63 protein-coding genes and 1 pseudogene are annotated in these 54,639 nt (G+C 33.8%); 18 read left to right on the forward strand and 46 right to left on the reverse strand.

Translation table 11 applies throughout. From position 1 onward, the window contains the following. Positions 1-247 precede the first annotated feature (247 nt). Positions 248-1,030, reverse strand: coding sequence for a copper amine oxidase N-terminal domain-containing protein (locus tag ACQKN2_RS13950; protein WP_427415475.1), 783 nt, complete (start codon positions 1,028-1,030; stop codon positions 248-250). A 280-nt stretch (positions 1,031-1,310) separates the two neighbouring features. Next, complete coding sequence (locus ACQKN2_RS13955; protein WP_427415476.1) at positions 1,311-1,646, reverse strand: hypothetical protein; 336 nt, start codon at positions 1,644-1,646, stop codon at positions 1,311-1,313. A 177-nt stretch (positions 1,647-1,823) separates the two neighbouring features. Between ACQKN2_RS13955 and ACQKN2_RS13960 the strand changes: the two genes are divergently transcribed. The 3 genes from ACQKN2_RS13960 (at position 1,824) to ACQKN2_RS13970 (ending at position 3,825) form a co-directional block, all read left to right on the forward strand. Continuing rightward, positions 1,824-2,021: a hypothetical protein gene (locus ACQKN2_RS13960; RefSeq protein WP_427415477.1), complete on the forward strand. Its 198-nt coding sequence runs from the start codon at positions 1,824-1,826 to the stop codon at positions 2,019-2,021. Positions 2,022-2,110: 89 nt separating this feature from the next. Further along, on the forward strand, positions 2,111-3,016 hold the full coding sequence (locus ACQKN2_RS13965; RefSeq protein ID WP_427415478.1) for a copper amine oxidase N-terminal domain-containing protein: 906 nt from the start codon (positions 2,111-2,113) through the stop codon (positions 3,014-3,016). A gap of 287 nt (positions 3,017-3,303) precedes the next feature. Further along, complete coding sequence (locus ACQKN2_RS13970) at positions 3,304-3,825, forward strand: GNAT family N-acetyltransferase (protein ID WP_427415479.1); 522 nt, start codon at positions 3,304-3,306, stop codon at positions 3,823-3,825. 300 nt (positions 3,826-4,125) lie between these two features. Here ACQKN2_RS13970 and ACQKN2_RS13975 read toward each other — a convergent pair whose 3' ends face one another. After that, positions 4,126-4,635 carry a MepB family protein gene (locus ACQKN2_RS13975; protein WP_427415480.1) on the reverse strand — a complete coding sequence of 170 codons (510 nt, stop codon included), beginning with the start codon at positions 4,633-4,635 and terminating at the stop codon, positions 4,126-4,128. Between the two features lie 139 nt (positions 4,636-4,774). On the opposite strand from ACQKN2_RS13975, the gene ACQKN2_RS13980 reads away from it, so the two are divergent. After that, the gene (locus ACQKN2_RS13980; protein WP_427415481.1) at positions 4,775-5,167 is read left to right on the forward strand and encodes a YkvA family protein; all 393 of its coding nucleotides are present in this window, start codon (positions 4,775-4,777) and stop codon (positions 5,165-5,167) included. A 538-nt stretch (positions 5,168-5,705) separates the two neighbouring features. Here ACQKN2_RS13980 and ACQKN2_RS13985 read toward each other — a convergent pair. After that, positions 5,706-6,446: a hypothetical protein gene (locus tag ACQKN2_RS13985; protein ID WP_427415482.1), complete on the reverse strand. Its 741-nt coding sequence runs from the start codon at positions 6,444-6,446 to the stop codon at positions 5,706-5,708. 253 nt (positions 6,447-6,699) lie between these two features. Here ACQKN2_RS13985 and ACQKN2_RS13990 point away from each other — a divergent pair, with 253 nt between their 5' ends. After that, positions 6,700-7,119, forward strand: a complete 420-nt coding sequence (locus ACQKN2_RS13990; RefSeq protein WP_427415483.1) for an HXXEE domain-containing protein — start codon at positions 6,700-6,702, stop codon at positions 7,117-7,119. 353 nt (positions 7,120-7,472) lie between these two features. On the opposite strand, the pseudogene ACQKN2_RS13995 reads toward ACQKN2_RS13990, so the two are convergent. The 6 genes and pseudogenes from ACQKN2_RS13995 to ACQKN2_RS14020 form a co-directional block, all read right to left on the reverse strand. Continuing rightward, positions 7,473-7,692, reverse strand: a pseudogene (locus tag ACQKN2_RS13995) (hypothetical protein). A 473-nt stretch (positions 7,693-8,165) separates the two neighbouring features. After that, on the reverse strand, positions 8,166-8,987 hold the full coding sequence (locus ACQKN2_RS14000; RefSeq protein ID WP_427415484.1) for a phosphoenolpyruvate hydrolase family protein: 822 nt from the start codon (positions 8,985-8,987) through the stop codon (positions 8,166-8,168). Continuing rightward, positions 8,953-10,212, reverse strand: coding sequence for a Tm-1-like ATP-binding domain-containing protein (locus ACQKN2_RS14005; protein ID WP_427415485.1), 1,260 nt, complete (start codon positions 10,210-10,212; stop codon positions 8,953-8,955). Before ACQKN2_RS14005 ends, ACQKN2_RS14000 begins: the two co-directional genes overlap by 35 nt. A 409-nt stretch (positions 10,213-10,621) precedes the next feature. Beyond that, complete coding sequence (locus ACQKN2_RS14010) at positions 10,622-11,836, reverse strand: phosphoenolpyruvate hydrolase family protein (protein ID WP_427415486.1); 1,215 nt, start codon at positions 11,834-11,836, stop codon at positions 10,622-10,624. Positions 11,837-11,989: 153 nt separating this feature from the next. Then, the gene (locus ACQKN2_RS14015) at positions 11,990-12,559 is read right to left on the reverse strand and encodes a histidine phosphatase family protein (RefSeq protein ID WP_427415487.1); all 570 of its coding nucleotides are present in this window, start codon (positions 12,557-12,559) and stop codon (positions 11,990-11,992) included. A gap of 96 nt (positions 12,560-12,655) precedes the next feature. Continuing rightward, the gene (locus tag ACQKN2_RS14020; protein ID WP_427415488.1) at positions 12,656-13,141 is read right to left on the reverse strand and encodes an Lrp/AsnC family transcriptional regulator; all 486 of its coding nucleotides are present in this window, start codon (positions 13,139-13,141) and stop codon (positions 12,656-12,658) included. A 234-nt stretch (positions 13,142-13,375) separates the two neighbouring features. Here ACQKN2_RS14020 and ACQKN2_RS14025 point away from each other — a divergent pair, with 234 nt between their 5' ends. Then, positions 13,376-14,281, forward strand: coding sequence for a DMT family transporter (locus ACQKN2_RS14025; RefSeq protein ID WP_427415532.1), 906 nt, complete (start codon positions 13,376-13,378; stop codon positions 14,279-14,281). 101 nt (positions 14,282-14,382) lie between these two features. Here the strand turns inward: ACQKN2_RS14025 and ACQKN2_RS14030 are convergent, their stop codons facing one another. Further along, positions 14,383-14,553 (reverse strand): hypothetical protein, encoded by a 171-nt coding sequence (locus ACQKN2_RS14030; protein ID WP_427415489.1) that lies wholly within the window; start codon positions 14,551-14,553, stop codon positions 14,383-14,385. A 357-nt stretch (positions 14,554-14,910) separates the two neighbouring features. On the opposite strand from ACQKN2_RS14030, the gene ACQKN2_RS14035 reads away from it, so the two are divergent. Beyond that, a complete protein-coding gene (locus tag ACQKN2_RS14035) occupies positions 14,911-15,369 on the forward strand; it encodes a putative iron-sulfur cluster-binding metallochaperone (RefSeq protein ID WP_427415490.1) in 459 nt (152 codons plus the stop codon). A 104-nt stretch (positions 15,370-15,473) separates the two neighbouring features. On the opposite strand, the gene ACQKN2_RS14040 is transcribed toward ACQKN2_RS14035, so the two are convergent. Genes ACQKN2_RS14040 through ACQKN2_RS14065 form a run of 6 tightly spaced genes read right to left on the reverse strand, consistent with a single transcriptional unit; the run spans position 15,474 to position 19,162 of the window. Beyond that, positions 15,474-16,073: a DJ-1/PfpI family protein gene (locus tag ACQKN2_RS14040; protein WP_427415491.1), complete on the reverse strand. Its 600-nt coding sequence runs from the start codon at positions 16,071-16,073 to the stop codon at positions 15,474-15,476. 52 nt (positions 16,074-16,125) lie between these two features. Then, positions 16,126-16,320, reverse strand: coding sequence for a WYL domain-containing protein (locus ACQKN2_RS14045; protein WP_427415492.1), 195 nt, complete (start codon positions 16,318-16,320; stop codon positions 16,126-16,128). Between the two features lie 40 nt (positions 16,321-16,360). Beyond that, positions 16,361-16,891 carry a helix-turn-helix transcriptional regulator gene (locus tag ACQKN2_RS14050; RefSeq protein ID WP_427415493.1) on the reverse strand — a complete coding sequence of 177 codons (531 nt, stop codon included), beginning with the start codon at positions 16,889-16,891 and terminating at the stop codon, positions 16,361-16,363. Between the two features lie 47 nt (positions 16,892-16,938). Next, entirely contained in the window at positions 16,939-17,064 is a 126-nt protein-coding gene (locus ACQKN2_RS14055; protein ID WP_427415494.1) for a helix-turn-helix transcriptional regulator, read from the reverse strand. Positions 17,065-17,106: 42 nt separating this feature from the next. Then, positions 17,107-17,733 carry a DUF3267 domain-containing protein gene (locus ACQKN2_RS14060; RefSeq protein ID WP_427415495.1) on the reverse strand — a complete coding sequence of 209 codons (627 nt, stop codon included), beginning with the start codon at positions 17,731-17,733 and terminating at the stop codon, positions 17,107-17,109. 19 nt (positions 17,734-17,752) lie between these two features. After that, positions 17,753-19,162: a PLP-dependent aminotransferase family protein gene (locus ACQKN2_RS14065; protein ID WP_427415496.1), complete on the reverse strand. Its 1,410-nt coding sequence runs from the start codon at positions 19,160-19,162 to the stop codon at positions 17,753-17,755. A gap of 446 nt (positions 19,163-19,608) precedes the next feature. On the opposite strand from ACQKN2_RS14065, the gene ACQKN2_RS14070 reads away from it, so the two are divergent. After that, positions 19,609-20,520: a DMT family transporter gene (locus ACQKN2_RS14070; RefSeq protein ID WP_427415497.1), complete on the forward strand. Its 912-nt coding sequence runs from the start codon at positions 19,609-19,611 to the stop codon at positions 20,518-20,520. A 143-nt stretch (positions 20,521-20,663) separates the two neighbouring features. On the opposite strand, the gene ACQKN2_RS14075 is transcribed toward ACQKN2_RS14070, so the two are convergent. From ACQKN2_RS14075 to ACQKN2_RS14135, 13 genes are all read right to left on the reverse strand, one after another. Continuing rightward, positions 20,664-21,086 carry a hypothetical protein gene (locus ACQKN2_RS14075; RefSeq protein WP_427415498.1) on the reverse strand — a complete coding sequence of 141 codons (423 nt, stop codon included), beginning with the start codon at positions 21,084-21,086 and terminating at the stop codon, positions 20,664-20,666. A gap of 9 nt (positions 21,087-21,095) precedes the next feature. Beyond that, positions 21,096-21,752 carry a hypothetical protein gene (locus tag ACQKN2_RS14080; RefSeq protein WP_427415499.1) on the reverse strand — a complete coding sequence of 219 codons (657 nt, stop codon included), beginning with the start codon at positions 21,750-21,752 and terminating at the stop codon, positions 21,096-21,098. Positions 21,753-22,356: 604 nt separating this feature from the next. Next, complete coding sequence (locus tag ACQKN2_RS14085) at positions 22,357-23,100, reverse strand: amidohydrolase family protein (RefSeq protein ID WP_427415500.1); 744 nt, start codon at positions 23,098-23,100, stop codon at positions 22,357-22,359. Between the two features lie 139 nt (positions 23,101-23,239). Continuing rightward, positions 23,240-23,425: a hypothetical protein gene (locus tag ACQKN2_RS14090; protein WP_427415501.1), complete on the reverse strand. Its 186-nt coding sequence runs from the start codon at positions 23,423-23,425 to the stop codon at positions 23,240-23,242. A gap of 99 nt (positions 23,426-23,524) precedes the next feature. Further along, complete coding sequence (locus ACQKN2_RS14095) at positions 23,525-24,217, reverse strand: ABC transporter permease (protein ID WP_427415533.1); 693 nt, start codon at positions 24,215-24,217, stop codon at positions 23,525-23,527. Between the two features lie 35 nt (positions 24,218-24,252). Then, positions 24,253-24,558 carry a hypothetical protein gene (locus tag ACQKN2_RS14100; RefSeq protein WP_427415502.1) on the reverse strand — a complete coding sequence of 102 codons (306 nt, stop codon included), beginning with the start codon at positions 24,556-24,558 and terminating at the stop codon, positions 24,253-24,255. A gap of 484 nt (positions 24,559-25,042) precedes the next feature. Next, on the reverse strand, positions 25,043-25,945 hold the full coding sequence (locus tag ACQKN2_RS14105; RefSeq protein ID WP_427415503.1) for a DMT family transporter: 903 nt from the start codon (positions 25,943-25,945) through the stop codon (positions 25,043-25,045). 83 nt (positions 25,946-26,028) lie between these two features. Next, positions 26,029-26,349 carry an ArsR/SmtB family transcription factor gene (locus ACQKN2_RS14110; RefSeq protein WP_427415504.1) on the reverse strand — a complete coding sequence of 107 codons (321 nt, stop codon included), beginning with the start codon at positions 26,347-26,349 and terminating at the stop codon, positions 26,029-26,031. 459 nt (positions 26,350-26,808) lie between these two features. Continuing rightward, positions 26,809-27,387 (reverse strand): DUF1697 domain-containing protein, encoded by a 579-nt coding sequence (locus ACQKN2_RS14115; protein ID WP_427415505.1) that lies wholly within the window; start codon positions 27,385-27,387, stop codon positions 26,809-26,811. A gap of 25 nt (positions 27,388-27,412) precedes the next feature. Beyond that, entirely contained in the window at positions 27,413-28,231 is an 819-nt protein-coding gene (locus tag ACQKN2_RS14120; protein ID WP_427415506.1) for an alpha/beta fold hydrolase, read from the reverse strand. Positions 28,232-28,521: 290 nt separating this feature from the next. Further along, positions 28,522-29,430: an alpha/beta fold hydrolase gene (locus ACQKN2_RS14125; protein ID WP_427415507.1), complete on the reverse strand. Its 909-nt coding sequence runs from the start codon at positions 29,428-29,430 to the stop codon at positions 28,522-28,524. Between the two features lie 277 nt (positions 29,431-29,707). Beyond that, positions 29,708-30,265, reverse strand: coding sequence for a cysteine hydrolase family protein (locus tag ACQKN2_RS14130; RefSeq protein ID WP_427415508.1), 558 nt, complete (start codon positions 30,263-30,265; stop codon positions 29,708-29,710). Positions 30,266-30,579: 314 nt separating this feature from the next. After that, positions 30,580-31,392, reverse strand: coding sequence for an aminoglycoside adenylyltransferase domain-containing protein (locus ACQKN2_RS14135; protein ID WP_427415509.1), 813 nt, complete (start codon positions 31,390-31,392; stop codon positions 30,580-30,582). Between the two features lie 425 nt (positions 31,393-31,817). On the opposite strand from ACQKN2_RS14135, the gene ACQKN2_RS14140 reads away from it, so the two are divergent. The 3 genes from ACQKN2_RS14140 (at position 31,818) to ACQKN2_RS14150 (ending at position 33,940) form a co-directional block, all read left to right on the forward strand. Beyond that, positions 31,818-32,504, forward strand: coding sequence for a DUF421 domain-containing protein (locus ACQKN2_RS14140; protein WP_427415510.1), 687 nt, complete (start codon positions 31,818-31,820; stop codon positions 32,502-32,504). A 147-nt stretch (positions 32,505-32,651) separates the two neighbouring features. Further along, on the forward strand, positions 32,652-33,566 hold the full coding sequence (locus ACQKN2_RS14145) for a class I SAM-dependent methyltransferase (protein WP_427415511.1): 915 nt from the start codon (positions 32,652-32,654) through the stop codon (positions 33,564-33,566). A gap of 20 nt (positions 33,567-33,586) precedes the next feature. Beyond that, the gene (locus tag ACQKN2_RS14150; RefSeq protein ID WP_427415512.1) at positions 33,587-33,940 is read left to right on the forward strand and encodes a cupin domain-containing protein; all 354 of its coding nucleotides are present in this window, start codon (positions 33,587-33,589) and stop codon (positions 33,938-33,940) included. A 182-nt stretch (positions 33,941-34,122) separates the two neighbouring features. Here ACQKN2_RS14150 and ACQKN2_RS14155 read toward each other — a convergent pair whose 3' ends face one another. The 3 genes from ACQKN2_RS14155 to ACQKN2_RS14165 all read right to left on the reverse strand — a co-directional run bounded on the left by ACQKN2_RS14155 (position 34,123) and on the right by ACQKN2_RS14165 (position 35,429). Continuing rightward, positions 34,123-34,500 carry a VOC family protein gene (locus ACQKN2_RS14155; RefSeq protein ID WP_427415513.1) on the reverse strand — a complete coding sequence of 126 codons (378 nt, stop codon included), beginning with the start codon at positions 34,498-34,500 and terminating at the stop codon, positions 34,123-34,125. After that, the gene (locus tag ACQKN2_RS14160; RefSeq protein WP_427415514.1) at positions 34,493-34,918 is read right to left on the reverse strand and encodes a VOC family protein; all 426 of its coding nucleotides are present in this window, start codon (positions 34,916-34,918) and stop codon (positions 34,493-34,495) included. The genes ACQKN2_RS14155 and ACQKN2_RS14160 overlap by 8 nt, the downstream gene beginning before the upstream one ends. A gap of 373 nt (positions 34,919-35,291) precedes the next feature. After that, complete coding sequence (locus ACQKN2_RS14165; protein ID WP_427415515.1) at positions 35,292-35,429, reverse strand: hypothetical protein; 138 nt, start codon at positions 35,427-35,429, stop codon at positions 35,292-35,294. Positions 35,430-35,587: 158 nt separating this feature from the next. Here ACQKN2_RS14165 and ACQKN2_RS14170 point away from each other — a divergent pair, with 158 nt between their 5' ends. Beyond that, positions 35,588-36,787 (forward strand): alpha/beta hydrolase fold domain-containing protein, encoded by a 1,200-nt coding sequence (locus ACQKN2_RS14170; RefSeq protein ID WP_427415516.1) that lies wholly within the window; start codon positions 35,588-35,590, stop codon positions 36,785-36,787. Between the two features lie 289 nt (positions 36,788-37,076). Here the strand turns inward: ACQKN2_RS14170 and ACQKN2_RS14175 are convergent, their stop codons facing one another. The 5 genes from ACQKN2_RS14175 to ACQKN2_RS14195 form a co-directional block, all read right to left on the reverse strand. Further along, a complete protein-coding gene (locus tag ACQKN2_RS14175) occupies positions 37,077-37,826 on the reverse strand; it encodes a VOC family protein (protein WP_427415517.1) in 750 nt (249 codons plus the stop codon). Between the two features lie 180 nt (positions 37,827-38,006). Next, complete coding sequence (locus ACQKN2_RS14180) at positions 38,007-38,717, reverse strand: ABC transporter permease (protein WP_427415518.1); 711 nt, start codon at positions 38,715-38,717, stop codon at positions 38,007-38,009. Between the two features lie 11 nt (positions 38,718-38,728). Beyond that, positions 38,729-39,424 carry an ABC transporter ATP-binding protein gene (locus tag ACQKN2_RS14185; protein ID WP_427415519.1) on the reverse strand — a complete coding sequence of 232 codons (696 nt, stop codon included), beginning with the start codon at positions 39,422-39,424 and terminating at the stop codon, positions 38,729-38,731. A gap of 116 nt (positions 39,425-39,540) precedes the next feature. After that, positions 39,541-40,089 (reverse strand): PadR family transcriptional regulator, encoded by a 549-nt coding sequence (locus tag ACQKN2_RS14190; protein WP_427415520.1) that lies wholly within the window; start codon positions 40,087-40,089, stop codon positions 39,541-39,543. A 254-nt stretch (positions 40,090-40,343) separates the two neighbouring features. Further along, entirely contained in the window at positions 40,344-41,243 is a 900-nt protein-coding gene (locus ACQKN2_RS14195; protein ID WP_427415521.1) for a LysR family transcriptional regulator, read from the reverse strand. Positions 41,244-41,521: 278 nt separating this feature from the next. Between ACQKN2_RS14195 and ACQKN2_RS14200 the strand changes: the two genes are divergently transcribed. Together ACQKN2_RS14200 and ACQKN2_RS14205 are read left to right on the forward strand one after the other, a co-directional pair. Next, complete coding sequence (locus tag ACQKN2_RS14200; RefSeq protein WP_427415522.1) at positions 41,522-42,838, forward strand: aspartate aminotransferase family protein; 1,317 nt, start codon at positions 41,522-41,524, stop codon at positions 42,836-42,838. Next, positions 42,839-44,248 (forward strand): sodium:solute symporter, encoded by a 1,410-nt coding sequence (locus tag ACQKN2_RS14205; RefSeq protein ID WP_427415523.1) that lies wholly within the window; start codon positions 42,839-42,841, stop codon positions 44,246-44,248. A 191-nt stretch (positions 44,249-44,439) separates the two neighbouring features. On the opposite strand, the gene ACQKN2_RS14210 is transcribed toward ACQKN2_RS14205, so the two are convergent. From ACQKN2_RS14210 to ACQKN2_RS14220, 3 genes are all read right to left on the reverse strand, one after another. Next, positions 44,440-45,285, reverse strand: coding sequence for an MBL fold metallo-hydrolase (locus ACQKN2_RS14210; RefSeq protein WP_427415524.1), 846 nt, complete (start codon positions 45,283-45,285; stop codon positions 44,440-44,442). 316 nt (positions 45,286-45,601) lie between these two features. Then, the gene (locus ACQKN2_RS14215; protein WP_427415525.1) at positions 45,602-46,546 is read right to left on the reverse strand and encodes a hypothetical protein; all 945 of its coding nucleotides are present in this window, start codon (positions 46,544-46,546) and stop codon (positions 45,602-45,604) included. 205 nt (positions 46,547-46,751) lie between these two features. Continuing rightward, positions 46,752-47,510 carry a class I SAM-dependent methyltransferase gene (locus tag ACQKN2_RS14220; RefSeq protein ID WP_427415526.1) on the reverse strand — a complete coding sequence of 253 codons (759 nt, stop codon included), beginning with the start codon at positions 47,508-47,510 and terminating at the stop codon, positions 46,752-46,754. 276 nt (positions 47,511-47,786) lie between these two features. On the opposite strand from ACQKN2_RS14220, the gene ACQKN2_RS14225 reads away from it, so the two are divergent. Both ACQKN2_RS14225 and ACQKN2_RS14230 read left to right on the forward strand, forming a co-directional pair. Continuing rightward, positions 47,787-48,365: a GNAT family N-acetyltransferase gene (locus ACQKN2_RS14225; protein ID WP_427415527.1), complete on the forward strand. Its 579-nt coding sequence runs from the start codon at positions 47,787-47,789 to the stop codon at positions 48,363-48,365. 103 nt (positions 48,366-48,468) lie between these two features. Then, a complete protein-coding gene (locus ACQKN2_RS14230) occupies positions 48,469-48,852 on the forward strand; it encodes a DUF2809 domain-containing protein (RefSeq protein ID WP_427415534.1) in 384 nt (127 codons plus the stop codon). A 121-nt stretch (positions 48,853-48,973) separates the two neighbouring features. Here the strand turns inward: ACQKN2_RS14230 and ACQKN2_RS14235 are convergent, their stop codons facing one another. Continuing rightward, entirely contained in the window at positions 48,974-49,819 is an 846-nt protein-coding gene (locus ACQKN2_RS14235; RefSeq protein WP_427415535.1) for an alpha/beta hydrolase, read from the reverse strand. A gap of 333 nt (positions 49,820-50,152) precedes the next feature. On the opposite strand from ACQKN2_RS14235, the gene ACQKN2_RS14240 reads away from it, so the two are divergent. Then, on the forward strand, positions 50,153-50,638 hold the full coding sequence (locus ACQKN2_RS14240) for a tetratricopeptide repeat protein (protein ID WP_427415528.1): 486 nt from the start codon (positions 50,153-50,155) through the stop codon (positions 50,636-50,638). A gap of 43 nt (positions 50,639-50,681) precedes the next feature. Here ACQKN2_RS14240 and ACQKN2_RS14245 read toward each other — a convergent pair whose 3' ends face one another. The 3 genes from ACQKN2_RS14245 to ACQKN2_RS14255 are packed head-to-tail and all read right to left on the reverse strand — an operon-like array spanning position 50,682 to position 51,624. Then, positions 50,682-50,903, reverse strand: a complete 222-nt coding sequence (locus ACQKN2_RS14245; protein ID WP_427415536.1) for a DUF3955 domain-containing protein — start codon at positions 50,901-50,903, stop codon at positions 50,682-50,684. Positions 50,904-50,913: 10 nt separating this feature from the next. Further along, positions 50,914-51,132, reverse strand: a complete 219-nt coding sequence (locus tag ACQKN2_RS14250) for a helix-turn-helix domain-containing protein (RefSeq protein WP_053593496.1) — start codon at positions 51,130-51,132, stop codon at positions 50,914-50,916. Between the two features lie 12 nt (positions 51,133-51,144). Further along, positions 51,145-51,624, reverse strand: coding sequence for a DUF2975 domain-containing protein (locus ACQKN2_RS14255; protein ID WP_427415529.1), 480 nt, complete (start codon positions 51,622-51,624; stop codon positions 51,145-51,147). A gap of 626 nt (positions 51,625-52,250) precedes the next feature. Here ACQKN2_RS14255 and ACQKN2_RS14260 point away from each other — a divergent pair. Beyond that, on the forward strand, positions 52,251-53,087 hold the full coding sequence (locus ACQKN2_RS14260; protein ID WP_427415530.1) for an aminoglycoside 6-adenylyltransferase: 837 nt from the start codon (positions 52,251-52,253) through the stop codon (positions 53,085-53,087). Between the two features lie 498 nt (positions 53,088-53,585). On the opposite strand, the gene ACQKN2_RS14265 is transcribed toward ACQKN2_RS14260, so the two are convergent. Next, positions 53,586-54,107 carry a GNAT family N-acetyltransferase gene (locus ACQKN2_RS14265; RefSeq protein WP_427415531.1) on the reverse strand — a complete coding sequence of 174 codons (522 nt, stop codon included), beginning with the start codon at positions 54,105-54,107 and terminating at the stop codon, positions 53,586-53,588. Positions 54,108-54,639: the final 532 nt, after the last annotated feature.

Raw genomic sequence — 54,639 nt, forward strand, 5'->3', positions numbered from 1 at the left:
TTCCCCGTTCGAAATGTTTCACTACTCGCTAGAGTCAGAAACATTCGACCTCGACCTGATACACAGCACAACAAATGCATGTGTAATGTGTAATGTGTAAACGAATCGTCTTATTATAACAATATCCGTTTCAAACAAAACCAGTCGCCTGCTAAATATCGACGACTGGCTTTAAAAGTTGTATTCATTCTGTCTCAAAAACGACAGTCAGGGTCCTAAGATAAAAGCTTTGTAAGTAAACAAAATTCTATGGCATATATTCATAAAAATCTTCTGTAAGAGAACCCACTACCCATTGATTATTTCTCTTTGTAAGTAAAGCATGTTGTATCAAACGTCCAAACTTTCCAGGTGCAGAAACCTCACGACTGATACTCATATTCGTGTCTTTTGGATAAGAATAATAACCTTCATCTTCGGACATATCCGTAAAGTTTAAGTTCCTCATAATTATGAGATTAATCATTTCATCCGTGAAATAAGGCTTTAAATATTGTCTTTTTTGAGCGACATTCGCTATTTTTTTTACTCTATTAATGGCTTCATCAAGCAGCTTATAGCCGTCCTTATAGAGCAGGGGTTGAGCATAAACAGTAACCCCATAAACCCCATACGGGTCTGAATATAAGTTGGCCAACCGTTCACTTTTATCCCAGTATGTGCTACCCCCTAATGCATCACCGATATATCTTATCGGTAAAAAAATGCTTCCATTTTCTAAAAGTAACGATACATCCATTTGAAGTTGCTCATTATTGACTTTTAGTATCTTAGAGCCAAGTGTCAGTTTGATCACTTTCTTGTCTTTGATTAAAGTGGCTGTTTTTGTTGCCTTATCCCAACTTACTTCTGCTTGTATCTTTTCACCAACAGCTCGAATAGGTGCGTAAAGTCTTCCGTTTACCACTTTACCATTATAAATCCCATAATTATTTTCACTTGCATATACAGTGCTATTCCCTGTACCGAAGTGGAATGTTGCTATTACTATTAATAAACAACAAACTACTAACCTTTTCATTTTACCCATACTTCATTCATTCCAATCTTTCATTATTATTCTATTAATTGATATTAAAAGCATCCTTATTATACATATTTTATCCAGCATTAACTATTGGTAAATAATTCATGTGAATACTGGTACTACAAAGAAATATTGGCCGGGCATGTCGGTCGATTTTTCCCTAATGTTTAAGGTTTTATAAATACTAAAGGAAGAAACAATTACTTGTCAGACCTCCACTTCTGCAAGTGCATGAAATATGATTTGTGGTACTTTTTGGGGTTCTCTTTTTTCTGAATCCCTCTCATCTTCCTATAATAATCTCATCACGCTCACTTGATAAATGGATCTGAAATCCATCCTTCTCATAGATAGTTAAAGTACCTTCTCTAACTACCTTTTCCCAACCATTTACCCATATGATAAGACTATAACTAATTGGAATACCATTTTCATCAGAAGACTTTGACCACTCATATACAGAGTTATACTCATTTTCCTGTGTTAGTTGGGCACTTATAGGAACAGGGAAATTACTATATTTTTCCGATAGCTCATATTTAGAAATAGCAACAAAATAATAGCTAATTCCTAAAAAAATAATTAATACAACAGCGAGATTAATTTTCTTATTTTTCATGTAAAACCTCCTCAATAAAACGGAATTAAATAGAATGGCGAATACAAAGCTGTAGAGTGTAACGACACTGAGGCTTTTTCCAAACACGTATACCCTTAACTATTCCTCTAACAATCAAAAAATAGGTTATTTGTGATACAATTTAATAAATTTGTAAATTATAAGGAGGTTTCACAAATGCAAAAAAATAACAAAATCGCCTTAATCGCTTCTTTATTTGCATTAATTGGTTTACCTATTATTTTTCTAACAGTATCATTGTACACAGGTGTGTGGCGGTTTTTTATAATTAGTGTTGGACCTGCATTAACTGTTGGTTTAACAGGACTAATTCTTACAATGCAGCAAATAAAAAAAGATAAGCGATTGTCTTAACGATTTTCGTACTATCCATAGTGCTTGTGATAATGCCATTAAAAACGACATGACATTTGGCAAATACTAAAATATTGGAGAGATACAAAATGAAGAAATCTATATCAGGCTTAATACTGGCGTTAAGTTTAGGGTTATTCAATTATTCACATGCAAGCGCAGGACCACTATCAGAAGAGAATGTTAGACCAATAGAAGTTGTTGCTAATGGTGAATTTATAAAGATGGATGTACATCCTCTGATGAATAATAATCGTCTATTTGTCCCTATCCGAGCGCTTGCATCTCTTGGTCTTTCCTATAGTTTTAACCCTACGACTAGAGTTGCCACAGTTCAAAATAAAGATGGAGATTATTTGAAAATAAGTGCAAATAGCAAAACTGCCTACAAAAATGGTAAAATTATACAAATGGATACACCTGCTCAAAATAGCAATGGCCGTATTCTTGTTCCTATACGATTTGTCTCTGAAACCTTGGGGTACAACGTTCAATTTGAATCCATTCGCAAATTTGTTTTTGTTAACTCAAAAGACTATTCGTTTGATTCGAAATTACTGTATCAAGATGACCTTCAAGCAGCGCGTAAAGCCGCTATCGCATTACCAATCAACACAGATTTCAAAACACTTGGTACATTAGATGGTTATCGTTTACACCAATATACGTTTCCTGCAGGAAGAGCAGACACTTACTTTTTTAATGATGGAATTTATACATTTGTACAAGTCAAAGATGGCAAAGCAATAGCCATTGGACAGTTATATCGGACAGAAAGAAAGACATCTCTAGCAGCAGGGGATGTTTCACCCGAAATGAGTTTAGATACAGACCCAATCATGGAGGCTTATGATCATCGTAGTGTAATCTTTTTTGAGAACAATGATGGTACAGCTACAACAGGTTACCACGATGATAAAAATGAACGGGTAAATATTAATACAAAAATGAATATATATTCTGATATCATCCAGAAACTTCCCAATCACAGATAAAGTGGTTGATCTAAATTTAAAATAGGCAGGGAATAAACCCTGCCTATCTACTTAAGCATTAATACCAGCTTTCTTTAATGAACCAGTCAAGTTACCGTTTGAGGTTGCATAAGTAAATCGTTGCGGAGTGGTTTGATGAGTATAACCTGTTGGCCAGAAAACTTCATTTACTTTGGTTCAATAACTTAGAAACTTCGACCATTTCATAGCGTCCCATTGTTCGAGTACTATAAGGACCAATTTTGCTATATTAAGATATACTAGAAGTTTTGAAAGGGGTACATATTTTGGATACCAACAATATATACATTAGGAAAATGACTGATAATGATTATGGTTTAATGGCTAAATGGTTGAGTACGAAAGAAGTTTTAGAATTTTATGGGGATATCAATTCACCATTTTCAATAGAACAAGTAAGGAAAAAATATGAACCACGCATTCGTGGTGAAATCCTAGTTTTCCCCTTTATTGTTGAGTTAGACGATTCCCCAATAGGATTTATGCAATACTATAAACTTCCTACTGAAGAACTAAAAGAATTAGGCTATTTGAACAATCAAGTGGTTTTTGGAATTGACCAATTTATCGGTATCCCTAAACTGTTTAATAAAGGCTATGGAACAATTATGGTTAGTAAATTTATTGAACTCATTTTTAAAATTACTGACGCCGAAATTATCATATTAGACCCTGAAGTTTCTAACGAAAGAGCTATTAGATGTTACGAAAAATGCGGGTTTACAAAAGTTAGAAAAATTAATAATGAACGTGCTTTGTTAATGGAATTTAAAAATACTAAAATCTAACTCTATATTATCATTTTATGTACAACTTCTTTTATTTCCGAACATTCTATTGGATCCTTAGCGAATTTTAGGGATCCATACTTGAACAATTTCTGGTCATACAAATGGTCATTAAACCCGAATGACCATTACGTTTTAAAATCTCCTTTACTATCAACATAAGGGTTTATCTGTATTAATCACAAAAACTTAGCGCTGCATTATAGCAACGCTTTTCTTAATGTTGCTGCACTTTTTCTTTCAATTACTCCACAAAGTGTACAGTTCATATTTGAATGCCACAGTTAAAGCGATCTAATATTAGTTGGAGTATAATTTTAATAGCTCGAGTATTGGTAAACTATTAGTATCGTTTACATTAAAAAAATATGGTAATTGCCACTTTTGTGTTGCTTTCGCTTGTTTGCTAGTGGGAGTATCCCAACTAGGATAAACTCTAATTGCCATTTTCCCCTTTGTATTAGCAGTTTTAAGGATGTTTTGTTTTAAAAGAACCTCTTTTGGAAAAACGAATTGGCCAAAATCACCATTATGATGAAAAGTGTTTATTACCAATAAATCAGTGGCATTGTCATATGAAAATGCTTGATTTTTATTAGCTTCATCCTTTTCCCAAAAGGAAACAAACTGTCCTATTTTGGTAGGTGTTGTTTTTGCGACTCTAAATCTAATCGATTTAGAATTTAACTGAAATACCCCGCCGCCATAATCTGAATTTTGATTTTCTTCATGGATGTTTTTTATAGTTAAATGATTTGGTTCATAAAGTAATTCATTAACATATGTTAACGTCTTATTAAATTTATTCACAGTTATTCTCCTTATCTCATACTACGATATACTAGTATACCATCCGCCAACTTATCACTGTAATTGTTCGGTAAGTATTTCTATTCCCCGATTCATTTTTATAATTTATACTTTCTAGGAATGAGGGAATATTTTTTCAATGAGAAGCAATTTACTATCAAAGTTTAAAGCCTTTGCCAAAAAATTAAAACAAAATTTATTTGTACTTTACTTGTCTTATAAAGACCCAAGAACTCCATGGTATGCAAAGCTTGTAGCAATTCTTGTAGTTGCTTATGTTTTTAGCCCGATAGATTTAATTCCAGATTTTATTCCTATTCTAGGGTTTTTTGATGATTTGATAATTGTACCTTTAGGAATTATATTAGCTTTAAAATTAATTCCGCCACATGTGATTGAGGATCACAAAGAAACTGCTGAAGAGTTAAAACAATGTGAAAAGCCAAAAAATTGGTTTGTTGGCATTCTTTTTATAATTGTTTGGGTTATCTTTGGAGTTTGGATTAGTAAAATTATTATTCATCATATTTAACGTACTGTTCAGCAAAATTCACTCTTCCTTGCTGAACAATATCTTTCAACTATTTACTTCCCCTCTGCATAATTACTACTTTGTTCAAATTCTTTCCAATCTCTTTAACTAGTAATAGGCTTGCATTTTATAGTTGCTTTACGTTTCGTGATCTAACTAACCTTTAAGTTTAGTAGGTGTATCCCAAAATCATCAATCCAAATAGTAGGAGGTATTAGAATGACTCTTAAGATTGTTAAAACTTTTTTATCTATCCTTATTGTGTTCTTGTATTATTTGGGCTTGTGGTCAGCTAACTCTACTATAAAAATTGTGTTATTCTTTATTATGATTCTCTTTATTTATGAATTAGGTGTTGAAACTGGTAAAAAGCAAAAGAACAGGATCTAACAAGAAAATTTTGCAGAGTTCTTTCGATTAATCCCAATCCCCGTTTCGTTTCATCACTTCTACAACCTTACTGATCCATGATGTTATTAAAATAGTTCACTTATATTGAACAGTCCTTTCAAATTTAGAAAGGACTGTTTTTATTTCATTAAGGCAAATTAAATCGAATAGTTGCAGATACACCGTTTGATAAAGAGCTACCTGAAGTTGTTATTTCTACAGATAGAAGAGTGCAACTATTTATTGGGAAATTTGACGTTGTAGTTGCACAGCAATTTGGTGAGGTAGATGTACTTGGTCCTGTAATAGTTGCTATAATACCCGTAGCTATCGGGGCAGTAAAACCACAATTTGTGCTTAAATATATTTGTGCAGATGCAATATCTCCAGCAGTTAAATTATGATCTCGTATATTAAGAGTTAAACTTGTTATAACTGCATTTTGAGGAACTACAAATGTATTTTTAATGAATGAAGCTGAGGAACTCCCAATCCCAATAAAATCATTGTTTGCAATTGATTGATCCGAACTTAGGAAAACTTCCATTCGTCCTGGACCATTCGTACCTGTTGGACCAGTAGTGCCGGTTACTCCTGTTGAACCTGTTATTCCTTGAACTCCCGTTGATCCTGTTGTGCCTGTTATTCCTTGAACTCCCGTTGAGCCTGTCACTCCTGTTGCACCTGTTATTCCTTGAACTCCCGTTGGACCTGTTGCTCCTGTTGCTCCAATTCTCCCCTCTATTATTTGCAAGCCGTTTGAATCCGTCTCTACTACTAACCCTGGGAGACCTGTCGAACCAGGTAATCCTGTTTTTCCTTGATAACCTATCTCTCCACTGGCACCTGTTTCTCCACTTAACCCTCTTTGAAAGTTACTAAATCTCATTTGATCACCCCTTCCCCTTTTTTCATAATATTTTTATTAGAATTTATGAAATAGACATAGCACTAAGTTATATGACTTAAAAATCATATCTTTTCATCTTCCCCATATTGTTTAGAATGAGCTATCTAAGAAAAATTGTACATTCACTCATCACAATAAATCGTTTAATTCAAACGTATCCTTGAACATTTCTTGCAATTAATGCTAATGTAAAAGTACACATTATTTATTTCAATTATGGAGGATACTTCGAATGTTTCAGATTGAATTACATAACGCACTATGGCTTTTCGTTATTGTTTTTATGCTTCATGATTTTGAAGAAATAATAACTGTTGAAAACTGGTCTCAGAAAACAAATTATCTAGTTAAAAACACTAATAATAATTTGAAACTACTAATTTGGAAGTTTTGGAATATCAATTCACATTCATTTGCTAAAAGAGATGTATTTATTTTTCTAGCAACTTCAAGTATTGTATTTTTAAAAGTTCAATTTATAGATAATAATTGGACAGCAGTATTATTTATATCTTTTTTATGTTTCGTTCTCTTTCATAATCTTGTGCACATCATACAAACAATTATTTTAAAGACATATACTCCTGGTCTTTATTCAGCTGTTTTTCTTGTTACCCCTTATACGGTCTATCTTTTAAACAGGTTAATTTAATTCATCTAGATAACAAACTATGTACTGTAGGTGATTTACCAGTTCTACGGTATTTCCATCTAACCTTACTGCACATTTTCTTTCAAATCTTCACTTACCTGTGTAAATGAATAATTCGTTCAAGTTCTTTTCGATTCTAACTACTATATGTTTGATCCCCTTTGCCCAAAGCTTTTTTATGAAAGAAAGATCTATACAAAACATTACAAGGTGAATAAAAAAAATGACCAGTATCTCATTTATTAAGAGAGTCCTGGTCATTTTGTATAGGGTCAATCCATTTTTCTATAATCCAATTACGTCTAAATAGTAGAGCGACATCACGTTATAAAACTTCGAAGTAAAGTCTTAGATTACTTTCTTTTATTTTTTCCAAGTTTCTCGTTTCCACGTTTAAAATTCCCTGTAATTTTAGCTAACAATAACGATTCTTGCGATAAGACGCTCGGCCTCTCTTTCTTTTACAATTTTAATCTGTTTACCCTCGTAATCTATTACTACCGTTCCTTTTTTCGTTATATGATAAGCAAATGGTTCATCGCTTAATCTGTTGCGTTTATCAATTTCACTCACTACACCATCTCCCTAATTCTTTTAGTTTCAAATATTATATTCAAAAAAATCTGGTGGTTCACTTGTTCTCTTTTTCTTCTCAATATGTATGTTTTAATTGCAAACCATTAAAGGTTAACTCAAACTGATTTGTAGTGTAGATAAACAACGCGGTTTTTCGGCGGGTTTGAACACCCGCTGAAAAGTAACTTATATTCCCATTCATCTCATTACCTATAGAGGTGGTAGCATCTGACGCTTTGCTTTCGCTACTAACTGGTGGTTTGGTCTGCTCCTTGAAAGTTGGGGTTCTGACCCTTGCTAAAATTTACTGAAAAGTCTATCAACCTCCCATTCCTGCACTACCGCTTACAGTTCTCTTATTCTTTCTGAACCCCGTATAGAAAAAGGTTTCCATAGAAAACAAAAAAGTCACTCATTTTTACTTATGAGTGACTCAGGTAATCGTAATAGAAAACATATTTAAAAGCTAATTATTTTATGCTCTTGAAAGCTTCAGTTTGCTCCTTAATTCCTTTTTCTGCAGCAAATCTTTCAATACTTGAAGCACCAAAGAATCCAACAATTCCATCTACTCTTTCAATAATATAAGCAGCATCTTCTGGTTCTGCAATTGGACCTCCATGGCAAATTGCTAATATATCAGGATTTATAGATTTACCCGCATTAATAATTTTTTGGATTCGATCGACACAGTCATCTAAAGTTAATGCAGTTTGTGCACCAATCGTTCCTTTTGTTGTTAATCCCATATGGGCCACTAAAATATCTGCACCCGCTTCAGCCATTTTCTTTGCTTGCTCTTCATCGAAGACATATGGAGTAGTTAGTAAATCTAATTCATGTGCCTTTCTAATCATATCTACTTCTAAATCATAGCCCATTCCTGTTTCCTCTAAATTTTGACGGAAAACACCATCAATTAAACCAACTGTAGGAAAGTTTTGAACGCCACTAAATCCTTGATCTTTCAGCTGCTTTAAGAAAACTTCCATTACTTTAAAAGGATCTGTTCCATTAACACCAGCTAGTACTGGAGTATCCTTTACAACTGGTAATACCTCATTACCCATCTCAACTACAATTTGATTGGCATCACCATAAGATAATAATCCAGCTAGGGAACCACGTCCAGCCATTCTATAACGCCCCGAATTGTAGACAATTAACATGTCCGCTCCACCGGCTTCACTACTTTTAGCTGTAATTCCTGTGCCAGCACCAACACCTAGAAGAATATTTCCTTTAATGACTTCTTCTTTAAAACGTTTCAATATTTCTTTTCTCTGCAACATGATTGTTTTCCCTCTCCTTATTTTCTATTAATTCAATCAATTTTTCCGCTGCGGCTAGTGCAAACTCCTCACTATTTATGTCCGCATTGATTTCAATCATTTCCACTTTACTTTGGTCAAGATTCTCTCTTAATGTATCAAATAACATTCGATCTTCCTCCAAACCGTAGAAAGGCTGCCCTTCAACATCAAGACCTGAGAGCCCTTTTAGCGGTAAAAATAATGCTGTATATCCATTAGCTAAAGCTAATTTTTCTGCAATTACTTCACCTATTTGCTTGTTCTCTTCAACCGATGTCCGCATTAAAGTAACTGTTGGATTATGCTTATAAAATTTTCGTCCTTTAAATTTATCAGGGACAGAATCAAATGGACCAAAGTTAACCATGTCTATTGCACCCACTGATACAACTTGAGGAATTTGTTTTTTGGAGGCTGCCTCTAAACGATGCGGTCCCGCTTTCAAGACACCTCCAATTAACTCATCAGCCCATTCAGTAGTCGTTATGTCTAGGACACCATCTATAAATCCATTTGCTATTAAATTCTCCATTGTACGACCGCCAACACCTGTTGCATGGAAAATTAATACCTCGTATCCCCTAGCTTCAAAGAAATCTTTAGCCTGATTAATACAAGGTGTTGTCAGACCAAACATAGTTGCAGCAATAAGTGGTTTCTTTTTTACGATCGTTTTATTGTCAAAGTTGAGCATACCTGCAATTGCAAATACTGCATTTGTAAATATTTTAGTCGAAATTATATTTAAACCAGCAACGTCTACTACTGAAGGAATCATAATGATGTCACTAGTACCTACATACGGCTCTGTATTACCAGAAGCGACAGTTGAAACCATTACTTTAGGAACACCAATGGGTAATGCCCTCATACCAGTTGTTACAATAGATGACCCTCCAGTACCTCCAAAGGACAATACGCCGTCGAATTTACCTTCTTCATACAATTTCGGCAAAAGCACTTTCATCCCTTTTGCAAGAACTGCGGTTGCATTTGCTCGGTCTTTTTTTGCTGCAATTTCTTGTATATCTTCTCTGGCTGCAGCCGCTACTTCAGCATTTGATACGTCAGGCTCAAATGCTGGATTAAAAACACCAGTATGAATCGTAAAAGTATTGAAACCTAACGATTCAATCAACTCTTTTACATATAAATATTCTTTTCCTTTTGAATCAAATGTTCCAGCCAAAGCAATTGTTTTCATATCAACTTTCTCCCTTCTTGATCTTTAAATCGTCAAAATAATCATATAAGAAAGCGATTACATTTATTACTCCATTCCATAATAACGTTTTCTTTTGGGAGAGTTAATGTGTTTTTGTTCTATAAAATTGTCTCTTTGTTATTTTATCAATTATGCCTTGGCATAATTGCGTCTGGAATCGGCTTTATGCTTAGGCCTGCACGACGCAGGTCAGTTAGCCGTTATCGCATGGATGCGATGATTTTAGGCTAACATCCCCTAAGAACTCCTTTCCAATTCCATGACATCCGCCGGAGGCTTTAATTTCTTTCAGCAAGTGTTTGGACACCCGCTGAAAAGTAGATTAAATCCGCATTCGTCTCACCACCTATAGCGGTGGGAGACTTCTGTAGCTGACGCTTTGCTTTCGCTACAAAAGAGGTTTGCTGAAAGAAGTTAAATAGTTTTTAGGTGACACGCCTTTATATTTTTTAAATATTTTACTAAATTGAGTATAATCCGGATAACCTACCATTTCGGCAATATTGTTCAGCGGTATTTTTTCCAATCTCAGTATTTCGATTGCGCGATTAAGCCGAAAGTTAATAAGATATTCAGTAAATGAAATACCCATCTCTTTTTTAAATAATGTGCTTAAATAAGAGCGAGACAAATTTACTATTTCCGCCACCTCATTCAACGAAATTTCGTCCATATAATGTAAGCTGATATACTTCTTTGTAAAATTAATATAATCATCTTGGCTTCCTAAACCATCAGTAATTTTACTAATTAATTCATCTAACTGAAAATCGTTCGTTTGCTTAAATGATTTCGTAATATGTATGAGCGTTTGTTCATTTGGAATCCTTTCAAAAACAGAACCTCCGATGTAACCCATAATAGAAGTATCATCGTACATATACTGAACATCTATTGGTTTATTAACCGGACCTCCATAAATCATGTTAATAATGTTTGGATTCAGTTCATTACATCTATTAAAAATAGTATGCGCCATCCTTTTGGCCGCCTGTAAAGATAAAATCTTTTTAGCGCCTAGTGATCCACCATTCGTTAAACCTAAGTGAACACAAATAATATCTGCACCCGCTTCTACCATACTTATCGCTTGCTCCTCGTTAAATACAAAAGCTACAGTAAACAAACCTTTTTCACTAGCGATACGAATAGCTTCTATCTCTTTTTTATATGTAATCCCTTGTTCCTCTAAAGCTTCTCTAAAAAGCCCATCTACCAGACCAATACTTGGATAATTATTGATGCCTGCAAATCCCTTTTTCTGAATTAAATCGATATAGCTATCTAATTCAATTGTTGGATCTGTTGCACATAAACCAAAACAAACAGGAATTTTTTTTATCATAGGAACGATCTCTTTACATGCAAAATCCATAACAACTTCATTACTATTTGCATATGGTAAGAAACCAGCTAATGAACTTACACCCATTAATCTGAATCTTCCTGAATTTAGAGCTAAAATAAAATCAGCGCCACCTTGTTCTGCGTATTTAGCTGTCATTCCAGAACCTGCAGCAACGCCTAAAATATATCTATTTTTATTAATTTGTTTATGAATATTATTTATAATTTCATACTTCTTATTTAGTTTGTCCTCCATATAATCTACACCTCTACTAATCCATTGTTTAGTTTTCAGTTATTTAATCAATTTACTCTTTTAGTGTAATGTACATTATCACTTATACCAAAGCTATAAATGTCTATTAGTCTCTACAGATTAAGGTGAATTACATCTTTAAAAACACTCTTCTCAAATCTCCCATAATCTTTCTACATCGACCAATTCTTGCCCATTGAATTCCATTCTGTATATGTCGGGCTTTGTTGTATGTAATAAAAAGTTCAAATCGAATTTACTATCATAAAACCCCATCATTAAAGTCATTATAGCCCCATGTGTGCCAATTACTACTTTCTGTCCTTGATAGGTGTTTATTATTTCTTTTAATACTTTTATAGCACGTTTCTGGCAGTCAGCATTTGACTCGCCTCCCTCTAAAGCATAGGTTGGATCAGAAAATGACTTTTGTAATAAAGGGAATAATTCCTTGTCAGAGATTCGCTTATCTCCAGCAATAAATATTTGCTCTTTTAGATCTTCAAATACAGTTACCTCTTTTTCTATTTGATTAGCTACTTGCTGAACAGTTAGGATTGAACGACTATACGGGCTTGAAATAACAGTCTCAACCCCTTCTTTTTGTAGAAAATCAGTTATTCTTTGAGCATCTAATCTACCTTTTTCAGTCAATTCTCTCGTTCTCTCATTTCCGTCTTTTGGTGAATCTCCATGACGTACCATATATATAAATGTTTTCATAATGCCTCCTATAATTTTCATACTTTCTATGCTAGAGTTTTTGACCTAAACTATTTTTGTGACGAAGCTAATAATCGATATTGTTCTGAAGAACTTCTACTGTTTATCTTCTGATATCGGTAAGACTGTAGAATATTTAATTTCCCTTAAAGATAAGTTAGTTTGAATACGGGATATGCCCATTCTATTTAATTTTCTAATAAAGCTATCTAATTCTTTTCGATCTCTAATAATGACCTTTAAAAGATAATCATACTCTCCTGTTAAACAATGGCATTCTAATATTTCGGTCATTGTTTTCAAGGTATTTTCCAAAGCTTCTAATTCCTTAGCTTGATGAATATTGGTACTCATGAAAACATAGCACAGTAAATCAAATCCCAGTTTCTCAGGATTTAAAATCGCAACTTGTTTGTCAATAAATCCTTCACTTTCTAAACGTTTTATCCTTGTGTGGGTTGCCGGCGGAGACAAATTAACACGTCTCGCTATCTCTGCATTACTTATCTGAACCTCTCTCTGCAAAATATCTAGTATTTGAGTATCAACACGATCTAATAATTTTCTTTCAACATCTCTCATGCAATTTTCTCTCCTTTTATTATTCGAAATTATAGCCACATCCGACAGCTATTATTAATTTTATTCTGTAAATCTTTATTTTTCTTTCTATTGTTTTGATTTTCAGTAACCTCACAAAATATTATACTGCGAAAAACGTAAAAGTGTTATGATTCTTTTATTAAATGTAACTTGATTGTACGTAAAGACAATCAAAGGAGAGATAGTGATTTGACGAATGTATATGTTTTATTAATGCTTTTAACTAGTTTACTTTGGGGAGGCAATTTTGTAGTGGCCAAATCTCTTGTTGACCATGCTTCTCCATTAACATTGACGAGCTTAAGGTGGCTCATTGCCATTGCGGCCCTTCTTCCAATGGTGTGGTGGAAAGAGAAAAAACTGTTTCCCTCTCGAGCTGCCCTTCTCCCTCTATTTTTAATGGGCATTACAGGCGTAGTATTGTTCAATATCTTTCAATTTTTAGCATTAGAAAGAACTACGTCGACGAATGTTGGTCTCATTTCAACATTAAATACAATTTCCATTGCGTTTTTTTCATTTGTTTTTCTAAAAGAAAAAATGAATAAACTTCAAGCACTTACAATGCTATTTTCGTTGTTTGGTGTTCTTCTCGTACTATCAAAGGGGAATATCACTTTCTTATTGTCTTTTCATTTTAATTTGGGTGATTTATGGATGATTGCAGCTGTATGTGTATGGGGAATTTATTCCGTTTGTAGTAAATGGGCATTAAAAACTACTTCGCCTCTAATGTCTACTTTGTATTCAGGAATATTCGGACTTCTTGTACTATTGCCGTTTAACGTTAAGGATTTTACCATTTCCAATGTTAATCATTCATTTATTCTATCGCTTTTATATACAGGGCTTATCTCCACTGTAGTTTGTATGGTACTTTGGAGCATTGGTATTCAAAAATTAGGGGCTACAACATCCGGTGTTTTCCTTAATTTTAACCCGATTTTCACGGCACTTTTAGCGTTTTTGTTTTTAGGAGAAAGCATCTCTTGGACTCAAGGGATTGGAGGAATGATTGTTATTATAGGTTGTTATTTATTTTCACATTTTAAGACAAAAACAACATATATCAAATATGCCTCGGCAGAATTGCGTCCGGAATCGGCTGAAAGAAGTTAAATACGTCCCTTTCAAATTAAGAAATTGTATTTTTATCTAAAGCATTAAAAATAGCTTCAAATAAAAAAATGTCAACAAAATGTGCTGACACTCTACAGAAATTAAAGTGAATTATATTTTTTCACTTCTAAAGGAATAGATAGTACATATAAATCTACAGCATATGTAGTAATCGTAATCCCTTTACCTTCTTCAGTAAATTTTGCTTGAAGAAAACGTTCCGATACTTTTCTTTTCCCCCACCTTTTAGGGAACCATTCAAATCCTAACATAAAATTTATCACCTTTTAGTATTTTCTTTTATAAGACCAAGACGACAATTTGAACTGCATACCAGTTAGTACGAACTAACAATTGGGATGCAGTTCATTTTATGAGCACCTAAAAAAGTTCTCATGTTTTTTTGAATTAATTTCATTTTAATATAATGTTTAATAATTTTCAAAAAAGCTTTTAGCCCTTAATCATTTTATGAATGTTCACTGTCTTGTTGATAATAAAGCAATCCCTTCCCCCTTTTGCCTTAGTACATGGTTTATACTTTATAGAAGATTTATTATGAGTCCTTACCAATGTTCTACTACTGAAAATTTAGCGGTAGAAAATAAATTGTACGAGGTGAATCAAAGTTGGGAAATTGTTGTAGTACCCCCCCAAAAAATAGTAATGAAAACACGATTATTTGTCCTTCTTGCAAAAATAAAGCTAAAAACATACAGCTAATAACAATTAAATCCATGATGAAACCATCTGTATTAGGATCAATAAATGCTATGGAAAATCACTATTTTTGTTCTACTAAAGATTGTCATGTCGTTTATTTTGATACGAATAATAAGGAGTACTCACTAACTGATATAAAGGTAACTGTACATCAAAAGGATGACTCTTTAAGCACACCGGTTTGTTATTGTTTTGATTGGACTAAAGACAAAATAAAACACTATGTAGAAAATGAACTCACTCCTAATCCGTTAGAACATATTCGTGCAAACATAAAAGAAAACCGTTGTGGCTGCGAAGTAAACAATCCTCAAGGTAGTTGTTGCTTAGGGAATGTTACGAAATATATTAAAGGTCTAGCCTAAATAGGAATAAAAAGGGGTCCTAAAATCCTGGTAAAACAGGAGTTTTAGGACCATTTTATTGTTAGTAAAATTGGTAAGCGCGATATGCAAAAAAACTATAAATATTATTTTTCATAAAAACCATTTTTATTGAAATCATACCATTTTTGAATCTTCTCTTCTGAATGTACTTGCAGATGATTCATAATTTCTTTTGCAAATTCTAATGTAGCAGTCCCGTTTGCTGTTATGAAATCATCAATGTTGACACATTGCTTTTCTATATAAAACTTACTTCCACTATAATTTGGACAACTGTTTACAATAAATTCATGAGAGTTGCCAGTATGCTCTACTTTATTCAAATAACCATTGTAAGCTAAATATGTAGTTGCATCACATATTGCTGAAATTAACACAGTATTACGTTGGCAATAATCAACTAATTTTTTCACTTCAGATAATTCATAGTTATTTTCTTTCCATATCGTCCCCCCACATAATAAAAGCATATGTAAGTTATTATTGTTCCTCTTTAAGTAACCCTCGATTGAATAGTCCGGAAAAATTTTTAGCCCTCCCATGGAGCATACTGTTTCCTTCGTTAAGGCTACCGTAACAATTTTAAAATTCCCTTCTGAATTATTTAATTCGGGACAAATAAACCCTAATTCCCAGTCGGCATAACCATCGGATATAAATACTGCTATTTCTCTTGTCATCATGAATGATCCCCCTTTTTCAAAAGAATAACAAAAGAAAGTTGACATAAACCTGTCAACTTTCATAAAGACTACTTATTTTTTTAATGGTGTTTTTTACATCTTCCACAAGAAATGGCGGTTCGAGCACTTTCACTTTGTCTTTTAAATGAATGACAAAATCAATAACCCATGCTATATCGGAAGTTTGAAATGTTATTGTTGATCTGTTGGAATGAAATTGAAATTTTTGAACCCCGATCGTATCCATTAAAAAAGCTTCATCATCCTGTTGATATTGCAGTACAACATCAAACAAATGGTAAAATGGTGATTTTCATTTTCCTTGAAATAGTTATTCTCAAAAAAGGCATTGAATCTGAAATTTCGTATTCTCGAGCAGTGAACGGTTTATTCATAATATGATAAGACAAAATTCGCTTCAGTTTAAATAAACGAAACTGGTTTCTTTCCAAACAAAAAGCGTATAAGTACCATGAAGAGTATTTAAATAGTAGTTTATATGGTTCAACCGTTCTTTTGCTATAGCCAGACTTTGATTGATATTCAATTGCCATTAATAAATGTGCTCTAATTGCTTTTCTAAAGTGTATGATGTAATCTTGAAAGCTGTTGTCTGAGAACCATGATGATAAGTCGATGACAATATCGGCATTTTCAAGAATCGTTTGCTCATCTTTTTCCACAATTTTCGTAATAAGATGATGAATATTGTTTTCTGTATTTATACTATTTAGTGCGTCAAGGCCGATTAGAATAGTTTGTAATTCATCAATAGAGAAAAACTTTTTATCAAGTTTGTAGTTGGCTAAAATCCCCAAGCCTCCACCTTGTCCGGGATAACTTACTATAGGAATTCCCGCTAAATTTAGTGATCAATGTCTCGATAAATAGTTCTTTTCGACACTTCAAGTTTTTCTGCCAGTTCTTGTGCTGTGAGTTTCTGATGATGAACTAATAAATTTAAAATACTAAACATTCGGGTCGATTTCATTTCCTCTTCCTCTTTCATATGTTTCTATAACGGTATTATTCTTTACCCTATTTGTTCAGTCTGCGTTTTTTTCCAATAAGTGTTTGGTCCATTACATGTTAAAGTGGCATGTTTCGGTACCTGTTTCATTATAAGAAGAAGATTTAGTAAATCAACTGACGATCCCATTGCGTTTAGTATGACCAAGAACTTTAATGTCGTCGTTAATAGTCCAAATACACTTAAAATTAGTGGCAAAATTATTGAAAGTATTATAAAAGGAGCAACCGTAATGAATATATATCTTGATTTTGAAATCTCTTCTTCCGTAATTACAAATGCACCGAACAGAGTAAGCCCTACAGAAGTTTTTTCTGATTTCATAAAATTAGGAATGAATATCAAATGTAGTAATTCATGAATGCTCATTAGTAAGACTAGCCACAAAATAATACTAAAGTTAATGGTTATAGTTATTGCACCAGATGAAAATCCAAAATCACTCAAAAAAATACTGGAGAAAATATTTATTATCCCAATAGAAATCATTGAAGCGATCATCATTAATGGGATCGATAACAATATAGCACTTATTAAATTCTTTGGTTCTTTCATCGGAATCCAGCCATTTTTAATTAAATCTACATGTAAATTTGGGTTCCTTTTCGGCAATTTGTTTAGTATTTTCATTTAACCCCTCCATTACAATCTATTGATTTTTAATAATTTCACTTAATTGGTATATGCCTTCTTTAATTTCATCGAGTGAAGCATACCCGTAGGAGATTCGTATAAACAACCCTGACTTTTCAGCATAAATACTTCCTGGATTAAGAAGGATATTGCATGATAATGCTTTCTCAAATAGCCTTTTCACTTTAAATTCAGGCTTTATTTTAACCCATATGAACAATCCACCTTTCGGGATGTCCCACGTAGCGTAAGGACTCAAATATTTATCCAGTGCATCTAACGCAACTTTTCTACGAATTTTAAGTTGTTCTCTTACTTTATCAAGGTGATCATCATATAGATTACTTGATAGCCACTCTGCTGCCACGAGCTGGGAAAGAGTACTTGATCCATAATCGGATTGCATTTTTAAATCTGCTAATCGATTAATGACTGACTCCGAACCGACTACCCACCCAATTCGTAATCCTGGACTAAGGGTTTTGGATAAACTCCCCACATACAATACATTTCCGTAATGGTCCATTGCTTTCAGTGGTTTAGGTGGTGGATTATCGATCCATAAATCACGGTACACATCATCTTCTATTACTGGCAGTTGCTCTCTTTCACAGTATGCAATTAATTTCTGTCGTCTCTCTTCTTGCATTAAGGCGCCTGTTGGATTGTGGAAGGTTGGAATCGTATATAAAATATTCTTTCCTTTTTCTTTTATCGGATAAATTGAATCTATGATAATACCCTCATTGTCCATATCTAATCCTTGCAACTCCATACCCGCAGACTCAAAAACTGTCAATGAGTACAGGTAGGACGGTATTTCTAACAATACCGTTGAACCTCTTTTCAGGAGTCCAATTGAAATTAGATGTAAAGCTTGGAGCGCACCCGAAACGATAAGGATAGACGACGGAGATGCTTGAATTCCTCTTACATTTAAATAGTCACTAATGGCTTGGCGTAATTTCATATTTCCTTTTGGCTCTTCATAGCCAAAAGTGGTCAATTGATTCGAAACCTTTTGAACAACGGATTTCATCTCTTCTAAAGGGAACATCTCTGGTGATAACTCCCCTTTACTCAATTGAATAAGATTCGCATTCGATTCCGCTTCGTTAATCTCCTGCACCATAGAAACGCTTGGTTTATGCGTTCCTAAAGTGACATTTTCATTCCAATTCGCCGAGGATTTTGCACCCATCAAAGTCCAAGTATTATTGGTGACCAATGTTTCCTTCCCTGCTTTACCTTCAATGAGTCCTTCTGCCATTAGTTCCTCTAGAGCCGTTATAACTGTACTTCGATTAACCTCAAACTGGTTGGCAAGATTACGTTGACTTGGTATGGGACTGCCGATCGCCCACTCCCCTTTTGCAATTTTCTCTTTTATAAAATCAATAATCATTTGATATTTTGGCTTTTTCATATGTACTCCTTATTGTTCAATTATGCCTTGGCATAATTGTGTCCGGAATCGGCTTTGTGCTTAGGCCTGCACGAGGGCCGACACGATGTCGGTCATTTCGGTAATGCCACAGGACGTGTCGTTTTTACCGATGCAGGTCAGTTAGCCGTTATCGCATGGATGCGATGATTTTAGGCTAACATCCTATATTGAACTCCTTTCCGATTCCGTGACATCCGCCGGAGGCTTTGGGCCAACGTGATGTTGGTCACTCAGTCATTGCCACAGGACGTAGCGTTCTTTGACTGAGTTCCTCTATTTCAGCGGTTGTTTGATACCCGCTGAAATAAGTTAAACTGGTTGGTATTTTTCATTTTAACCTGTTGGAGAAATTTTACCAAAATCCTATTAATATTGAAAACAAGAATTTGATTAGTTGGATTGAGAAAGTAAAACGAGGTGTATTCATGTTAAAAAAATTAGATCTAAAGATTATTTCTGCTCATTTCATAACTATCCTTTTATGGGCATCCGCTTTTCCAGGAATACGAGTGGCATTGACCGCATATTCACCTGAACATATATCACTTTTACGCTTATTAGTCGGCTCATTCGTACTAATCATCATCGCATTTATTACTAAAACTCCTTTACCTGCGCTAACAGATATCCCTATTATTTTATTACTTGGCTTTTTAGGATTCACTGTGTATCAAGTAGCACTAAATTATGGGGAGCAAACGATTAGTGCTGGTGTTGCAAGTTTACTTGTTTCAACGACCCCTATATTCACTGCTTTGTTAGCTGTATTCTTTTATCGTGAGAAGCTTGGATTATGGGGATGGCTTGGATCACTTGTTGGTTTTTGTGGTGTAGCATTTATTTCTGTAGGAGGTTCAACTGAAGACTTTGCTTTTAATACTGGGATTATTCTAGTTTTAGTAGCATCCTTTTCAGAAAGTGTTTACTTTGTTTTTCAACGTCGTTATCTAGAAAAATACGGGGCTCTTCCCTTCACGATGTACGCAATTTGGTCAGGTACTATCTTTATGTTATTATTCTCACCTGGCCTAGGTAAAGCCATTATGGAGGCGCCGTTAAATGCTACATGCGTCACTTTGTATCTTGGCATTTTTCCAACAATCATTCCCTATTTTATGCTAGCCTATGTTACATCACGAACAGGAGCAGCGGAAGCAACAAGTACGCTTTATTTAACCTCTGTTTTCGCATTTCTTATCGCATGGATCTGGCTTGGTGAAGTACCACATTTTTCTGCCATCACAGGTGGTTTGATTACTTTAGTAGGTGTATTTATTGCTAACATAAAGAAGGAAGATATTATGAAAGAAAATACGAATGCTCAAAGTTTAAACTAACTGGCTCGATTGAATAATCAATTTATGCCTCGACATAATTGCGTCCAGAATTTACTAAGTGCTCACATGACAAGTAGTGCTGTTCAATCCATATAAATAGAAAACCGAGTACTCAAATTTTTTTGAGTTAACTCGGCTTCACTTTAGTTTAATTCGTTTTTCACCTGCAAAGCAAACTGTTCAATAGCTTCTCGATTCTGATAGATTGTAATACCAATACCAGAACGAGTACATCTACGTGAATAAAATTCGCCTGCATCTATCCAAAATTGAAACTGATAAATCTTTTCGTCAACTAGCTCGCTATTATTCTCTTGAAGTGAAAATGAAAACGCAGGTTCAGTTGAGTCCCATACACCGACCCTTAAAATTTCATCCCAATTATTTAAAATTAGTATAGTTAAAGTTTCAAGATCGCTCCGTAGAACGGGAAATTTAAAGTCCAATTGATGTTCACCACAATTGAGAATAATCTTTATATGACTTGAAATAGAATCACTTTCTATATTTAATAATTCAAGACTTAATTTAGAAGCACCGTATGATCTATCGAATAAAGTGGCCATTCCTACCTCCTACCATGACCAGTTACTATTAACAAATTTTAAAGCAATCTCACCTGTACTCGGTTTATAAATCGTTGATACCTCTTTTGAATTCCCAATAAAAACTACATTTATATTACTTTCTTTATCATAAACTACTCTAGCTCGTGTAAATCTATCCATATATTTTCTACCATTTACAATCGCATCAGCTACTTGTTTAGATGTAAGTTGACGTTCGTTAGCACGTTGAATTGCATGTACAGAAAATCTGAGAGTAGCTTTCGGAATCTGACTCGCAACTAGTCTAGCACATGTTGCTGCAACAAACCAAACAACGGGAGCAACCCTTGGAGACGTAAAAGTTTGGTCAGATATCTGTGATTCCGTATCAAATGAAGTACGTGCAGTATTAATAGAATCCCAAAAATACTGTTTTTCAACATCAGAAAATGAGTCAAATATTCTTTTTAATACTGGATGCTCATTCAGATAATTTTCAGTATCAAAAATGTATTTATTATATTCCTCTGTATCTAGTTGAGGAGCTAAGAACTCATTTTCGGAAATAAGACTCTCATTATCATCAAAATCTATTGGTTCCATTGCTAATGAAACAGGAGGTAACGCAAAGCTAATAAATAATGTAAATGTTAATATAATACTTATGATTTTTGAATATTTCATAGTAGTATCCTTTCTCATTTTATTCTTGCTATAGCATTTTCCCCCTCGAGTGATTACTAACATATCATTAGCAACTTTTTTAAGTCAACAGTCGTTCATTCTATTATTCAGTCGTCTATTATACAAAACCGCTATAATACGCAACTTTATCATTTTTTTCGATTTCTTACGATTATTTTGATTATTTTTAAATTTGACTTTTTAGTCATTGTGTATTTTGGGATAAATTCATACTAATCTATCAGGAAAAGAGGCAGCTAAACACAACAATTTGTATAATTCAATGTGAAAATTCTATTTTATTTCAACTTTACCAAGTTTAGTCCCTTTAAAAAAATGATACAAATCAATCATTGCTTTTTTTTGAACATATTTTGATAAAAGCTTCTTCAGATCAGTATACTAATCATTTTAGCTTAATGAATAAAGTAGCAATCAAATGATTTTTCATAGAATTACATGAAAGAAATGACTTACCTAGAGTTGACCAACACGATTACTCTCAAAGCGCATAATAAAAACCCTCCACAATTAATGTGAAAGGGATTTAACTATTTTAACTATTTCATTAGAATGCATGAAAACAGTACTTCTACTCAAAAACTTACTTAAAATAAAAATTCATCGCGTTTTGATAAAGAATTTTTTTAGCTGAAATCGGATCAAATAATTCTTGAATCAGTTCAATATCTGCATGAGCAAAAGGTCTTTTTGCTCGTGTGGACGGCAAGTCTGTACCGAACATTAACGCTCCGGGATTGACAGCGTAAATAGATTTCAACGCATGTTCTACATCGAGCTCAACACGGCCAAAACCTGTCGCCTTTACTCGTACACCTTTTTCAACGAGTCTTAACAAATGCGGTAAGCCTTCCTCGGATAACCCTAAATGATCAATTGAAATCGCCGGTAATTTTCCAATCGTTGGTGCAATTTCAGGCAAATTTTTTGCGTCGATATATAATTCACTATGCCAGCCAGCTAAATCATAAACACGTCGCGCAAAGTAATCGAGTTTCGATAAATCTTCGGAGCCGCCACGCTTCACATTGAATCGTAGTGCGCGTACACCTTTTTTATGTAAATCCATAATCTCATCATCTGTCACCGAAAATGGTAGCTGCGTCACACCACAAAATGCAGATCCCATTTTCTCTAAAGCATTCACTAAATATGCTTGATCAAAACCTTGAAAAGAACCGGATACAATTGCTCCACCTACAATATGATAAGTCGCAGTTTCTTTTTGGTAATCTTCTACAACGTAGCTAGGTGGTACATATCCTTGATTTTCAGTAATCGGAAAATCAAAATCAATAATATGAAAGTGTGCATCAAAAATTCTCATCTTTACCGCCCCCTTTCTTTTACATTAACAAATACACAGCATAAAAGAAAGTTATGGTTTTTTATATAAGATCATAACTTTATCTTATCAACAAAAAAATCCTTTCTAACAAATATCGCGATTCCACAATGTCATTCAGTTATAAGAAATACCTTAAAGCATTGCTGCCAGATGTAATTAACGCCAAAAGACCTGCAACCATGATCCATATAACATAGCGATTCTCTTCTTGTTTTCTCTTGCTTATCCAAAATAATAACAGGCTACTTAATAATAAAATGACACCCAAAACTGCACCTAAAATAATGCCAATAATCATTCCCATCCCTTGTTCCTTCTCTTTTTTTATTGTGAGCACCCATATTTATTACTAAAACTCTTCCGTTTCACATAGTCTTTTGAATATGATTTACCACACTACAAATTACATCGCATCCACATTTTCAATATTACGAATACCTATGTACGCAATTATAACTCCAACTGCTGCAAGCCCTAGTTGAAGTGGAATGAAGGTCACGAATGAAATTTCAGGGTTATAAGCACAAGCAATTGCCACCACGAGTAGAGATGAACCAATCGTGGCTGGAACAGAATGATTACGCATCCCAAAATACAATGGAATTAAGCTTATTCCTGTTGAGGCTATAGCAAATGGAACTATGTTTATGACTTCACCCACAAACTGATTTACAGTTATTGCAAATGGAACGATAGGAAAATAACTATTAATGATCGAAAATAGACCAGCTACAACAATATTAGAAAATATTATCGTAATTAATGTTAAAAAAGCTATCAAGGTCAGTTTACTAGCAATCAGTTTCTTGCGACTAACAGGATAAGTGAACATAATCAAAATTGTTCTGTTTTTATATTCTTCAATAACTAGTTTCGCAATTAATACAGAGGCAAACACAATAAACGTTGCTCTCACACTTGCACCAATCATTACATAAACATCTTGATACGTTGAAATGGGTATATCCCCTTCTCTCTGTGCAATATAAATTACGCAACACACTATTGCTGTTATAACGATGTTTGCGATAATTGCACCTTTTAAATACCAACCTAAATTAAATTTCTTCAGTTCCAGTTTTAGTAGATGTAGCAGCATCGTATCATCTCTCTCCTCTTAATCTTCTTAGCCTATTGCATGATAATATAAACAATACTCATTATGTTAAATATTGATATTCTATAGTGATTCTTGTATTCATCAATGATTAAACGTAATAAAATAACAGCTAAAATAATGATTAATGTTGTTTTTATAAGAATATTCAATAAGAACATTAGTCCTATATACTCTGAAAACAGTAGTTCACCTTCACCTTTAAATCCCCACTGCACAAGACTAACATGAAAGAAGTTTGACATAATATAAATGATTATTCCCATAATATATTTAGATAAATGATATTTTTCCCATCCTAGTTCCATCAGTTTAAGCATGGATTCTCTCTCCATTCGTTTTTTAAGAAATACTCCTCTAAAGAGAAAAAAAACAATAGAATTTCACCTTTCTTCATAGATATGTTTACACTAGAAACGACCCCTTTCATGTACTTTCATTGTACGAATCGATCATCTCTTTTTTCTTACTCATTCCTTACAAAATTATTAATTGTAAAAAACAAGCTAACAATTAGTATGCATTTCTGTTCTAGCTTTGCTGGTTTAATTGTTATGAATAAGCGAAAAAACAATATGGTTCGTTTTAAGCGAGATAAAATATCTAAATAAAAAATACCAGGCTCAAATTAATGAGTACCTGATATTCTTTAGATCTTACCTTATGTCATTGAAAAATTTACATTAATTGAATACCTTATCTGGAGTCTAGTTATTTTTTAATACAGAATTTTTAAGTTTCTTTACTCCGTTCAAAATGAAATTATGTATTCTATGCTTTTACCTGACTTCGTACTGAATTACTCTAGTTTGGTTTGTAAGTTGCAATATAAACGCCTACCAGCACCATTACCATCCCAACGATTTGTATCAATGTAATTGTGCTGCCATATGCAATAACTGCAAGTAATGTTGCGACAATAGGCGTCAAGTTTAAATACAAGCTCGCTTTACTACCTCCTAAGCTCTCTACCCCCTTGTTAAAAATAACATAGCCAATCAACGTCCCACATACAACCATATAAAACATTTCAATCCAACTTTGAACCGACATATTGACTACTTGACCCCAACCGCCTTCAAATACTGTACTGATTGCTAGGAAAACAGCACCAGATAACATCATAATCGTATTTGATAACATCACTGGTATACCTTTAAGCATGGATTCACCCATTAATGCATAAATAACTCCGCATAAAAGAGCCCCGACAAAAAGCAGGTCTCCTAGATTAAAAGTAAGAGAAAACAAAGCAGAAAGTGACCCTTTTACAATAACAATAGTTACCCCAATCATCGATAAAGTTAAACCTGCTCCAGCTTTATTGTTCCATTTTTCTTTACCTAACATGACGGCACCTAGCATAGTGAATACAGGCATTGCAGCTATAATTAACGCACCGTTTGTCGAAGAAGTATACTTCAATGCCGTAAAAAAGAAAGCATTGTAACCGAAAATCCCGGTAAAGCCAATAAATAACAAACCTTTCCATCGATTTCTGATGACTTGCCACTGCCATTCTTTTTGAATTGTTATAATTGTAACGAGTATAATTCCTGTTATGCCAAAACGAAGCGTAGCTGCAACAAGTGGTGGAACTTCTGTAATGACATGCTTCGCTGTCGCAAATGCTCCACCCCAAAACAAAGGAACGAGCAGCATTAATAAATAAATGTTTTTTGATTGATTTTTGTTCTTACTCTTCATTATTTAATCCTCCTAATATTATTAATAAAGTTTGTATGTTTAAAAGTTTAAACATACAAACTTTATTTGTAAAAAAGAACAAATCAGTAGCTTTGTTCAATAGATTGAATTAACTCTTTGATTTGTTTTAGAAACTCATTAGAACTCAATGAATAATATTTTTCATTCCCATTTCGTTTAAAAGTAATTAAACCTGCTTGTCTTAAAATTTTCAAATGATGGGAAACAGCTGGTCTAGAAAGCTCTATTCTTTCTGTTAATTGATTTACATTTAAGCTATCATGTGTGAGTAAAAGCATGATAATTTGTTGACGATTAACATCACCAAGTGCTTGAAAAATCGGGGTTGATAATTTAAACTTCTCTAAAACTTGTTCTTTGTTATCGCAATTAAAATTTCCCATAATTACCATCCATATGTTTAAATTTTTAAACATATTTATTTTTAATTAAAAATCATAATTTGTCAAGATAATCTTTATTTTCACTAAAACCCTTATAGAAAACTGCTTCTAAATGGATATAGCGATAAAACTTTTATAAAGCCCCATTCATTTAAACAAAAAAGCTAGGCTCACAAAAGACTTGTGAATACCTAGACTTTTTTTATGCGTGTTCATTTGTTAACCATAACATTATTAGTTTACCAAAAATTCACAATAAATTCCGAACAAATTGTGAAGTTCTTGATTTATACATAGTCTCCATTGTAAAGCAACAGAATCAAAATTATTTGCGCTAAAAAGTTGCTACATTTTTTGTTTATTTCTTATTATTTTTTAGGAGATGCAGTTATGTTATTTTGAAAGATGACCCTTTAAATATCACCTTCACTTTAAGTTATTAGATTAAAAAAGCTTTTATTAATATTTTTCACTTTTCATATATTTGACTTCTTCGACCATACTTGAAAGCTTCATGAGCGTTTTCCAATTGCGGACAGTTGCTGGAATCTCAAGCTTTTTTAGATTATTGCCTAGTTTGGCATTTCGAATGCTGTCAAAAAATAAAAGATACACATTTCTCCCGTTTATGACACTAAGTTCTCTTTGGTTTGTATAGGATAAAAACTCGTCACTATTGACCTTCGAAGGAGCTGTCGGCAATAAAGCAACATGTAGACATTCCCCTTTACATGATTGGTCCGCTTCTGAAATCTCCTGATCTGAAAAAGGGGATTGACTAACAATCTGCTGTATTTCCTCTGCTGTCCTAATAACAACAACACTAGATACCCCAAAATCCTCTTTAATTTTTTCGTGTATTTTCGTTTGCAAAAGCTCCTCGGTTTCGTCTGATTCAAAAAGGATGTTTCCACTTTGGATATACGTCTTCACATTATGTAATCCTAATTGCTCCAGTGAATTTCTTAATTCTGCCATGATGATTTTATTATGCCCGCCTACATTAATTCCTCTAAGTAATGCAATATATATGGTCATACTATCCCGCCTTTCTATTTATATTTTACTTACTAAAAATAGCTACATCCTTATATTGCTGTAAAGGCTTATCCTCTAGAAAATCTATAATCATCTCATTAAAAATATCTCTGCGCATCGTACTTAATGGATCGAATGCATTTTCGAATAATGCTAATTTTGCATTTTGAATATGTTTAAAAATAGTTCGAGATCCTTTCCCTTCATCAACGCCTGTTATAACTTTCCCTTCACCGCCCATTACAAGCGTAGGTGACTTTATTCGATACAATTGCTCGGTATGAGTTGGAAATGGTGCTTTTTTCATTGCAAGCAACATCTTTTTATCAATCGAAAAAGATTTTCTTAAGATCCGTTGCGTATAAGGGTCCTCTTTATAAAATTTCATCATGATATTTATAATTGTGTGGTAAGGAAGTAGACTAAATATAAAATTTGATATCGACAGTACCCAGTTAGCCGCGATTGTGGGCATCTCACTATAACTATTAGAGACTACAAGCTTATCTATGTAAGTTGGGTATTTTATTGCAAGTAGAGTAGCCAATTGACCACCTTGCGAGACACCGACGACATGAATTTTGCTAATTTCTAATACATCCAAAAAACATTTGATATCCTCCACAATGATATGATGATCATATTTATTATTCGGGAATTCCTTTGTCGTATCACCATGTCCTCTATAATCTGGCATAATCATTTGATAGTGTGAAGAAAATGCTTCAAATTGAGGCTCCCACATTTTCCACGATGCTCCGCTCCCATGCAAAAACAATATAGGCGTTCCTTGACCTTTAATTTCGTAATGGATAGTGATATTGTTCGCATTAACATTTGGCATAAAATATCCCCTTACTTTGTATTACTAGCATTTTGCTCTTTTCACTGTACTAAAATTGGCTCAGTCTGTTTGATAAACTTGATACTATCATCGATTGTTGATAGAGCTTGTAACTTCTTTGCTCTGCACAATTAATGTACCATCATTGCACTTTGAGGAATGCTCGTATGCAAAGTCCATGCCCATTCATCTGAATTTAGTTGATCGAAATCATGCTGCTTCAGGGAACTCATAGTAAAATTTAAACACTTTGTTGAACGGACAATGTTGCCGTACCTTTTTTGCACAAATTAAATAAATAAGGAATTTATTTCGTTAATTGATTGAACTATTATATCGGGTCGATCAAAATGTATTGAATGACTTGCTCCTTGTGCGATATAAAATTTACTTTTTAAAGTCAGATTAACTTGGTTCATAATAAGTTCTTGCCATTTTTCTTCAAATAACCTTAACTCCCACTCTGGTAAACCATCCATTGTGCCAAACTTAATGGTATACTCTTTATCTCGACTTATAACAATTAAAGGTATATCAAGGTATACTTTTAAATTCTTAATAATCTCTCCGTCCCTCTTCCAATTGCTAATTTCAGAATACATTGCTTCGTATAAAGAAGGATTTATCTGGAAATTCATTAAGCGTTTTTGAATATCATTTGGAAGTAACTTTTGTTTTTCTGTTAGTGTAGGGTTAATAATTCCACGTAATTCTTCCCTTTTCATTTGAGAGTAAGCACGACATTTTTCCATCCAAATTTCATCTGTCGATCCTTCATTTAAAACAGGTACATTCAAGTCATCTAACACCTTTAAATCAACAGAAGTTGAATCTACTAATACTATTCCAGCAACCTTTTCAGGATACTCTTTCACAAAATGTTGTACACATAACCCACCATAGGAATGACCAACTAATACTACAGGTTCAGATAATTTAAGCAAACGTATCATTTCACTTACTTCGTTTACGACTGTCTGTGTATTACGGACCCCATGACCAATTTCACTTGCGCCTAGCCCTGGTCTATGAAACATTATCACTCTATTTGATTTACTTAATGACTCTGTCACTTCATACCATTCATCGAATGAACACCCCATTCCTGTAAGGATTATTATTGGTGTCCCATTTTGCCCTTTTTGTAGTATCTCAATCTTATTTTGATTTATTATTAAAAATTGACTAATTTTACCCACCTCTTTATTTAAAAATCACTTAAGTTTTCTCGTTCAAATAATCTGTTCCTTTATTTTCACAATCTTTATAGAGATATTAACATAAATTCCCAACAATAAAAATCACCTCACTCTAAGAAATCTATAGAGGTAAGATGATTTTTATCAATCTTTATTATAAATGGTCAAACTTTTTTACAAAGCCACATTATCGGAAATTGAAGAATACTAGGAAAATAATAAGTTGCAATTACTCGAAAAGGAACCCAACAAATATGAGTGCCCTAAAATAATTTTCTTATCGATAAGAATCATGTGTAGGTTGAAACAAGTCTTCTTCTGAATTTCTAACAACAGAAAAGTGATCGACATTGTAATGACCATGCAGTGTATGATTATGATGCTTTATAATATGTTCTGCACTCAAAACATCACTGTCCACAGTTGAATGCCCATCACCAACTAACGTGACATCCAAACCACTAATAGTCGCCGTTCTTACTGCACTATCAATGCAGTGCTGCGTCGAACAGCCCATCATAACAACATGTTTAATTTCTTGAGATCGTAAATGATTTAGCAGTTCAGTCCCATGGAAACAATTTGTTGCCTTTTTATCGAAAATCTTGGCTTCCTGAGGAACGCTAATGCCATGATGAATTTCGAACCCTTCCCCTTTACCTTCAGCAACATCAAGATCCCTTACAAAAACAATTGGTACATTGGATTTCCTTGCTTTGTTAATGACTAAATTGATATTTCTAATAAGTTGATCCTTCTTAAAAACAGCTTTTTCTTTCTCATTGCCATCCATTAATTCTTGCTGAGCATCAATAATAAGTAATGCTTGATTCAAATAATTTTCCCCCTTCAATTTGAGGAAACTAGTAATTAGATGGTTTCCCCTTTTTGTTTAACACGCTAACATTATTATTGTTCATAGTATCTACCCCCTAAATGAAATTGTCATTTAAGACTAATTAATTTTACCATTTATTCCAAAAGGGAACAGCTGATAAAATGGATTATTTCAGGCTCATCACTAAAACGTGTGGTTGTTCCGTCTGTGCGCTTTCCTGAGGGCGTCAGTCTCCCCTCCAATCAACTTATATACATGACATACGTTTTAACAAATGTCATCCTTCAACGTTGATCATAAGCTGCATTTCACTAATTTTTGATACTATTACAATGTTTGAGTATATAATCCATACATTGAACAGTATCATCAATGCATTGTTTTTTCGAATTACAATAGCGTATATTTGAACCTTCTCGAATACTGATAGCTTCGTTAATAATATCGTGGAATTCTTCCGGTAAATGATGTATTGCATATTGACAAGCATCTACTTTTGAAACAATATCATTTTCTCTTAACGTGTAAAATTGCCGTAACATCCCAGTAATAGACCATTCTACTTCTACATTAACTAATTTATTTGGTATCAAAAATGCTTTAGTTTTATATTTTTTAAATGTTTTCAATCTATTCGACCAATAACTGTTCATGTTTTGTAAAACATAATCAACAAGCACTCTTTCATCTACACTGAAGTTATATGTAGCTACATCCGGTCCTAAAACGGTAATCCCTTTATTTTTTAAAATCCACCAAGTGATTGGGTTAATATCATCAATACCCCTGTATGTTTTGCCTTCATTTACCTTTAGACATCCTTTTACCTCACTCTGTTTCTTGCCAACATCCTCAACTAGTATATAACTGCCATCCATCCCTATATCCTTATATTTTCGATTTAATTCTTTGTGTAGATTGGCTATAACTTTCGCATCTTCTTCGGTTAAGGATCTGTTTACAACCGTAATAAAGTCGATATCACTAGAACCATTTATGTATGCGTTAAGAGCAATTGAACCATGTAAATAGAACCCTTCAAGTATATTAGGTATTTTATTTTGAAATAGAGTTAAATATTCATTTAAAACTGTTTGAACCGGAATAGGAATTCTAGAATCCATAAACACTCTCCTTTTAATCTATATTACCAAAACACCCACTATATTTTCCATTATTGATAATAATATGGTTTATTAATGAGAATAAGGGATACAATTTGTTAAAACGTATACCCTGTAAAAAAGTTGATTGGAGTGGAGGCTGGGCGCCTTCTCGGGGATCAGCAATAGAGGAACGAAGGCTAAGTGCATCACATCCTGTGATAACGCCTTCGTGACCAACATCGTGTTGGCCCGAGACCCTGCAGCGTAGCGAAGTGGCTCATCGGACACCCCCAGGAAGCATTGCTCTGTGCGAAAGCGAAGCGTCAGCGACAAAGCGCACAGACGGAACGGAAATCACCCCTACTTTATGATGAGGAACTAATGTGGAGTATCTTTTAAAAATTCATTGGGTATTCTAGGAATTAGATAAGGAGTGGGGGAATTTGTACACAGGTTATATACAAGTAGTTGTTCAAACGGTTATTACTTTTTTTGTTCTTCTGACACTTACGAGGTTTTTAGGTAAAAAACAACTAAGTCACTTAACCTTCTTTAACTACGTAACTGGTATTACAATTGGTTCTATTGCAGCCAATATGGTGATATTAAAAACAATTGTATTCACAAAATTTTTAGTAAGCTTAATTGTTTGGTGTGCGCTTACAACTTTAATTAGTTATATCGCTCTAAAATCCGGAAAAGCAAGAACGTTACTTGATGGACAACCGACAATTGTTATTAAAAAAGGAAAAATAGATAGAGAAGCTTTATCCACCACTAAAATTAATATTGATGACCTTACGATGATGATTAGACAGTATCAAGTTTTTTCAATTACTGAAATTGACTATGCTATTCTAGAACCAAATGGCATGCTTAGTATTCTGAAAAAGCCTGAATTTCAAAGCCCACAAAAGCTGGATTTAAAAATCGCTACTTCCTCCCCGGCTTTTATCCCCATTGAAATCATTACAGATGGGAAGCTATTGCCAAGAAATTTACTAGAAGTTGGAAAAAGTAGAGAATGGCTAGATAACGAATTAAAAAAGGCAAATGTAAAAGCAATCGAAGAAGTTTTTTATGCAGAAATTCAACCAAACGGCAACATATTTATCCAAAAATTTGATTAAGAAGATTTTCTTATTCAGTTGCTTCCTAGCACCTAAAACTTGACAAAAAAAAATATTTATGCAATAATTTACTTTTATGATATTTATTTGTACAATAGGATTCTCCTGGCCAGGGGAATCCTATTTTTTTTGAAGGAGTGTATTTGCATGAATAAAGGTGAATCCAGTTTAACTTCATTAATCTCAGCTTTTGGTAGAGCTTATCATAGTCAATTTGATACCCCTAAAATTTTCAATGACTATCTAGCAAAAGAGTTAATCACACAAAAAGAGTTCCATGACATTCAAACAAATATGGTTCAGGGCATCCAGTTTTTTAACAAAGAAATCGCCGAAAAATTAAAAGGACAAACTGAAGAGCAATTAAAATGGATTGTGCAAACTCAACTCTCCCCTACGCCCCTGGCACGTGCAGCATATTGCGAAAAGGTTTTACTCAATGAAATAATGCTAGGTTTACAGCAATATGTCATCCTTGGGGCAGGCTTAGATACATTTAGCTTAAGACACTCTGAACTTGAAAACACGTTGGAAATCTTTGAAATTGATCACCCTGCAACACAGGAATTTAAAAAGAAAAGATTGACTGAAGTTGATATAAAGCTTCCGAGTAATGTACATTACGTTTCAATGGATTTCACAAAAAAGTTTGCCTATCAAAATTTAATAGATAACGGCTTTGACAATAAAAAAACTTTCTTTAGTCTACTAGGTGTATCCTATTATTTAACGAAAGAGGAAACGTCAAGCTTACTTGATCATTTGTTTGCCACTGTACCATCAGGAAGTTCTATAGTGTTGGACTATGCAGATGAAAAACTATTTGAAGAAAAAGATATTTCGAATCGAGTAGATAATACGGTGAAAATGGCTGCCGCTAGTGGTGAACCGATGAAATCATGCTTTACTTATGAAGAAATAGAAAAAATGTTAGAAAACTCTGGCCTGCTTATTTATGAACATCTAACGCCAGATACAATAAATGAGCTTTATTTTGACAATCGAAAAGATTATTTAACAGCCTTCGAAACAATTCACTACATTCATGCTGTGAAAAAATAATTGAAGTTTGGAGGAGTTTAATGAAAATTTATCAATTGTCTAAAGAAAACGGCAAAAATATAACACAATTTAAGTCAAATTTTATTATGTCTCGAATTATCAACACTGAAGCATCAGCTAGTATCGGGTGTATGTATTTAGAAGAAAACGGTGTTATTGGCTATCATCAAGCTGTAGTTCCCCAGCTTCTCTTAATTATTGAAGGAGAAGGATTTGTAAGAAATGAACAGGTGCAATATTTTCAAGTCCAGCCTGGTGACGCAATTTTTTGGGAGAAGGACGAATGGCATGAAACAAAATCAGATAAAGGATTAACAGCTATCGTGATAGAATCTGAACAATTAAATCCCGCAGCATTTCTGCCTTTAAAATAATGTACTAATATTTTCAAACTATTTCTCAGGCAATTAACTATGCAAGAATAACATCGTATCATATTTTAGTAATGTAAGATGGTTTAGTCTTACACCTCCGATGCTTTGTTACTAAGGGTCACTTATAATAATAAGTGGCCCTCTATAAATTTACTGTTCAGGAAATAGTGTTTCTATATAGTTTATTGACAAACTCCTAGTGGATTTCCGTCTGGATCATAAAAGGTAAAAAATTTCGTCTCTCCTTCTCCATCTATTTCATTAACTTTTACATTTTTTTCGATTAGTGATCGATATGTTTCTTCAATGTCATGCGTTATAAAATTAAAGAACTTCCCGACGCCAAAATAATTCTCTGGGAAATTTAGTGGTATATGATTTTTTGCTTTTACTAAACAAGCAACAGTTTGAGATTCTGCATCAATTTTCATTACTGCAGCGCCCTCTTCTAAGTATAGAAGTGAAAATCCTAGTTTCTCCTCATACCATTTGGCAGATAATTCGGGGTTCTTAATTGGAATAAATATTGCTTCTACTCCCTTTAATATTGGTTTACTCATATTTTCCTTCCTTGTATTTTTCTTTAAAAATAGGGCTCAGCTCACTCCACACATCAAATTTATTTCCGTCTACATCATAAAAAACAAAATTTCTTCCGACATGACCCCTATTTTCAACTTCTCCAACTGTAATCCCTTTATCGATAAAAACTTTACGAATAGTCTCTAATGCACTTAATCCATCCACCTCAAAGGTTATTGAAAAATGTTCTTCCCCATAGCAATCAATAAAATTTGAGCTTTGATTGTTCATAGATCTAACAAGAAAAAAACTTTGATTGGCAAAATTAAGAATCGCCTTATCACTATCTTGGTAACAGCGTTCTGCGCCCAATTTACTTACATACCATTCACATGACCGTTCTATATTGCTAACTGGAATATAAGTCGTTCCAATTCTAATTAACGTTTCACTCATCCACTCACCCTCTCCAATGTCTCTAGTGAATTATTCTATTCTCGGCCTTTATATTCCTTTAATCCTTTGCACAAGATGTAATTAGTGGCGATAATGATAGAGAGAACGATAACATAGAACGCCAAATAATTTTACTTTATCTTCTACAATGGTCTTTTCATGTCTTAGTCAACTAAAGCACCCCGTTACTTTAATAAAAAAATAACTTAATTTTTATATTTTCCCATATCTTCTTATATAAATTGAAACGCAACCTTTAAACCAATAGGGATAGTTAACCAAACCAGAGAGTTGCTCAATACATTTTAAAATAAGAAGTATTTTCTAATTTGTTTTTAAAAACAAATCTCCACATCAATAATACCCCCATAGCTCATATTGGTAAGATTAAAAAGAATTCTGGTGTTAAAGCATCAGCTTCACCTAATGCTCCTTCTGCAAAAAACCAAGAAATAAAAAGTGCAACCAAACCACTAGTTGTAACATTACTCATAACTAAAATTGATTTCATCTTAACCTCTCCTTTCTCTTGTAATTGATTCTATATATTATAGAGAGAGAATTGTAAAAGGCACTTTAATATCAAGTGTAGTTGATTCATAAAATTTTATGGAGAGCATGTGCTGTCGGAGAAAAAATATATTCTTTAGTATGGAGGAATTTTGAAATATGGAACAAAAGCAATTAACCTTATGGCGCCCAAAAGGTTTTTTCCAGTGGCTATTAACAGGTCTTTCCGTAGTTCTAACACTTCTTACTGCCATAATAACATATGCCATTTTTCATACAACTAATATTCTCAGTGTAGTTGGTTTCATTGGATCGCTTGCATTGTACACTCCATGGTTTTTATTATTTCTAACATTTGTTATCATAATGCTATTAATACTTACTTTATGGAAGAAAGTTAAAATCGCTCAATTCATGTTGATTCCGCTATTGTTAATAAATATATTTTTAAATGTGGAGCCAATTATAGAAATGAAGAGCTATGCTAAAAAAGAAAATGTTCAAGTTTCACTTTACTCTCACTTTTTTAACAAAACAGAAATATCATCAAAGTTTACAAAAGATATCGTATACGGAAAAACTACAGATGGCGTTGAGTTAAAGCTTGATATGTGGCCCGCCAAAAAAAAATTGAAAAACACACTTACCCCTGCTGTGATAAAGGTACATGGAGGCGGATGGGTTGAGGGTAGTAAAGCGGGTGCCCCTTATTTGAATCAATGGTTCAGCGAATTAGGATTTACTGTTTTTGATATAGAATATCGCATGCCTCCTCAAGCAGGATGGAAGGATGAGGTAGCTGATGTGAAATCAGCAGTAGGATGGGTAGTAAAACATGCGGATACTTACAAAATTGATCCTGAAAAAATAAACGTAATGGGTGATTCAGCAGGTGGAAATTTAGCTATGCTTGCTGCTTATAGTATGGGAGACAAAACTTTACCACCGTCCATCAACGTACCATCAGTATCTATTAATACTGTTATTAACTTTTATGGACCGTCAGATATGACAAAATTTTTTCAGAATAACCCTAGTCCAGGCTATGTGCAAACTGTTATGAAAGAGTATATAAGGGGCACACCTTCACAATTTCCTGATCGTTATCAAAAGCTTTCTCCGATCAATTATATTGGAGAACACACACCACCTACTATTATGTTTTTAGGAACAAGCGATAGTCTTGTCCCAACTGAACAAGCTAAAATATTAGGCAAGGAACTCTCAAAGAATAATGTTCCTCATGAGATCTATTATCTTCCGAAAGCTGAACATGTTTACGATGGAGTACCAGGTAGTTTGAATACCCAAATTACTTTCGAGAAGCTCAAGGTATTCCTTCAGAAATATAACAAATAAATTGATACAGAAAGGTAAAGTTGATTTTAAAAAGAGCCCTGAATAATTATAGTGGTCCCTGTCAAGCAAAGCAGGAAATGAAGTAACCTAAGCTCTAATGCCTGTAGTGGACTTTCACCACCGAGTCGTTGTGCATACTGGTGCACATTACAAAATGACCAGACTCTATCTCGAGTTCTGGTCATTATTTTTTCTTCTGTTTTGGCTCTTTTCGTATAGATCGTAGCTTTTGGTTTGGTTATCTTCTTCAACTAAGCCCCCATTAGTTAAAGAAGACAATTGTATGAAATCAATTATTTTTAATAATCAAGTTGTTTCCTATCTCAATTTGTTTAGTAGATTTTTCTTCATTCTCACAGTCCAATATTACTTCAACTGAATGTTTTTTAGATTCTACAAAAGAAATGATTTGTCTTCCTAGAGAAACAGTGATTGTACTATCGTTCATTTTATAATCTTGAAAAAGTGTTTTTATTATATTTTTGTCTTGTTCAGCCAATGTGCCATAAATCTTTACTTCTAATATTCCATTAATGTTCTTTTCCCTACTATTCGGTACCATATATTTTTGCATAAATGCTTTACTTTTTTCATCATTAAGTTGTTGTAAGAAAAATTGAAAAGGCATTCCTTCAAATTTAGGTAAATATGAATTTTTCCAAGGCATTGTCTTACTTAGTAGTTTAAAGAACCATTTGAATTTTAAAGGTTCTGGCGTTGATGCTTGAATGTTCTGACTAATAAGTTTCTGATATGTTCCTTCAATATCATCTACTTCTAATGCAAAACCAATAAGTCCCCTATGCCCACTATGATAGTCCTCAGTCCAACTTTCTATCCAGCCCCCACCATCTTTTGATTTGATTTTAATCAACTCAAAATATTCATTCCCAATCCATATGTTCGATACCTTAAACCCTTTCGTACCCTTTCCCCATTTCGGTTCATATGGAAGACCAATAGTGTGAACTTTCCTAATAAAATTTTCATCTTCTTGTACAAAACTATCAATATTTACAACTAAATGGTCAATCTTCAAATAATTCTCCCCCAATAAGTGATTTTCTTTCACTAATCTCCCATTGCTCTGATACGTTTGAACCATATTCTATACTACTTCAACATTTTTTATAAATATCCCTTCTTATTCAACTAGCCTTCACCGTTAGTTGAATAGCAACAATCTTTTCGAGAACAGCCTTTGCTTTACTTTGAACAATTATTGGTCACTATACTTGAATGTTTTTAAAGAAATAATAAGTGTCAATGCTAAGCACCCTATTAAAAGGAGTAAAGATTCTCCCCATGTACTAAAGTTATTTATAAATGCAGCTTTAATCCCATTTAAAAACCATTCAAATGGATTTACTAGACTAATATATTGTATAATTTTCGGTGCTTTTTCCATTGTAAAAAATGCATTACTACAAAGTAGCATTGGTATCATCAGTACATTGGCAGACATACTTAAATGTCCCTCGTTTTTCACGAGACTTGATATAAAAAAGCTTAAAAAAACAAAACTTAATGAGGCTATTAGAATAATCGGTGTCATATATAAGAAGATATTAATAGAAAAATTTAGTTGGTTGATAACGATAGCGAATAAAAGCACGATATAAGATAAGATAATGGCAACGATTGCCCACGAACTCGAAATACTAATGATATATTTCCATAAAGGCATAGGTGTAGCGTGAAGTAAATTATAAACACCTCTTTTTCTTTGCGATAACGCTATAAAAGCAGTGGTCATAAACGAATAAAAAAATACACTCATAGCAATGATTCCTTCTACATAATTTTCTGCATAGCTCGGTAAAAATAACCTTAGCGCAATAATCGCAGCAAATGGCATTAATATTGACCAAAATAGTAAATACATATCTTTTATATTCGATTTCAAATTTAATACAAAAATAGCCTTCATTTTATCGCACCTCACTTCGTTAATTCAAAAAATAATTCTTCTAAATTTTGAGTTTGGTAATGCTCCATTAAACTATCAGGTGAGCCATTGGCAATTATTTTTCCATGATGCATCATCAAAACTCTGTCAGCTACGTTCATTACCTCCAACATATCGTGGGAAGAAAATAAGACGGCAACCCCGCTATCTTTTAAACGTTTAATGATTTGTTGAATTTCTCTTTGTCCTCTAGGGTCCAATCCTGCAGAAGGTTCATCCAAAATCACAAGTTTAGGATTATGCAAAGTTGTCACGATAATTGCCAGGCGCTTTTGCTGTCCTAATGACAGTTTAATAGCAGGCATTTTTTTCACTTGCAATAAATCAAAAGCTGTAAGTTTTTCATCTATCAGCATTTTTGTTAGCGAAGCTCCATAAAATGCAGCAAATAATTTCACATTATCCTCTACAGAATAGCCTTCGAAAAAAGGTGTTGTTTGAAGCTGTGTACCTATTTTCTTTTTGTAATCAGATGTCCAGTATTTAATTGTTCCACTGTCCTGAGGAATAATGCCAAGAAGCATACCGATAGTTGTTGTTTTACCAGCACCATTTGTGCCCACTAAAGCTACTATCTCCCCCTCTTTAATATCAACATCTATATGATCAACGACACACCTAGTTTTATAACTTTTCATTAATTGACTAGCACTAATTAACTTTTTCATATTTTCCCCCCCTCATATCAATTATGCCTTGGCATAATTGTAGGTGTCCAAACGCCTGCCAAAAGAAGTTAACATTGTATATTCAACGTTGAATATACAGCTAATTTTTAACTCCCTCATACGAGAGAGTTATTGTTTTTCATAATTTCAATAGCTTGATGTACAAATTTTGATTGTACTTTCACAATTTCTAACATATTATCAAATGTTAGTTTTGTTAATGCTGGCAGTTCTCCTTGCATAGCAATCAGTTTGGCCTCATAGCCAGCATGAATAGCCTTTTCTTCTTGTTCCAAAATTTTTTTCTGCTTTTCTAATGCTTCTACAGCTTTAGCATTTGGCAGTTTAAATGCAAAGGATACACCAGAATACAAAGTTGTAGGATAAACTACAGAAGATTTTTCAAGAGCCTCGATAATTAATTCTTGCTCATGTTCCCTGCCCTTTTCAGTAATTTGGTAAATTGCTTTTTGTCTATGACCCGTGGATTCAATACAGGCCACCTCTATATAGCCATCTTTTTCAAGCTTTTTTAAAGCATTATAGATAGAGCCGATTAGCACACCACCCCATCGTTCAGCATCACTTAATTCAAGCATTACTTTAATATCATAGCCAGTCATTGGTTTTAGCCCCAACATAGCAAGAACTAATAGCCTTGTCATAATAATCACCTTTTTATATTCAACGTTGAATAAGTTGAATATACCGTTTTTAAAATTTTTTGTCAATTTGTTTTAATTATTTTTAAAATGTTGTAAAAATCTAAATTCACTATAATAAAGTATTTTATGATAAAATATATTATATTGCGCCATCAAAGGGGCATGTACCAATTCAGGCTGTAGCAAATTTATTTGCTACAGTTTTTTTCTTTTCAATTTTATTTCCTATTTTCTACTACTCCCTTTATTGCAATTTAACCAAATGATTCACTAAGATTATTGCTAACTGGCCAAGCGTTTTGTAAAAATTCATGAAACGTTAGTATATTCGGTTCATTTGAGCGAACTTTTAAATTAATGGCTGATGTAATTATAGATTGTGAAACATCCTGGAGGATCGTAATCGAACCGTCCTGTATTTCATTCTCAATAGCATTTTGACCTAAAATCGCATAGCCTGTTCCGTTCAACACCGCACGCTTTATCATCTCATCACTTCCACCAATCATAATAGTGGACTGAGGTTGAAATTCGGCTTTTTTGAAGTATTGTTCTATGATATTGCTGAAACTACAATGATAGTCATAGGAGATAAAGGTAGCTTCTCTTATAATTTCATGAAAACTTCTTTCTTTGCAAATTTCAGGCGAAGCAACTAAAAAAGCCTCTTCCTCTTCTAAAAAAGTTTTTCTCATATCGATATCATTACACTCATTCGCAATAATGGCGATATCTGCCACATGATCTCGTACACTTTTGATAGCATGTACACTATTTAATGGTAGAAGGCTTATTTTCACAGTCGGGTATATTTCCAAATAAGCATTTACAATCGGCGAAAGATGTTGAGTACAATAATATTCTGAGGCAGCGATCGTCAGAATGCCAGAAGGTCCATGTAGTTCTTCCATGTCTTTTTCTAACTTATCTATAAAAATAAATAAGCTATCGACATGGTCTTTTAGCTTTTTTCCAGCAGCTGTTAGTAGCGTCTTTTTACCAACTCTTGTTAATAGAGTGTGATTCAGTTCTTTTTCTAAAGACTGTATTTGTAGCGTAATAGTTGGCTGTGTATACCCTAATCTTTTGGCAGCCCTTGTGATATTTAATTCTTCTGCGACTACTTGAAAGGTTTTTAAATTCCTTAGTTCCATCTAATCACCATCTACTTTCCCCTTATTCCCACAAAAATAAATTTTCCCAAAGATGTATTTCCATTATAAAGTAATAATTACCCTACTTCCATTTAAGAAATTGAGATGTATTTAACTTCTATTAATTTTCATTGTAGCTGTTAACAATCATGGAATCCCACTTCAAATACCATTTATCAACAATTTTTTAACTATTAATTTTTCTTATAGTAGGCATTTGACGTATTTTCAGAATTAAGAGAAAATTCTTTCAACACCAACGAAATGGGGATGAGTTTATGATCGATTGGAAAAACATTAATGAAGAAGGCTTATTAGCGCCTACAATGGCGAAGGATTTTCCAAACTTACAGGTAGTTAAATCGGAGGGATTATTTTATATAGGCGTCGACGGTAGAAAGTATCTAGACTTTACTTCCGGTATTGCTACAGAAAATACAGGGCACAGACATCCCAAAGTCATTACTGCGATTAAAAATCAAGTTGATTATTTAGTTCATGGTCCTATCGGTATTATAAATTACGATTCCATTATTCTATTAGCTAAGAAATTGAGAAAGATATTACCACAACCATTAGATTGTTTTTTCTTTGGAAATAGCGGAGCAGAAGCAATTGAAGGTGCAGTAAAATTAGCAAGACATGTAACTAGGAGACCTTACGTTGTTTCTTTCCTTGGAGGATTCCATGGAAGAACGATGGGCGCCTTAAGCCTCACTACATCAAAAAGTAAATACAGAAAGAATTTACCAGTTGGAGCAAACATGACATATCAATTACCATATGCTCAATTATCGGAAACACCAGCAGGTTTAAACCATGATGAATATTGGTCAGAACACGTTGAAAAAGATTTTGAACGTTTATTTAATCATCAAGTATCTCCAGATGAAGTGGCAGCTGTTATTTTAGAACCTGTTCTAGGAGAAGGCGGTTACGTTATCCCTCCAAAAGCATGGTTACAAAAAATAAAAGAAATCTGTGACCGCTACGGAATTTTATTAATTTTTGATGAAGTTCAGACTGGTTTTGGTCGAACTGGTGACTGGTTTGCGGCAAATCGATTTGGTGTGACCCCTGATATTATGGCGATTGCAAAGGGAATTGCAAGTGGCCTACCCCTTAGCGCAACAGTAGCTTCACGGGAATTAATGGAACAATGGACAATTGGCAGTCATAGCACTACATTCGGTGGAAATCCTATTGCATGTGCGGCAGCATGCGCTACAATAGACGTTCTTGAAGATGAAGGTTTAATAGAAAATGCTAGAATATTAGGTGACTATGCATTAAATAAATTAATACACTTAAAAGAAAAGCATCACACGATTGGAGAAGTTCGTGGAATTGGTTTAATGCTAGGAATTGAAATTATTCATCCCGAAACTCGAGAACCAAATGGTAAGGGGTTAATGAATATCCTGGAGAAGTGTCTGCATAAAGGGGTTATTTACTATTTAAGCGGTAATAAGGGAGAAATAATTCGAATGATGCCCCCATTAAATATAGATAAAGAACATTTAGACTTAGGAATTTCCTTGCTTGACGAAGCAATTACTGAATACGAATTAGAATTAAGTTCGGGGGGTGTATAAATGAATATACTGGATACTTTTGTTCTACTTCTCTATTTTGGTGCTTTAATAATTGTCGGAATAATCGGAATCAAAAAGGCGAAATCTGAAAAAGATTTTGTCCTCGCAGGAAGTCGTCTAGGGTATTACAGCCACGTTGGTTGTTTAGCAGCTGTTATTATTGGTGGTGCGGCTACCATGGGTTCTACGACTTTAGGTTATAATTACGGGGTTTCTGGTCTTTGGTTTGTTTCGATGATGGGCTTTGGAATAGCTGCCTTGGGTCTTTTCGTCGTTAATAAAATTGGTGGATATGAGGTTTTTACTATTAGTCAGTTACTAGGAAAGCGCTTTGGTGAAGGAACTCAGCTTATTAGTGCGATTGTTACTGCCATCTATACCCTGATGGTCGTGGTAACACAAGTAATTGGTATGGGAAATGTTATTCACGTATTACTGGGCTGGTCCCTTATCCCTTCTATGATTATTGGCGGAGGGATCGTGCTCTTTTATACAATATTAGGGGGCATGTGGAGTATTACCTTAACCGATATTATACAATTTATTGTCATGACTATCGGTGTGTTTTTCATTATGTTCCCGTATAGCGTAAACAGTGTCGGAGGATTAACAACTCTATTTAGTAGTGTGCCAGAAGCGCATCTTAGCCTTACAAATATCGGCTGGGATCGTATCTTCCAATACTTTTTATTGTACTTCTTTGGTTTAATGGTTTCTCAAGACATCTGGCAGCGTGTATTTACAGCGAGAAATCAAAAAGTAGCGAAAAGCAGCGCTATTTCGGCCGGTGTATACAGTGTTTTCTATGGTTTAGTACTAAGTATTGTGGGGATGTGCGCACTTGTGCTACTACCAAATCTAGGCGACTCTCAATCAGCGTTTACTAGTCTTGCATTAGAAATTCTTCCACCAGGCTTGTTGGGACTTGTTCTTGCTAGTGTTTGTTCTGCACTTATGTCCAATGCTTCAGGAGCTATCTTTGCTTCTGCGACCCTAATCACCAACGATATTATTAAGGTATACGTAAAAAAAGATATGACTGATAGAGATATCATCAATACATCGCGAATGATCATACTTGGGTTAGGTGTAATAGCCATCATTTTCTCAGTATGGATTCAAAACATATTAGTGGCATTAGACATGGCCTACGCAATTTTATCAGGTGCTATCTTCGTACCTCTCATCATCGGTCTTTATTGGAAGCGTGTAACAAGTAAAGCTGCTTTCTATTCAATTATTGCTAGTTCACTAGTTATCTTTATTTCATTTATAATTTTTGGCATCACTTCTACACTACCGATTATTTATGGTTTAATTACTGGACTCGTCGTTATTGTTGGTTTCACGCTTATTATTCCCGAAAACAACATTGAGGTTGGTAAGAAAGATACGACAATTTACAAGTAAATATTTACAAAAAGATCACAAATTCAATGTAAACTGCACTCCAAAAGTTAGAAACCTCTAACAAATGGAGATGCAGTTTTTTATGAGAAAGTTTAATTCAGGATTAAAAAAAAGCATTTTCATAGAATATTCTTCGGCATCATGACATCCCTAAGGTTTTCTTCCACCATTAAAAGTGACCTTTTACTATTTTAATTCAAATATTTGCTGTTATTAGGTAAAGCAATCTGCTCGAATTCAGTTGCTAGTTTATGCAAATTTCTAGAAAGCTCTTCCCCCTTCATTGGTAATCCATGTCCTGTAATAGCAACTGAAGGTTTTAGGGCCTCTAATTTTTTTACAGAATCCCAAGCAGCCTGCCAATCCGTCGTGAAATATCGTGGCGGCCCGCTAATTTCCTTTTTTTGTAGCAACACTTTGTAAAGCGACTCTTGTTTAACCGTAACAAATGCATCACCAACAATTAACGCTCGATCCTCTTCGCGAAATAATGATATATGCCCTGGCGTATGACCCGGTGTATGAATCCAACGAAAACCATCCATAAATGGAATACTGCCATCGGATGGGAGAGCCTCAACGTTGTTTCCTAAGTTAATGGCTTCATTCGGAAAAATGGATGACACTTTTGCTAGTAGACCACCATTTACACTAGGATCAGGTACAGGATAATTTTTCATATCCATTAAATAAGGTAATTCTAAAGAATGTGCATAAACCGGCATACCCCAGTGTTCGATTAAATCGATTATCGCCCCAACATGATCAAAGTGACCGTGCGTCAAAATTAATGCTTTAGGTCGACTCTTGGATCCAAATCTCTCCTCGGCTATCGAAATAATTTCCTTTGCACTTTTTGGCATACCTGCATCAATTAATACGAACTCTCCCTTATGAGGTTCACCATAGAGTACAATATTAACAATTTGAATCGTATGTTGGTATAAATCAGGCAATACTTCTACACCATCTCCACTCCAAATTGATGTTGCTGGAATATATTTAAAGTCGTTACCATAATGCATATCCTTATGCATGGAAAACCCTTCTTCCTTCATTGAATTGTAGATAATCCTATTTTTCCTTTATACAGTAAAAATATAGCAAGAAAAAAATGGGTTTTAATTAAATCCAATAAACTTAACAATCCAGTCGGTGTAGCCTTAGAATAATGATTGATTAAAAAATTTCCTTCAATCTTTTTTATCCGCAAATGCAAAAAACTCCATTTTGAAAAAAGATTGATCAAAATGGAGTTAATCTTTCTAACTAAGTATGAGATTTTTATAAATAAGTTTGATCAATAATACGAGCCTTCTACAACTAAAGTATAGTTAGTTGTAGAACAATCTTTTATTCCAAATAACCAAAAGCCTTTAGCTGCTTATATCTATTAACGGCAAGTATCCCTTTCCAAAATACCCTTGCTTTTTCGAAGCTTTCTGGATAACTTCCCCAACTCCAAGAAATATCCCAAAGTCCCTCATTAGTAATTTGTTCTAAGTAAAAATCTAAGTTTTTTTGAACTAATGTACCAAACCTTGAACAAAGCGGATGATCAGGTTTATCAATAAAATCCAAAGGAATAGCTTTATAGCCATGTATCCAAGTAGATGTATCCCAATCCACGCATTTTTCAGCAAGATCCATAATTTTTTCAGAAACTACTTCAAGAGAATATTTTGTTCTATCCTCAAAATTAGATTCATGAGGTTTAATTATTTTAATAAGCTGCTGAAAGTTGTTTATTTCATGTCTATCCATTTCGCTCTTATTCATTAAATAATTTACTGCTTTACAAATCGAGCTCCAACCTATTTCTGAAGATTCACTTTTCTCGGTGGACCAATGCACAAGAAATGCAGCTAATTCCACCCCCGGATTAAACATCCAATTTTCTTGTATACCTTCGTGCCAATGCCACCAAGGCGCATGAGGATTCTCATTGTTCTCTGGTAACACAGTATCCCACATTCCCGTTTCCATATGATTAGTATTTATTAGATAGGAAATCATAGATCTTACCATTGGTTCCTCTTTATCAGCCCCAATGTCCATTAATATTTGCCCTGCTTTCCAGGTAGCCATTGGCGATGAATGCGGTAACCAAAAATCCGGCTCTATTCCATTCCCAAAGCCACCATCCTTGTTTTGGTATATTTTTAGCTGTCTGAGAACACTTTCCTTACTACCACTTTCAAACTCATATTCAAACAGAGAACGCTCTAATCCTCTAGCTTTTGTTTTTATAAACACTTTCGCCCTATCAAAATTACTATTAATAACTGTATTTTCCAATTAGAATCTCTCCTCATTTTCCAATCATGTGGTGATTATTTAGTATTTTTAAAACTTCCATAGTCACTATACTTTTCCACTCGTTTTCTCCCAACCCAGCATCCCGTAACAGCAACCCGAATAAATGGACAAGGTTTATAAAAATATTTAGAAAAAAAACTGCTAGATTTTAGCTTTTTACTTAGCTAAAATCTAGCAGGTATATTTATTTACGAACAGCTTCAAATGTAATTAATGAATGCTCTACTGAAGGCTTCTTGTTATAAACATATTCAGCGGAACAAGTAATATTAGAAAAACCTAAGTTTGTTAATATGTGCTGGAATTCTTCTATTCCGTACCATTTCAATGGAAATTTTTGCAATTCTGTATCTATTAATTTACCATTTCTCCATTTTTCATATTTCAAAACGGTTAGCGTATATTGATCGATCCAGTTCATTTCAACAGCTTTTCTTTCTAATGCAATTCCTTCCTCTTTCGAAATTTCATAGTAGGATGAAGAAATTTCCCCTGTTCGCCAGTCTGTAGGTAAAAGTAAGTCTACAATTAAGCGACCTCCAGGTATCAAATGATTATACATACATTTTAATGCATCCATTGCATCTTTTGAATTCTCTATTAAACATAACGAACCTGTCGGCATAACAATCGCTTCATATTTTGAGTCTAATGAAAAGTTGCTCAAGTTACCTTCATATAGATTTGGCTTGAATCCTCTTTCTTTACAACGTTTTCTGCATAAATCTAGCATTTCAGGTGAGTAGTCGATTCCTTCAACATTATATCCCTTTTCTAGTAAAGGAATTAAAAAGCGTCCCGAACCAACTCCCGCTTCAAGCACTTTTCCCTTAGTTCCCTTTAATCGTTCAAGATAATATTCAATATCTCCACCAATAGAATATCCTACTGGTTTTGTCAAATCATAAAGTTCTGTACATAATGGACCGTAATAACTATACAATGCAATTCCTCCAATTTTTGCAGAAGAATCTATTATTTTTAGTTCTTCCACACCTTATTTATGTTTGATGGAAAAATAGAGCTGACTTTCATAATAAATCACTCACTTTCGTTATAATATAGTAAAATTATACATAATTACCTTAAAATACTCAATATAGTTATTTTACTACTATTAAGCAAAAGTGAGAATGAAATTTGTTGATTGGAGTGGAGACTGGTAAGGAGAGCCTTACTGCTGGTTTTGTGCTTTTAAAAAAAATAAGGAGAGAATACTATGAATATAGAAAAAGTGTTTGCAGAATTCCCATTATTAAACTCCGAAAAGCTAGTACTAAAAAAAATTGAAGATGCACATTTACAGGAAATATTTGCGATTTATGATAATGAAAAAGTATTTGAATATTGTGGGATAATCCCTAAACATAATATCCAAACAGTTGGTAAAATGATTGGTCATTTTGACAGAGATTATCAGAAGAAAAGCAGAGTCAAATGGGGCATTTTTCAAAAGTCTCATAGCGATCAATTAGTAGGCATTATAGAAGCAATGGATTTTAATCAAAAGGTGAATATGGTGACGATTGGTTACTTTTTAGCAGAGGACTATTGGGATAAGGGCCTTGCAACTGATGCGGTAAACATACTTGTCAAATTTTTATTTGAGGAAGTTAATATAAATCGAATACAGGCTGAGGTAATGCCATTAAATGAAGCATCTAAAAAGGTGCTTCTAAAAAATGATTTTTTAAAAGAAGGGCTTTTAAGACAAGCAACGTTTTGGTCTGGTAAAGGTGTTGTAGATTTAGAAATATACGGTTTGCTTAAAGAAGAGTACAACCATAATAACTGCTGACACCATTTATGAGATAATCAAGATTAATCCATACTATCAACACGCTGAAAGAGTGATTCAATTGACTAATAAGCATAAACCTAACAACCTGCAATACCGTAACATGCGAATAGCTTATTTGATAGCTATTGTTATCACCATTTCACTCGGCTTAGCTTCTAGAAGATGGAGTACCCCACTCCCGTCATTTGTAGCGCAGAATGCAGGGGACATACTATGGGCTATGATGGTCTATTTCGGTTTTCGGTTGTTGCTAGTGCGTAAGAGCACTCTCACAGCTATTTGGCTCAGTTTTTTGTTTAGCTTCGGCATTGAATTTAGCCAGTTGTATCAGGAGGACTGGATTAATCAGATTCGCGGGACCACGCTCGGGGCTTTGGTCTTGGGCAAAGGTTTTCTTGTAGAGGATTTGGTTCGATATACAGCAGGGATCATAATCGCTGCTGTTTTAGATAAGGCGGCACTTAAGTTCACGCTTCGAAGTTAAATGGAAAATCGCTAGAGAATTATATTAATTCTTTAGCGATTTTATATTTAGGATTTAATTAGAACTATATATTAAATGCTCAATCTTTATTACATACCCACATGAGTAACTGGTCATCATTCTATTCATTAATCCAATTGATTAATTCCCTATCAAAAGTATTTGGTTCTTCAAACATTGGGTTATGGCCACTTTTTTCAAAAATGACCTTTTTTACATTTTCAAATGAATCATCAATTAAATCCCAGAGCGAAACAGGAGCGACTAAATAATCATACCTTCCTAACCCTAGAAAAATTGGTTTATCAAAGTGGGCCATTGATTGGATTAGATTTCGTTCAGCGAAAGCTACACCCCAAAGGTAATCAATAACATCCATATTTGTATAGACGCCATCCCACATATAAGCAGCATCGAACGTATAATCATAAAAGCTATGCGCCCCCATGCGAATACACATATGCACAAATCTTCTTGCTGGATCATTGTGAATATCATTCTCTAACAATGCAATATCATGCTCAAATTGCTTTGTACGTTCAGCACTGGCAGTCTCATTAAAAAATGAAAAACTTTGCTGTTGTCTCTCTTGACTATTTGTCGGTGCTGAATTTAATAAAATGACCTTCTGAACATATTGAGGATATTTTTCGGCATATGCTAAGGCCATAAATGCATGTCCCGAATGTCCTAAAATGATAAAATCCTCAAGCTTTAGCATTTGTCTTGCTGTTTCGATATCCTCGACAATTTTATCTAAAGTATAATCTTCTTTCTTTAAAGCACGTGGTGGCTTCACAAAACCTCTATGATCTAAAAAGATAAATTGAAAATGTTTATATAAATTTTCCGAGAACAAGCGTGGATAATATACACTGCTACCCACTACCAAGATCGGTTTACCTTGTCCCTTCACACAGTATTTTAAATCAAATCCTTCACTAAAGATGCTTTGATAATTATTCATCATAATAGTCCTCTTTTCTTTTTATATTGAAGAGCTATCAACAAAATGCTCCCCTTACTATCACTCCCTTTCTTTTCTACGTTCCCGTGTTTTCTCCATAGAACGCTCTAGCATTCTACCTCACCTCTATTTTGATGTTATTAATTTCCGCTAAGAGCAAGCGTTAACCCGCTTCGTTGTGTACACATAAAAACCCTATATTTCCCCACTTGATATGCCTGATAATATAGAAAAGTAAAATTATTAAAATTAGAATCAAGTATACAATATTAATTTAAAAGTTTAAAATTATTTAATATTAAGAAAAAGTAGAAAGTTAGAGGGCATAAGAAAATGGATAAGCGATTACAACATATCATAGCCTTAAGAGAGAATGGTCAATTGGAAGAAGCAAATCAGTTAATGGTAGCACTAGTTCAAGAAGAGCCTGAAAATGGATACTACCAATTTCAATGTGCATGGTCATTTGATTCATTAGAAAAAGAAAATGAGGCTGTCCCCCACTATGAAAAAGCAATTCAATTAGGGCTTAAACCCGAATTTTTAGTTGATGCTTATGTAGGATTAGGCAGCACTTATCGTACATTAGGGCAATATGAACAGTCCAAACGTATTTTTGAACAAGCTATAAGTGAGTTTCCAGAAGCCGAACATGTAAAGGTTTTCTATGCAATGACTCTCTATAATCTGAGTGAACATTCAAAGGCTATGGAAACTTTATTACATACAGTAATTCACACTACTAACCATGAAGGTATAAAAGATTATCGCAAAGCCATAACGTTTTACAGTGATAAGCTTGATCAAACTTGGGAATAGCATAAAAGATCAGGCTCCTATTTATGAACCTGATCTTTTCATATTACTTCACTATATTTGTCTTTTTAACGGTAGAAAAAATTGCAACAAATAATATTAAAATTATACCGCTAAAGAAAAATAAATAACTTAAAGGAATTAAAAAGAAGTTTCTTTCTACGAGTGTTCCATCTGGCAGTAATTCGTCCCCGATAATTCCCTTCATAAATAAACATAAAACTCCTATTAAAATCGGTAAAGTTGCAAGGATATATTTTTTCATCATTTCTCCCCCATTATTCATTATCTTCATTTTTTCTGTATTCCAAAATGTCACCTGGTTGGCAATCTAAAACTTCGCATATTTTTTCTAATGTAGAAAATTTAACGGCTTTTGCCTTTCCGTTTTTCAAGATAGAAACATTCGCCATTGTAATGCCTAGTTTTTCCGATAATTCTGTAACACTCATTTTTCTTTTAGCCAGCATGACATCTAGATTTACAATGATAACCATCTTTTACACACCTCAAATCGTTAGATCATTATCTTGCTTTATCTCACTTGCTTTTCTAACTAAATAAGAAAGCATCGAAGTAAAGACAGAGATGACGATTGCAAAGAATAAAATAAGCAACATAATTACTAGGACATTCGTGTGATAGCTACCAGCCGAAAAAATATAAATTAACGCAGCTACATATAAAACACCTTCGATCATAGCTAACACGCTTATTATTTTTAATCTATCTGCGTTCACAACAGTAAAATCTTGATTAGAGCCAATATCCGTACATATTTTCCATCCTAAAGCTAATGCTAAAAAAAATGGAATTCCCGTTATCCAAATGAATGCAATAAATGGTTTATACAACGATAGTAATTCTTCTGAATCTAGTAAAACTTCCTTCCCAGTTTGTGGCCCTAGATAAATACAAAATAGTAATCCAAATAAAGCACAAAATACAATTATCAATTTTAACCATCTTGATAATTCTTTTTGTTTCATAAAGCACCTCTTTCATAACTTGCTAATGACATATTATCTTGTCATGCATTCCAAGTCAATAATTATTTATCGTAAAACAATAAATAATTATTGTTACATATATATCATCCCCTTTTCGCCCGAAATGCTTGTTAAATAAGAGCAATATGATAAAATAAGAACATGCATTCCCTCTCCCTTAATTTTCTTCACGGGAATATTTTGTTATAAAAATAAATTGGGTGCGAGAATATATCTTCAACTACAAAACCTAATGTCGGATAATCTGTGGTTGTAATAATAAAAATAACGGTCGCTTTAACTAGCAAGCCGTTTTCAATCTGTAGACAATCCCATTTTTAATTCCATAAATCTGTATGTTATTTGTAGGACCACGTATTCTCATTTCGTGAGGAGAGTCGAAATTGTCACTTTTCCTCTATCGTGGGTTTCCATGATAATTCAGTTTTTCAAAAAGATGGTTGTGTTATTATATTAAAAATAACATTGTATTCACTAAAGAAATTTTGATCTAGAAAATAGTGGATTTTAATGATGTAGCACTTTATTTAACTTTATTCAATATTAATTAGGTCCTCCTTTAGAAATACAAGTACATATATTTTATATTTTAGGTGGAATAAAGAATGCGTTTAGAAAAAGAAATGATGAAATTGATATTAAAAGTGGCTAATGAAGATGATAGAGTAAGAGCTGTTGGAATGAATGGTTCTAGAACAAACTCTAATGTACCAAAAGATAATCTAAGAGATTACGATATTGTTTATCTTGTATCAGATTTACAGTCGTTTTTAAATAATCCTGATTGGGTAGACGTGTTTGGGAAAAGGATAATAATGCAAACACCAGAGGATATGGAGTTAATTCCACCTGAATTAGATGGAAGATTCACATACTTAATGTTGTTTGAAGATGGGAATAGAATTGATTTAATGCTTATTCCTATTGAGGAAAAAGGTGAATATTGTTCTGAAGATGGCCTGACAATTATTCTGTTAGATAAAGATGGAAATATGCCTAAACTGGCTGAACCAACAGATAAAGAATATTGGGTTAAAAAGCCATCCACTGTCTTTTTTGCTGATTGTTGTAATGAATTTTGGTGGATTTCTACTAATGTAGCCAAAGGGTTATGGAGAGAAGAAATACTTTACGCTTATGAACACTTAAATAACGCAAGAGAAATGTTACTAACAATGTTTGAATGGAAAGTTGGTATAGAAACCAATTTTTCATTGAGTGTAGGAAAAAACAGTAAGTATCTTGAGCGATATGTTAATAAGGACATATGGAAAAGATTAATGAAGACGTACCCTAATGGAGATTATGAACACGTATGGAATTCTCTTTTTGAAATGATTTGTTTATTTGAACAAGTAGCTATTGAAGTAGCTGATATTTTGGAATATCAATACCCTTATGAAGAAGCGAATAAGGTAAAGGATTACCTTAATAAAAAATAAACTCAATATTTCTAAAGAATTACACTTAGATGATACGATAGTAGAATCAAAATAAACAACTTTATTATTCTTTTACATGTTTACAATTATGCTTAAATGAATATTCTTAAAGAACTTTAATAGGAGATACTACTTAAAATGTAGCATCTCCTTTGTTTTAAAAAAATAGAATTGAATAACTTCATAATCTCTACTGTTGGTTTGGAATAAAGTTTGATCTAAAATATCCCCAAAATCCATATTTTAAGTTAAATGATAAGAACTCGTTTTGAAAAAATGATTGATCAAAACGGGTTACTTCTTTGTGAAATACTATGCGATTTTTATAATAAAGTTTGATCATTTTCTACCTAGTAATTCTAAAACAATAGCACCCGATTGCGGTATAAATATTATATTTTTGCTAAGACAGAGTTAACAAAATCGGTTTTTTCTTCTGGAAATTTGTGTTTATTATGGGTCGAGACATTGATAGCTTACATTTCTTTCCGAGAGATCCTATTCTACTAAGGATTCTGTTATTTTCCCATCTAGATTTTTAATCGCCAACATCGAATTATCCTGAATGATTCCTGTATCTACGAAACCAAATGAAGCGTATAATGTTTTAGCTATGACATTACTTGTTCGATAAAAGAGGGATACATATTCTGCTGCCCCATCTGGCGTAGTTTCAATATCCATCAACATTTTTTCAAAAGCAAGTTTGCCATATCCTTTCCCCTGGTAACTCTTATCAATCATAATATGCCAAATAAAATAGCTCTTCTTCCCGTAAAAAACTTCATTTTCAAATGATTCATGATCCAACGTATCATAAATATACATCAAAAATCCAACCGCAACTTCATCGGCATAAATGGCGAAGGGAGTCGCTGGTATACCGTCTGCGTTCAACATATGAGCGTCTGCAAAGCTTCTGAGGTTAGTAGTTTCTAAAAAGTCTTCCTGGTTTTCTTCAACTTCAAGTGCTATTATTTCATCTATGTTATCCCCGGATATCTTTCGTAACTCAATCATTTTTTTATCTCCTCCCCTAAAACAAGTCACTTCCACACATGGCCTAAAACATTTCAAATATCATTTCCATAATTCTCAAAATAGGGTACACAAAATATTCACCAATGCTAACTCTTTTTCCCCTGTGATTTCTAATCCTTGTTCCGCAAAATGGCCCGTTTGTTGAATTGTCATAATCCATCTTGTCAATGGTATCAAACCTTTTTACAAATTATCGGACTTTATTACAAATGATCAAACTTTATTTTAAATCTACATCTACACTTTTGTTTCAGCTTGTCTTTTCATACTAATGATAAGGAACCGTTGATTTTTCACGGAGAGTGGCGACTCCTGCGGGATAAGCTTGCGTTGAAAGCCCCGCAGGCACGTAGTGACGAGGAGAATCAATTATGCCTCGGAGTAATTGCGTCCGGAATCGGCTTTGTGCTTAGGCTTGCACGAGGGCCGACACGATGTCGGTCATTTCGGTAATGCCACAGGACGTGGCGTTTTTACCGATGGAGGTCAGTTAGCCGTTATCGCATGGATG

Origin of the sequence: Lysinibacillus sp. NPDC093688 (genome assembly GCF_050280145.1) — a bacterium.
Lineage (GTDB): Bacteria > Bacillota > Bacilli > Bacillales_A > Planococcaceae > Lysinibacillus > Lysinibacillus xylanilyticus_B.

Coding starts and splice junctions, on each gene's coding strand:
- ACQKN2_RS13950 (WP_427415475.1), bottom strand. CDS start 1,030: ATGGGTAAAATGAAAAGGTTAGTAGTTTGTTGTTTATTAATAGTAATA.
- ACQKN2_RS13955 (WP_427415476.1), bottom strand. CDS start 1,646: ATGAAAAATAAGAAAATTAATCTCGCTGTTGTATTAATTATTTTTTTA.
- ACQKN2_RS13960 (WP_427415477.1), top strand. CDS start 1,824: ATGCAAAAAAATAACAAAATCGCCTTAATCGCTTCTTTATTTGCATTA.
- ACQKN2_RS13965 (WP_427415478.1), top strand. CDS start 2,111: ATGAAGAAATCTATATCAGGCTTAATACTGGCGTTAAGTTTAGGGTTA.
- ACQKN2_RS13980 (WP_427415481.1), top strand. CDS start 4,775: ATGAGAAGCAATTTACTATCAAAGTTTAAAGCCTTTGCCAAAAAATTA.
- ACQKN2_RS13985 (WP_427415482.1), bottom strand. CDS start 6,446: ATGAGATTTAGTAACTTTCAAAGAGGGTTAAGTGGAGAAACAGGTGCC.
- ACQKN2_RS13990 (WP_427415483.1), top strand. CDS start 6,700: ATGTTTCAGATTGAATTACATAACGCACTATGGCTTTTCGTTATTGTT.
- ACQKN2_RS14000 (WP_427415484.1), bottom strand. CDS start 8,987: ATGTTGCAGAGAAAAGAAATATTGAAACGTTTTAAAGAAGAAGTCATT.
- ACQKN2_RS14005 (WP_427415485.1), bottom strand. CDS start 10,212: ATGAAAACAATTGCTTTGGCTGGAACATTTGATTCAAAAGGAAAAGAA.
- ACQKN2_RS14010 (WP_427415486.1), bottom strand. CDS start 11,836: ATGGAGGACAAACTAAATAAGAAGTATGAAATTATAAATAATATTCAT.
- ACQKN2_RS14015 (WP_427415487.1), bottom strand. CDS start 12,559: ATGAAAACATTTATATATATGGTACGTCATGGAGATTCACCAAAAGAC.
- ACQKN2_RS14020 (WP_427415488.1), bottom strand. CDS start 13,141: ATGAGAGATGTTGAAAGAAAATTATTAGATCGTGTTGATACTCAAATA.
- ACQKN2_RS14025 (WP_427415532.1), top strand. CDS start 13,376: ATGCTTTTAACTAGTTTACTTTGGGGAGGCAATTTTGTAGTGGCCAAA.
- ACQKN2_RS14030 (WP_427415489.1), bottom strand. CDS start 14,553: ATGTTAGGATTTGAATGGTTCCCTAAAAGGTGGGGGAAAAGAAAAGTA.
- ACQKN2_RS14040 (WP_427415491.1), bottom strand. CDS start 16,073: ATGATGACAAGAGAAATAGCAGTATTTATATCCGATGGTTATGCCGAC.
- ACQKN2_RS14045 (WP_427415492.1), bottom strand. CDS start 16,320: ATGGATACGATCGGGGTTCAAAAATTTCAATTTCATTCCAACAGATCA.
- ACQKN2_RS14055 (WP_427415494.1), bottom strand. CDS start 17,064: ATGAAATCGACCCGAATGTTTAGTATTTTAAATTTATTAGTTCATCAT.
- ACQKN2_RS14060 (WP_427415495.1), bottom strand. CDS start 17,733: ATGAAAATACTAAACAAATTGCCGAAAAGGAACCCAAATTTACATGTA.
- ACQKN2_RS14065 (WP_427415496.1), bottom strand. CDS start 19,162: ATGAAAAAGCCAAAATATCAAATGATTATTGATTTTATAAAAGAGAAA.
- ACQKN2_RS14070 (WP_427415497.1), top strand. CDS start 19,609: ATGTTAAAAAAATTAGATCTAAAGATTATTTCTGCTCATTTCATAACT.
- ACQKN2_RS14075 (WP_427415498.1), bottom strand. CDS start 21,086: ATGGCCACTTTATTCGATAGATCATACGGTGCTTCTAAATTAAGTCTT.
- ACQKN2_RS14080 (WP_427415499.1), bottom strand. CDS start 21,752: ATGAAATATTCAAAAATCATAAGTATTATATTAACATTTACATTATTT.
- ACQKN2_RS14085 (WP_427415500.1), bottom strand. CDS start 23,100: ATGAGAATTTTTGATGCACACTTTCATATTATTGATTTTGATTTTCCG.
- ACQKN2_RS14090 (WP_427415501.1), bottom strand. CDS start 23,425: ATGGGAATGATTATTGGCATTATTTTAGGTGCAGTTTTGGGTGTCATT.
- ACQKN2_RS14100 (WP_427415502.1), bottom strand. CDS start 24,558: ATGCTTAAACTGATGGAACTAGGATGGGAAAAATATCATTTATCTAAA.
- ACQKN2_RS14105 (WP_427415503.1), bottom strand. CDS start 25,945: ATGAAGAGTAAGAACAAAAATCAATCAAAAAACATTTATTTATTAATG.
- ACQKN2_RS14110 (WP_427415504.1), bottom strand. CDS start 26,349: ATGGGAAATTTTAATTGCGATAACAAAGAACAAGTTTTAGAGAAGTTT.
- ACQKN2_RS14115 (WP_427415505.1), bottom strand. CDS start 27,387: ATGACCATATATATTGCATTACTTAGAGGAATTAATGTAGGCGGGCAT.
- ACQKN2_RS14120 (WP_427415506.1), bottom strand. CDS start 28,231: ATGCCAAATGTTAATGCGAACAATATCACTATCCATTACGAAATTAAA.
- ACQKN2_RS14135 (WP_427415509.1), bottom strand. CDS start 31,392: ATGGATTCTAGAATTCCTATTCCGGTTCAAACAGTTTTAAATGAATAT.
- ACQKN2_RS14145 (WP_427415511.1), top strand. CDS start 32,652: ATGAATAAAGGTGAATCCAGTTTAACTTCATTAATCTCAGCTTTTGGT.
- ACQKN2_RS14150 (WP_427415512.1), top strand. CDS start 33,587: ATGAAAATTTATCAATTGTCTAAAGAAAACGGCAAAAATATAACACAA.
- ACQKN2_RS14155 (WP_427415513.1), bottom strand. CDS start 34,500: ATGAGTAAACCAATATTAAAGGGAGTAGAAGCAATATTTATTCCAATT.
- ACQKN2_RS14160 (WP_427415514.1), bottom strand. CDS start 34,918: ATGAGTGAAACGTTAATTAGAATTGGAACGACTTATATTCCAGTTAGC.
- ACQKN2_RS14165 (WP_427415515.1), bottom strand. CDS start 35,429: ATGAAATCAATTTTAGTTATGAGTAATGTTACAACTAGTGGTTTGGTT.
- ACQKN2_RS14170 (WP_427415516.1), top strand. CDS start 35,588: ATGGAACAAAAGCAATTAACCTTATGGCGCCCAAAAGGTTTTTTCCAG.
- ACQKN2_RS14180 (WP_427415518.1), bottom strand. CDS start 38,717: ATGAAGGCTATTTTTGTATTAAATTTGAAATCGAATATAAAAGATATG.
- ACQKN2_RS14185 (WP_427415519.1), bottom strand. CDS start 39,424: ATGAAAAAGTTAATTAGTGCTAGTCAATTAATGAAAAGTTATAAAACT.
- ACQKN2_RS14190 (WP_427415520.1), bottom strand. CDS start 40,089: ATGACAAGGCTATTAGTTCTTGCTATGTTGGGGCTAAAACCAATGACT.
- ACQKN2_RS14195 (WP_427415521.1), bottom strand. CDS start 41,243: ATGGAACTAAGGAATTTAAAAACCTTTCAAGTAGTCGCAGAAGAATTA.
- ACQKN2_RS14200 (WP_427415522.1), top strand. CDS start 41,522: ATGATCGATTGGAAAAACATTAATGAAGAAGGCTTATTAGCGCCTACA.
- ACQKN2_RS14205 (WP_427415523.1), top strand. CDS start 42,839: ATGAATATACTGGATACTTTTGTTCTACTTCTCTATTTTGGTGCTTTA.
- ACQKN2_RS14210 (WP_427415524.1), bottom strand. CDS start 45,285: ATGCATAAGGATATGCATTATGGTAACGACTTTAAATATATTCCAGCA.
- ACQKN2_RS14225 (WP_427415527.1), top strand. CDS start 47,787: ATGAATATAGAAAAAGTGTTTGCAGAATTCCCATTATTAAACTCCGAA.
- ACQKN2_RS14230 (WP_427415534.1), top strand. CDS start 48,469: ATGCGAATAGCTTATTTGATAGCTATTGTTATCACCATTTCACTCGGC.
- ACQKN2_RS14235 (WP_427415535.1), bottom strand. CDS start 49,819: ATGAATAATTATCAAAGCATCTTTAGTGAAGGATTTGATTTAAAATAC.
- ACQKN2_RS14240 (WP_427415528.1), top strand. CDS start 50,153: ATGGATAAGCGATTACAACATATCATAGCCTTAAGAGAGAATGGTCAA.
- ACQKN2_RS14245 (WP_427415536.1), bottom strand. CDS start 50,903: ATGATGAAAAAATATATCCTTGCAACTTTACCGATTTTAATAGGAGTT.
- ACQKN2_RS14250 (WP_053593496.1), bottom strand. CDS start 51,132: ATGGTTATCATTGTAAATCTAGATGTCATGCTGGCTAAAAGAAAAATG.
- ACQKN2_RS14255 (WP_427415529.1), bottom strand. CDS start 51,624: ATGAAACAAAAAGAATTATCAAGATGGTTAAAATTGATAATTGTATTT.
- ACQKN2_RS14260 (WP_427415530.1), top strand. CDS start 52,251: ATGCGTTTAGAAAAAGAAATGATGAAATTGATATTAAAAGTGGCTAAT.
- ACQKN2_RS14265 (WP_427415531.1), bottom strand. CDS start 54,107: ATGATTGAGTTACGAAAGATATCCGGGGATAACATAGATGAAATAATA.